This is a genomic window from Streptomyces sp. NPDC001530, assembly GCF_042894545.1.
In the GTDB taxonomy this organism is placed as follows: Bacteria; Actinomycetota; Actinomycetes; order Streptomycetales; family Streptomycetaceae; genus Streptomyces.
The window spans coordinates 114,577-172,247 of sequence record NZ_JBIAVS010000008.1 but is presented as its reverse complement, the minus strand read 5'-3'; the positions used below and the strand labels follow the sequence as shown (position 1 = coordinate 172,247).

41 protein-coding genes (2 of these 41 only partly in view) are annotated in these 57,671 nt (G+C 70.8%); 26 read left to right on the top strand and 15 right to left on the bottom strand.

The features are described from left to right. From ACFY0T_RS18000 to ACFY0T_RS17985, 4 genes are all read left to right on the top strand, one after another. On the top strand, positions 1–1,552 hold the 3' portion of the coding sequence (locus ACFY0T_RS18000) for a glycoside hydrolase family 2 TIM barrel-domain containing protein (RefSeq protein ID WP_388870883.1). Its footprint begins 1,430 nt before the window's first position; only the last 1,552 of its 2,982 coding nucleotides appear in the window; the start codon falls outside the window, past its left edge; the stop codon is at positions 1,550–1,552. A 71-nt stretch (positions 1,553–1,623) separates the two neighbouring features. Further along, positions 1,624–3,489 (top strand): LamG-like jellyroll fold domain-containing protein, encoded by a 1,866-nt coding sequence (locus ACFY0T_RS17995; protein ID WP_388870881.1) that lies wholly within the window; start codon positions 1,624–1,626, stop codon positions 3,487–3,489. A gap of 28 nt (positions 3,490–3,517) precedes the next feature. After that, positions 3,518–5,185, top strand: coding sequence for a PHP domain-containing protein (locus ACFY0T_RS17990; RefSeq protein ID WP_388870879.1), 1,668 nt, complete (start codon positions 3,518–3,520; stop codon positions 5,183–5,185). Continuing rightward, the gene (locus tag ACFY0T_RS17985) at positions 5,185–6,033 is read left to right on the top strand and encodes a hypothetical protein (RefSeq protein ID WP_388870877.1); all 849 of its coding nucleotides are present in this window, start codon (positions 5,185–5,187) and stop codon (positions 6,031–6,033) included. The genes ACFY0T_RS17990 and ACFY0T_RS17985 overlap by 1 nt, the downstream gene beginning before the upstream one ends. Before the next feature lie 28 nt (positions 6,034–6,061). Here the strand turns inward: ACFY0T_RS17985 and ACFY0T_RS17980 are convergent, their stop codons facing one another. From ACFY0T_RS17980 to ACFY0T_RS17965, 4 genes are read right to left on the bottom strand one after another with little or no spacing between them, the layout of a single operon-like run. Next, positions 6,062–6,517: a MaoC family dehydratase gene (locus ACFY0T_RS17980; RefSeq protein WP_388870875.1), complete on the bottom strand. Its 456-nt coding sequence runs from the start codon at positions 6,515–6,517 to the stop codon at positions 6,062–6,064. 12 nt (positions 6,518–6,529) lie between these two features. After that, positions 6,530–8,038, bottom strand: a complete 1,509-nt coding sequence (gene menE, locus ACFY0T_RS17975) for an o-succinylbenzoate--CoA ligase (protein WP_388870872.1) — start codon at positions 8,036–8,038, stop codon at positions 6,530–6,532. Between the two features lie 51 nt (positions 8,039–8,089). Then, entirely contained in the window at positions 8,090–8,965 is an 876-nt protein-coding gene (locus ACFY0T_RS17970; RefSeq protein WP_388870869.1) for an amidohydrolase family protein, read from the bottom strand. Next, positions 8,965–9,882: an SDR family NAD(P)-dependent oxidoreductase gene (locus ACFY0T_RS17965; protein ID WP_388870866.1), complete on the bottom strand. Its 918-nt coding sequence runs from the start codon at positions 9,880–9,882 to the stop codon at positions 8,965–8,967. Before ACFY0T_RS17965 ends, ACFY0T_RS17970 begins: the two co-directional genes overlap by 1 nt. 124 nt (positions 9,883–10,006) lie before the next feature. Between ACFY0T_RS17965 and ACFY0T_RS17960 the strand changes: the two genes are divergently transcribed. The 8 genes from ACFY0T_RS17960 to ACFY0T_RS17925 all read left to right on the top strand — a co-directional run bounded on the left by ACFY0T_RS17960 (position 10,007) and on the right by ACFY0T_RS17925 (position 17,444). Beyond that, on the top strand, positions 10,007–10,585 hold the full coding sequence (locus ACFY0T_RS17960; protein WP_388870864.1) for a MarR family winged helix-turn-helix transcriptional regulator: 579 nt from the start codon (positions 10,007–10,009) through the stop codon (positions 10,583–10,585). Next, complete coding sequence (locus ACFY0T_RS17955) at positions 10,582–11,349, top strand: IclR family transcriptional regulator (RefSeq protein ID WP_388870861.1); 768 nt, start codon at positions 10,582–10,584, stop codon at positions 11,347–11,349. Before ACFY0T_RS17960 ends, ACFY0T_RS17955 begins: the two co-directional genes overlap by 4 nt. A gap of 255 nt (positions 11,350–11,604) precedes the next feature. Then, a complete protein-coding gene (locus ACFY0T_RS17950) occupies positions 11,605–12,873 on the top strand; it encodes a sensor histidine kinase (protein ID WP_388870858.1) in 1,269 nt (422 codons plus the stop codon). Then, a complete protein-coding gene (locus tag ACFY0T_RS17945) occupies positions 12,870–13,538 on the top strand; it encodes a response regulator (protein ID WP_388870856.1) in 669 nt (222 codons plus the stop codon). Before ACFY0T_RS17950 ends, ACFY0T_RS17945 begins: the two co-directional genes overlap by 4 nt. Positions 13,539–13,717: 179 nt before the next feature. Next, entirely contained in the window at positions 13,718–15,892 is a 2,175-nt protein-coding gene (locus ACFY0T_RS17940; protein ID WP_388871532.1) for an MMPL family transporter, read from the top strand. 90 nt (positions 15,893–15,982) lie between these two features. Then, a complete protein-coding gene (locus tag ACFY0T_RS17935; protein WP_388870854.1) occupies positions 15,983–16,303 on the top strand; it encodes a hypothetical protein in 321 nt (106 codons plus the stop codon). A gap of 156 nt (positions 16,304–16,459) precedes the next feature. Continuing rightward, the gene (locus ACFY0T_RS17930) at positions 16,460–16,948 is read left to right on the top strand and encodes a copper-binding protein (RefSeq protein WP_388870851.1); all 489 of its coding nucleotides are present in this window, start codon (positions 16,460–16,462) and stop codon (positions 16,946–16,948) included. A 52-nt stretch (positions 16,949–17,000) separates the two neighbouring features. After that, the gene (locus ACFY0T_RS17925) at positions 17,001–17,444 is read left to right on the top strand and encodes a hypothetical protein (RefSeq protein ID WP_388870848.1); all 444 of its coding nucleotides are present in this window, start codon (positions 17,001–17,003) and stop codon (positions 17,442–17,444) included. Positions 17,445–17,547: 103 nt separating this feature from the next. Here the strand turns inward: ACFY0T_RS17925 and ACFY0T_RS17920 are convergent, their stop codons facing one another. Both ACFY0T_RS17920 and ACFY0T_RS17915 read right to left on the bottom strand, forming a co-directional pair. Further along, positions 17,548–18,606: a hypothetical protein gene (locus ACFY0T_RS17920; RefSeq protein WP_388870845.1), complete on the bottom strand. Its 1,059-nt coding sequence runs from the start codon at positions 18,604–18,606 to the stop codon at positions 17,548–17,550. An 85-nt stretch (positions 18,607–18,691) separates the two neighbouring features. Beyond that, the gene (locus ACFY0T_RS17915; protein WP_388871529.1) at positions 18,692–21,373 is read right to left on the bottom strand and encodes an FAD/NAD(P)-binding protein; all 2,682 of its coding nucleotides are present in this window, start codon (positions 21,371–21,373) and stop codon (positions 18,692–18,694) included. A 238-nt stretch (positions 21,374–21,611) separates the two neighbouring features. On the opposite strand from ACFY0T_RS17915, the gene ACFY0T_RS17910 reads away from it, so the two are divergent. The 3 genes from ACFY0T_RS17910 to ACFY0T_RS17900 all read left to right on the top strand — a co-directional run bounded on the left by ACFY0T_RS17910 (position 21,612) and on the right by ACFY0T_RS17900 (position 24,635). After that, positions 21,612–22,859, top strand: a complete 1,248-nt coding sequence (locus ACFY0T_RS17910; RefSeq protein WP_388870843.1) for an Ig-like domain-containing protein — start codon at positions 21,612–21,614, stop codon at positions 22,857–22,859. A 192-nt stretch (positions 22,860–23,051) separates the two neighbouring features. Then, complete coding sequence (locus ACFY0T_RS17905; RefSeq protein WP_388870839.1) at positions 23,052–24,461, top strand: glycoside hydrolase family 16 protein; 1,410 nt, start codon at positions 23,052–23,054, stop codon at positions 24,459–24,461. 15 nt (positions 24,462–24,476) lie between these two features. Continuing rightward, complete coding sequence (locus ACFY0T_RS17900) at positions 24,477–24,635, top strand: hypothetical protein (protein WP_388870837.1); 159 nt, start codon at positions 24,477–24,479, stop codon at positions 24,633–24,635. A 45-nt stretch (positions 24,636–24,680) separates the two neighbouring features. Here the strand turns inward: ACFY0T_RS17900 and ACFY0T_RS17895 are convergent, their stop codons facing one another. Then, a complete protein-coding gene (locus ACFY0T_RS17895) occupies positions 24,681–25,568 on the bottom strand; it encodes an AraC family transcriptional regulator (RefSeq protein ID WP_388870835.1) in 888 nt (295 codons plus the stop codon). A 146-nt stretch (positions 25,569–25,714) separates the two neighbouring features. Between ACFY0T_RS17895 and tkt the strand changes: the two genes are divergently transcribed. The 7 genes from tkt to ACFY0T_RS17860 are packed head-to-tail and all read left to right on the top strand — an operon-like array spanning position 25,715 to position 34,901. Beyond that, the gene (tkt, locus tag ACFY0T_RS17890) at positions 25,715–27,790 is read left to right on the top strand and encodes a transketolase (RefSeq protein WP_388870832.1); all 2,076 of its coding nucleotides are present in this window, start codon (positions 25,715–25,717) and stop codon (positions 27,788–27,790) included. A 19-nt stretch (positions 27,791–27,809) separates the two neighbouring features. Continuing rightward, a complete protein-coding gene (gene tal, locus ACFY0T_RS17885; protein WP_388870829.1) occupies positions 27,810–28,955 on the top strand; it encodes a transaldolase in 1,146 nt (381 codons plus the stop codon). After that, the gene (gene zwf, locus ACFY0T_RS17880) at positions 28,952–30,676 is read left to right on the top strand and encodes a glucose-6-phosphate dehydrogenase (RefSeq protein ID WP_388870826.1); all 1,725 of its coding nucleotides are present in this window, start codon (positions 28,952–28,954) and stop codon (positions 30,674–30,676) included. Before tal ends, zwf begins: the two co-directional genes overlap by 4 nt. Further along, positions 30,673–31,608, top strand: a complete 936-nt coding sequence (opcA, locus tag ACFY0T_RS17875; protein WP_388870823.1) for a glucose-6-phosphate dehydrogenase assembly protein OpcA — start codon at positions 30,673–30,675, stop codon at positions 31,606–31,608. Before zwf ends, opcA begins: the two co-directional genes overlap by 4 nt. Beyond that, positions 31,601–33,250 (top strand): glucose-6-phosphate isomerase, encoded by a 1,650-nt coding sequence (pgi, locus tag ACFY0T_RS17870; protein WP_388870820.1) that lies wholly within the window; start codon positions 31,601–31,603, stop codon positions 33,248–33,250. Before opcA ends, pgi begins: the two co-directional genes overlap by 8 nt. A gap of 29 nt (positions 33,251–33,279) precedes the next feature. Next, positions 33,280–34,305, top strand: a complete 1,026-nt coding sequence (gene gnd / locus ACFY0T_RS17865) for a phosphogluconate dehydrogenase (NAD(+)-dependent, decarboxylating) (RefSeq protein WP_388871526.1) — start codon at positions 33,280–33,282, stop codon at positions 34,303–34,305. A gap of 5 nt (positions 34,306–34,310) precedes the next feature. Continuing rightward, on the top strand, positions 34,311–34,901 hold the full coding sequence (locus ACFY0T_RS17860) for a histidine phosphatase family protein (RefSeq protein ID WP_388870817.1): 591 nt from the start codon (positions 34,311–34,313) through the stop codon (positions 34,899–34,901). 17 nt (positions 34,902–34,918) lie between these two features. Here the strand turns inward: ACFY0T_RS17860 and ACFY0T_RS17855 are convergent, their stop codons facing one another. After that, positions 34,919–36,211, bottom strand: a complete 1,293-nt coding sequence (locus ACFY0T_RS17855) for a lipase family protein (protein ID WP_388870814.1) — start codon at positions 36,209–36,211, stop codon at positions 34,919–34,921. Positions 36,212–36,574: 363 nt separating this feature from the next. Between ACFY0T_RS17855 and ACFY0T_RS17850 the strand changes: the two genes are divergently transcribed. Next, a complete protein-coding gene (locus tag ACFY0T_RS17850) occupies positions 36,575–39,451 on the top strand; it encodes a peroxidase family protein (protein ID WP_388870811.1) in 2,877 nt (958 codons plus the stop codon). Positions 39,452–39,628: 177 nt separating this feature from the next. Here ACFY0T_RS17850 and ACFY0T_RS17845 read toward each other — a convergent pair whose 3' ends face one another. The 5 genes from ACFY0T_RS17845 to ACFY0T_RS17825 form a co-directional block, all read right to left on the bottom strand. After that, entirely contained in the window at positions 39,629–40,591 is a 963-nt protein-coding gene (locus ACFY0T_RS17845) for a hypothetical protein (protein WP_388870808.1), read from the bottom strand. Positions 40,592–40,601: 10 nt separating this feature from the next. Next, positions 40,602–42,086 carry an APC family permease gene (locus ACFY0T_RS17840; protein ID WP_388870805.1) on the bottom strand — a complete coding sequence of 495 codons (1,485 nt, stop codon included), beginning with the start codon at positions 42,084–42,086 and terminating at the stop codon, positions 40,602–40,604. A 213-nt stretch (positions 42,087–42,299) separates the two neighbouring features. After that, on the bottom strand, positions 42,300–43,415 hold the full coding sequence (locus ACFY0T_RS17835; protein WP_388870802.1) for a hypothetical protein: 1,116 nt from the start codon (positions 43,413–43,415) through the stop codon (positions 42,300–42,302). Next, positions 43,412–46,897: a hypothetical protein gene (locus ACFY0T_RS17830; protein WP_388870799.1), complete on the bottom strand. Its 3,486-nt coding sequence runs from the start codon at positions 46,895–46,897 to the stop codon at positions 43,412–43,414. Before ACFY0T_RS17830 ends, ACFY0T_RS17835 begins: the two co-directional genes overlap by 4 nt. Further along, positions 46,897–49,473 carry a dynamin family protein gene (locus ACFY0T_RS17825; protein WP_388870797.1) on the bottom strand — a complete coding sequence of 859 codons (2,577 nt, stop codon included), beginning with the start codon at positions 49,471–49,473 and terminating at the stop codon, positions 46,897–46,899. Before ACFY0T_RS17825 ends, ACFY0T_RS17830 begins: the two co-directional genes overlap by 1 nt. A 331-nt stretch (positions 49,474–49,804) precedes the next feature. Between ACFY0T_RS17825 and ACFY0T_RS17820 the strand changes: the two genes are divergently transcribed. Beyond that, positions 49,805–52,423: a TIM-barrel domain-containing protein gene (locus ACFY0T_RS17820; RefSeq protein ID WP_388870794.1), complete on the top strand. Its 2,619-nt coding sequence runs from the start codon at positions 49,805–49,807 to the stop codon at positions 52,421–52,423. Positions 52,424–52,432: 9 nt separating this feature from the next. Here ACFY0T_RS17820 and ACFY0T_RS17815 read toward each other — a convergent pair whose 3' ends face one another. Both ACFY0T_RS17815 and ACFY0T_RS17810 read right to left on the bottom strand, forming a co-directional pair. Further along, positions 52,433–54,271, bottom strand: coding sequence for a bifunctional sugar phosphate isomerase/epimerase/4-hydroxyphenylpyruvate dioxygenase family protein (locus ACFY0T_RS17815; RefSeq protein WP_388870791.1), 1,839 nt, complete (start codon positions 54,269–54,271; stop codon positions 52,433–52,435). Positions 54,272–54,462: 191 nt separating this feature from the next. After that, on the bottom strand, positions 54,463–55,335 hold the full coding sequence (locus ACFY0T_RS17810; RefSeq protein WP_388870788.1) for a shikimate dehydrogenase: 873 nt from the start codon (positions 55,333–55,335) through the stop codon (positions 54,463–54,465). Positions 55,336–55,516: 181 nt separating this feature from the next. On the opposite strand from ACFY0T_RS17810, the gene ACFY0T_RS17805 reads away from it, so the two are divergent. After that, positions 55,517–56,182 (top strand): TetR/AcrR family transcriptional regulator, encoded by a 666-nt coding sequence (locus ACFY0T_RS17805; RefSeq protein WP_388870786.1) that lies wholly within the window; start codon positions 55,517–55,519, stop codon positions 56,180–56,182. Between the two features lie 211 nt (positions 56,183–56,393). After that, on the top strand, positions 56,394–57,671 hold the 5' portion of the coding sequence (locus ACFY0T_RS17800; RefSeq protein ID WP_388870783.1) for an MFS transporter. 75 nt of this gene lie beyond the right edge of the window; only the first 1,278 of its 1,353 coding nucleotides appear in the window; it begins with the start codon at positions 56,394–56,396; the stop codon falls past the right edge of the window.

Sequence of the window (57,671 nt, the reverse complement as noted above, 5' to 3'; positions counted from 1 at the left end):
CCCGACCGTCGCGTCCGACATCGCCTGCCCCATGTACGCGCCCATCGAGGACTGTGTCGCCCACGCCCTGTCCGGCGAGCAGACCAAGCCGCTCATCCAGTGCGAGTACTCGCACGCCATGGGCAACAGCAACGGCACGCTCGCCGACCACTGGGCCGCCATCGAGTCAACCCCAGGGCTTCAGGGCGGTTTCATCTGGGAGTTCTGGGACCACGGCATTCTCCAACGCGTGAACGACGGAAGACCGGCCGGGCGCGGTGGCGCCGGGCTGTATGACAACGGTGTCGCGGCGCCGGGCCACCGCTGGGCGTATGGCGGCGACTTCGGCGAGACGATCCACGACGGCGCGTTCATCGCCGACGGGGTCGTCTTTCCCGACCGCACCCCCAAGCCGGTGATGTACGAGCACCGGGAGATCGCGGCGCCGGTGCTGCTGACGAACTTCCCCCACGAGGGGCTGGCCATCGCCAACCGCCAGCACTTCCGCGGGCTGGAGTGGCTGGCCGCCGAGTGGGAACTGTCGCTCGCGGACGGCGGCTCGCTGACGGCTCCGGCCAAGCTGCCCGACGTGGGTCCCGGCGAGTCGGCCACGGTTCCGCTGCCCTTCCCCTTGCCCGACGACACCGCCGAGGCCTGGCTGACGCTGCGCGTGACGACCGCGGACGACGAGCCGTGGGCCCCGCGCGGCACGGAGGTGTGCCTGCCGCAGGTGCGGCTGTGGGCGGCATCCGACACGGAGGAACCCTTCGAGGACGAGGACGTCACGAAGGACATCCCCGTGGCGGGCGAGCCCGTCGACGTCGACGAGGACGGTCTCCTCGTCCACCCGCTGCTCACCGCCGCCCCCGTGCTCTCGCTGTGGCGAACCCCGACCGACAACGATGAGTTGGGCGGGGTGGCGGTGCGCTGGCGTGCCTGGGGTCTCGACACCCTCGTACGCAAGGTCGTCGGCGTACGCCGTGAGGGCGGAAGGGTCACCGTGCTCGCCGAGTACGACACCTGCGCGGGCACCGTGCGCCACGAGCAGGTGTTCACGCGCGTCGAGGGCGGGGTGCTGGTCGAGGAGTCCGCCGAACTGCCGGACGGGCTCGACGACGTGGCGCGGGTCGGCTCCGTCTTCGAGACCGTCGCCGGGCTCGATGTCCTGGACTGGTACGGGCCGGGTCCCTGGGAGTCGTATCCGGACCGCTGCGCCGGTGCGCCGGTCGGCCACCACTCCTTGCCCGTGGACGAGCTGTTCACCCCCTATCTGCGTCCGCAGGAGAGCGGCGGGCGGCACGGCGTACGGCACTTCACGCTGTCGGCGCCGGACGCCACGGGCCTCTCGGTCGCGCTGGACGCGCCACGCCAGGTGTCCGTGACCCGGTACCGCGCCGAGGACCTGGCCGCCGCCACCCACCACGACGAGCTGGTGCCGCGGCCCGGCTGTGTCGTGCACATCGACGCCGCGCACCGCGGTCTGGGCACCGCCTCGTGCGGGCCCGACACCTCGCCCGAGTACCTCATCGGGACCGGTACCCACCACTGGTCCTGGACGCTGCGCGTGCTCTGACCCCGCTCGCACCCACCCCTTCGACGCCCTCCGCGCACCCACCTCTTCGATGCCTCTTTGATGGAGCAGACGTGTGTACTTCGCATGCCCGGACGCAGGCCGATCAGGCCGCCGCCCAAGCCGACCAGGCCGACCAGGCCGACGCCGGAAGACGTAACTTCCTGCGGGCCACGGCGCTGATAGGCGCGGCGGCCACGACGGTGGCGCTGCCCGCGACCGCCCAGGCCGCCGCCCGTGACGGGCGGTGGCGCCCCGATCCCGAAAGCCGCCGTTTCACCCTCGCCGTGATGCCGGACACCCAGTACCTCTTCGACGGGCCGAGCATCAACCCCGCGCCGATCGAGGCTTCGCTGCGCTATCTCCTGGAGCACGGCACGGACGAGAACATCGTCTTCCTCTCGCACCTGGGCGACCTCACGGAGAACGGCGCGCAGGCCGAATGCGACGCGGCGGGCAAGGCGTTCGAGCTGCTCGACCGGCGCGGTGTGGGCTACAGCGTGCTGGCGGGCAACCACGACGTCCGGTCGTCCACGAACGACCAGCGGGGCGCGACCCCGTACCTGGACGTCTTCGGGCCGCAGCGCTTCGAGAGCAAGCGGACCTTCGGCGGTGCCTCGCCGGACGGCTACAACACCTTCCACCTCTTCAAGGCGGCCGGCCGGGAGTGGCTCGTCCTCGCGCTGGACTGGCGGCTGTCGGCGAAGGGGTACGCGTGGGCGAAGGACGTCCTCGCCCAGCACCCGAAGACGCCCGTCATCCTCACCACGCACGAGCTGGTCGTCGAGGACGACACCCTCTCCTCTTACGGGCAGCAGCTGTGGGACCAGCTGATCCGTGACCACGACCAGATCTTCCTCACCCTCAACGGGCACTACTGGCCTGCCGCCCGCGCCACCCGCAAGAACGCGGCCGGGAACGACGTCCATCTTCACCTGACGAACTATCAGAACCGTTACTACGGCGGCGCGGCGATGATCCGCCTCTACCGCTTCGACCTCGACCGGAACACCATCGACGTCGAGACGATCTCGCCGTGGATCCTGGGCCGGGCCGCCAAGGGGCTCAATGAGCTGGAGCGGCAGGAGATGGAACTCAGCGGCGACGCCGACCGTTTCTCCGTCCCCGTCGACTTCGAGAAGCGCTTCTCGGGCTTCGCGCCGGTGCCCCCGCGCCCGTCCAGGCCCGCCGCGCAGATGCTGGTCCGGGGCACGGTCGCGTACTGGCGCTTCGACGGTCACGACGACGGGACGGCGGTCGAGGGCACGGTCCGCGATCTGTCCGGGCACGGCAACGACCTCACCCTGGTCAAGGTCGCGGGCGGCTCCCTTACCTGGTCGTCGGCGCACCACCCGGACCAGCCGGGACACGGCAGCCTCAGCTTCCAGGGCGGCAAGCCTCCGCTGAAGGGCGCGTATCTGCGGACGGTGGACGGAGCGCCCCTCAACTCGGCGACCTTCGAGCGCTGCTACACCTTCGAGGCGTTCTACCAGCTGCCCGCCGACTGGGACCCCGCGCACCACGCCTGGGCCTCACTGGTCAGCCGCACCGGTACGGGCGGCGGCGCGGGCAAGACCGACGGCGACCCGGACGAACCGCTCGCCACGCTCTCCCTCTCCGACGGGCCGGGGCCGCAGTGGGCGGTCCGGCCGCTCAACCAGGAGGGCATCGCCACCAACTGGGGTGACGAGACGGCACGGGAGCAGTGGTGGCACGTCGCCGTCGTCAACGACGGCTCGCACACCACGATGTACGTCCAGGGCTGCCCGGTCGCCCGCAATCCGCACGCCTCCGCCGTCGGACTCACCTCCCTCGGCCTTCCGTGGCTGCTCGGCGGCTACGAGTACGCGGGCCAGATCGACCAGATCCTGCACGGCCGGCTCGGCGACGTCCGGATCGTCGAACGCGCCCTGCCCGTCACGTCGTTCATGAACCACTGATCCGCTGACCCGAGGGACTCACACGATCATGACCGAGCAGCAACTGCCCGCCTGGGCCGATCCGTCCGTCTCCCCCGCCTCGCTGGACCCGCAGGGCATGTCGCGGCGCGGGTTGCTGCGCCGCGCGGGCCTGTTCGGGGCGGCCTTCGCGATGGGCTCGCTCGCGACCCCCGCGGCCGCCACCGATGGACGCTACGGTGGCAACGACCCCCGCCTCGCCTACCTCGTCGGCGACCACCACATCCACACCGTCTACAGCCACGACGCGAAGTACACGTTCTCCCAACTGGCCGCAGCGGGCGCCGAGTACGGCCTCGACTGGATGGTCTTCACCGAGCACTCCAACTTCGGGCACGCCAAGTACGGCGCCCCGCTGGAGCACAACGAGATCCTCAAGGCCCGCGCCGAGAACCCCCGCCAGCTGATCTTCCAGGGCCTGGAGTGGTACATCCCGGCGGCCGAGCACGCCACGGTCTTCGCCGCGCCCGGCCCGAACGAGGTCGACCTCCTCACCCAGTTCGAGAGCGCCTACGACGGCAAGCTGCTCGGCTACACCGACGGCTCCGCCACAGGCGCGGACACCGCCCGCAACGAGGCGCACGCCGTCAAGGCCATCCAGTGGCTGGCCGAACAGCGCCGCACCGGCTACGTCGACGACGTCCTGGTCCTCGCCAACCACCCGATGCGCCTCGGCATCGACTCCCCGCACGAGATGCGCAACTGGCGGGACGCGGCTCCCGAGATCATGATCGGCATGGAGGGCGCGCCGGGCGCCCAGGGCGCCGCCATCCCCAGTTGGCGCGGTACGACGTCGATCCGCGGCGAGTACGAGAACAAGCCGTCGGCCCAGTCCTGGGCCGGTTACCCGACGGACGCGTATCTGACGTACGGCGGCTTCGACTGGGCGACCGCGACCGTCGGCGGCCTGTGGGACGCGATGCTCGCCGAGGGCAGGCTGTTCTCCATCACCACCAACTCCGACGCCCACCGGATCGTCTTCGACACCTGGAAGAACGGTGACTGGCTGCCGGGCCAGAACTTCGACAACACCGGCAAGCTGCCCGACCCGGTCAACACCGACACCCCGCAGCCGGGCAGCGACTTCTGGCCCGGCCAGTTCAGCCGTACTCACGTCGGCGTCACCCGCTACGGCTACCGCGCGGTAATGGCGGGCCTGCGCGCGGGCCGCGTCTGGCTGGACCACGGGCATCTGCTCGACGGGCTGGACGTCCGCCTGAAGCGGGACTGCGACCACGGCCCGGGGGTGACCATGGGCGGCCGGCTGCGCGTCCGCAAGGGCGAGAAGCTCACCCTGTCGGTCACCGTGACGACCGCCTCGCGTCCCAACCCCCACGGAATCCTGCCCGAGTTGGCGCATGTCGACGTGATCCGCGGTGCGGTGCGCGGCCCCGTCGCCGACCGCGACGACTGGCGCGCGCCGGACACCAAGGTCGTCCACACGCAGGACGTGAGCGGCCGGAAGGGGACGTACACCCTGCGCATCCCGCTGGTCGCCGGTGACGAGTCGTTCTACGTCCGGCTGCGCGGCAGCGACGGCAACCGCCATGGTGCCGGGTATCTCGGCGCCTCGATCGACCCGCACGGCCCGATCCCCCACGCGCCCGGAAACGGTGACCCGTGGGTCGATACGTGGTTCTATGCCAACCCGGTCTTCGTCGATGTGGCAGGTGCTTGATGAAGCGTCAGTTCATTGCCCTGGCCGCCCTGTTGGGCGCCTTCACGGTCGGTATGACTACGTCGTCCGCCGTCGCCGGTGAGCCCCACTGGACCGAGACCGGCACGGCGTACGTCGACACGCTCGGCAGCGGTCAGGGACTGGCGAGCCGCGCGGACGGCTCCCTGCTGTACCGCGGACTCGCCTCCATCCCCCTCGATCTGCGGTTCAAGGGCTGGAACCATGTGGGCGACCCGGACATCGCGCGGGGATACGTCTTCGACGCCTATCAGGGTTCGGACACGGCGACCTCGAAGATGTTCGCCGTCACCACACCCGCCGGGAAGCGCTACGAGTACGTCCACCAGCTCGACCCGGGCGAGAAGCTGAACAACTCCTTCGCCACCGTCTCGCCCGACGGGCAATGGCTGGTCTCGGGCGAATGGGGCGACCAGAACCGGCTCCAGGTCTTCCCCACTCCCCTGCTCAACCCGTCGACCCCGCGCACCGGCGGCGCCCTGCCGGAGGTCTGGCAGATCACCCTCGACAAGGCAGTCCGCGACATCCAGGGCTGCGACTTCGTGAACTCCACACGGCTGCTGTGCGCCTCGGACGACAGTTCGCGCACGCTGTTCCCCGAGGACCGGCCGCTGCTCCAGGTCGACCTGGAGCGCACGTTGGACGGTCAGCCGATCACGGGCCACGTGAAGAGCCTCTTCGCCCTGCCGCAGCGCAGCCTGTGCACGGACGGGACGTACGAGGCGGAGGGCGTGGACTACGACGCCGTACGCGGCACGCTGCGCGCCGAGGTCGTCCAGCCCGGCGCGTGCGCACTCGCGACGACGGTCTACTCGTACCAGAAGAAGTAGAGCCGCTCAGCCATCTTTTGACGGTCCGTCAGGCGTAGAAGCGCGACAGGCTCTGCAGGACGGCGGCGGGCTTCCCGCCGCCGTCGATCTCTATCGTGCCGTCGACGGCGATCTGCACGCCGCCCGGCACGTCCTCGACCGAGGCGAGCTTCGCGACCAGCCGGATCCGCGAGCCGACCTTCACCGGCGAGGGGAAACGCACCTTGTTCAGGCCGTAGTTGACCTTCGTCGACACGCCCTCGACCTCCAGCAGCTCGGTGAAGAGCGGGATGAACAGGGAGAGGGTCAGATAGCCGTGCGCGATGGGCGCGCCGAAGGGGCCCTGTGCCGCCTTCTCCGGGTCGACGTGGATCCACTGGTGGTCGCCGGTGGCGTCGGCGAACGTGTTGATCCGCTCCTGGGTGATCTCGATCCACTCGCTGGTGCCGAGGTCGCTGCCGGCGAGCTTCTTGAGTTCGTCGAGGCCGTTGACGGTGATGCTCATGGGGTTCCTTAGCTAAGAGTTGGTGGTGCCGTACCGCGTACGGACACGGGACTTGAGGAGCTTTCCGGAGGCGGTGCGCGGCAACGCGTCCGCGACCACGACCGATTTGGGGATCTTGTACTTGGCGAGCTGCCCGGCGAGCGAGGCGAGGACGGCGTCCGGGTCCAGGTCGGCGCCCTCGCGGGGGACGACGACGGCGCGCGGCACCTCGCCCCACTTGTCGTCGGCGACGCCGATGACCGCGCACTCCACGATGTCGGGGTGGGCGAGGAGCAGGTCCTCGATCTCGGCGGGGTAGATGTTCTCGCCACCCGAGATGATCATGTCCTTGATGCGGTCGACGATGAAGACATAGCCGTCCTCGTCGATCCGGGCGGCGTCCCCGCTGCGGAACCAGCCGTCGGCGAAGACGGCCGCCGTCTCGTCGGGCAGGCCCCAGTACCCGGGCATGACGTGCGGGCCGCGGACGACCACCTCGCCCGTCTCCCCGACGTCGACCGGTGTGAAGTCGGGCCGTACGACGCGCACATCGCTGAAGAAGTGCGGCACGCCCGCCGACCCGGCCTTGCTGACGGCGTGCTCGGCGTCCAGGAAGAGGACGCCGGGCGAGGCCTCGGTCATGCCGTAGCCCTGGAGGAAGGTCAGGCCCCTGGCCTGGTAGGTCTCGATCAGTGGGGTCGGCACCGGGGATCCGCCGCAGGACAGCATGCGCAGACTCGACAGATCGGCGTCGGCCCAGGCCGGCTGACGCGCCATCTGGTCGAACATGGTGGGCACCCCGAACATGAAGGTGATCCGGTGCCGCGCGATCAGGTCGAAGGACGCGGCCGGGTCGAAGGCCTCGACCAGGACACAGGTCCCGCCCTTGAGCAGGACGGGCAGCGTCAGCATGTTGAGCCCGGCGGTGTGAAACAGCGGGGCCGAGACCAGGGCGACCTCGTCGGCGGTCACGTCCTGGTCGACCAGCACGTTGAAGGCGTTCCACGTCAGATTGCCGTGGGTGAGCATCGCGCCCTTGGGGCGGCCCGTGGTGCCCGAGGTGTACATGATGATGCAGGTGTCGTCGGCGGTGACGGGCTGGTCGATCGGCTCGTCCGAGGCACCGTCGATCAACTCCTCGTACCGGGCGCCCACTTCGACGAACGTCCGTACGTCGGTGTGGCCCGGCAGGCCCGCGACGAGCCCGGCCGACGTCGGCGCGTACACCAGGGCCTTGGCGCCCGAGTCGCCCAGCTGGTAGGCGATTTCGGGCCCGGCGAGACGGGGGTTGAGCGGCACGAAGACCGCGCCGAGGACGCCCGACGCGAACAACGTCTCCAGGTAGGACGGGTGGTTGGGGCCCAGATAGGCGATCCGGTCGCCGCGCCGGATGCCCAGCGCCCGCAGGGCGTGCGCCAGCCGGGTCGTGCGCGCGTACAAGTCGGCGTAGCTGAGACAGCTGTCGCCGTGGATCAGGGCGGTGCGATGCGGGGTCTTGCGGGCCCGGCGTGCGGGCCATGACCCCAGTCCCTCATTGCGCATCTGTCTGCCCCTGTCCGTCGTCGCACATGGGATTGCACATGGGGTGGCCCCTTACGGTGTGCTCAGCCCGAGCAGGCGGGCGGCGTTCTCCTTGAGGATCTTCGGCTTGACCTCGTCCTTGATCGGCAGCTTCTCGAAGTCGGCGAGCCAGCGGTCGGGGGTGAGGACGGGGAAGTCGGAGCCGAAGAGGACCTTGTCCTTCAGCAGCGTGTTGGCGTACTGCACCAGCTGCGGCGGGAAGTACTTCGGCGACCAGCCGGACAGGTCGATGTGCACGCCCGGCTTGTGCGTGGCCACCGCGAGCGCCTCGTCCTGCCAGGGGAAGGACGGGTGCGCCAGGATGATCTTCAGATGCGGGAAGTCGGCGGCGACGTCGTCCACGTGCAGCGGGTTGGAGTACTTGAGCCGGATCCCGCCTCCGCCGGGCACCCCGGCGCCGATCCCCGTCTGCCCCGTGTGGAAGAGGGCGATCGTGCCGGTCTCCTCGATCACCTCGTACAGGTCGTACGCCACTGACCGGTCGTTGGGGAAGAAGCCCTGGATGCTGGGGTGGAACTTGAAGCCTTTCACCCCGTACTCCTCGACCAGGCGGCGAGCCTGCTTGACCCCCGCCTTGCCGCGGAACGGGTCGATGGAGGCGAAGGGGATCAGCACGTCCGGGTTGGCGGCGGCGGCCTCGGCGACCTCCTCGTTCGGGACGGGCTCGGTGCCGGTGGCGGACTCGGCGTCCACCGTGAAGATCACGGCGGCCATTTTCCGCTCGCGGTAGTACGCGGCCGTCTCCTCCAGGGTGGGCTTCCGCTTGCCCTCGACCTTGAAGTAGGCGGAGGAGGCCTCGTGCAGGTCGTCGTCCAGGGAGGCATGGCCCTTGGAGGACACCTCCGCGTGGGTGTGGACGTCGATCGCGACCAGTTCCTCGATGTCCATCACGCCTCCGGGAACTTGGGCGCGGGGATGCCGACGGTCTGGAGCTCGGCGCCGACCGACGTCGGGAAGGCGTCGGCGAGGGTGTCGGGGGTCCAGCCGCCGTCCGCGTACGCGGCCTTGATCTCCTGCGGATGCGACCAGAGTGCCACCTTGTCGCCGCCGATGCCGATGGCCTGTCCGGTGACGCCGCGGGCGGCCTCGGAGGCGAGGAACGGGACGAGGGCCGCGCAGTCCTCGGGGGTGCCGAAGCCCTCGCCCTTGCGGAGGAAGTCCGGGAGCGGCTCGCCCTGCTTCATGGCCTCGATGTAGGGGGCGAAGGCGGGAATGGTCTCGGTCATCGCGGTCGCGGCGACCGGCACGATCGCGTTGACGGTGATGCCCGCGCGGCCCAGCTCCATCGACCAGGTACGGGCCATGGCGGCGATGCCCGCCTTCGCGGCGGCGTAGTTCGTCTGACCGAAGTTTCCGCGCTGCCCGGCCGGCGAGCCGACCAGGATCAGGCTGCCGCCCTCGCCCTGCTCGCGCATGCGCACGGCGGCGGCACGGGCGCACGTGAAGGTGCCCTTGAGGTGGGTGGTGATCACCGCGTCGAAGTCGTCGTCGGTCATCTTCCACAGGACCTTGTCGCGCAGAATGCCCGCGTTGGTCACCAGGATGTCGAGCCGTCCGAACTCGTCCACCGCACGGCTGACCAGCCGGTCCGCGGCCTCGGACGTGCCGACCGCGACCACCTCGGCGACGGCCTTGCCGCCGGCCTCGGTGATGGACTTCACGGCCTGCTCGGCCACGGCCTCGTCGACGTCGTTGACGACCACGCAGGCGCCGACGGCGGCGAGGGCGTGTGCGTAGGCCAGGCCGAGGCCACGGCCGCTGCCGGTGACGACGGCCACCTTGCCGGTGAGATCGATGCTGGACACGAGGGGTCCCTTCAAAGCTGCGGATCAGCAAGCGCGGCGTGGAGTGCCGAGCTGCGGCTACGAGATCGAAGCTAAGAGCAATAATTGTTGACGTCAATAGTTGTTGCCGACTCGCCCGTGCGTCATGCTGTGCGTAGTACGGCGTCACGCCGTGCGGAATACGTACGATCCGCCCCCACCCGGGGCCCGGCCCAGGGAGCCCGTCATCGCAGGCCAGCAGCACGCCACAGACCATGCCGAGGGCCCTGCCCCCATCGACGCCCGGGAGCCGTGGATGCGCGGACTGCACGCGGACACCGGCTACCTGCTGTACCGGCTGGGGCTGCGCTCGGGGCAGCTGTTCAACACGTTCCTGCAGGAGTCGGGGCTCCGCCTGCGCCACTACGCGCTGCTGCGCTTCCTCGCCACCTCCGAGGGCGCGCTGCAGCGGGAGCTGAGCTCGCGGCTCGGCTACGACCCGAGCGCGATCGTCGGGCTCGTCGACGACCTGGAGAAGCTCGGTTTCGCCGAGCGCCGTCCCTCGCCCGACGACCGCCGCAGCCGGATCGTCGTGCTGACGGAGGACGGCCGGGCCTTCCTGCGCGACACCGACGAGGCGGGGCTGCGCGTCACCAACGACCTGCTCCAGCCCCTCGACCCCGCCGAGCGGGCCACGCTGCACGCCCTCCTGCAACGGGTCGCGGAAACCGAACTGAACTCATGACCACCCTGTCCGCGCCCGAACGTCTGCTCGCCGTGCTCGCCGCCTTCGACCACGAGCACCCGGCACTCTCCCTGACGGGAATCAGCCGCCGGGCCGGACTCACCCTCACCACGGCCCACCGGCTGGTCGGCGCGCTCACCGAATGGGGCGCCCTGGAGCGGGACGAGGAGGGTGTCTACCACGTGGGCCTGCGGCTGTGGGAGGTCGCGGCGCTCGCTCCGCGGGGCCTGGCGCTGCGGCAGATCGCGCTGCCGTATCTGGAGGACCTGTACGAAGCGACGCACGAGAACGTGCAGTTGGCGGTCCGCGACGGCTCCGAGGTCGTCTACATCGAGTGGATCTCCGGGCACTCCGCGGTAGGCGTCCGCATCCAGGTGGGCGCCCGCTGGCCGCTGCACGCCACGGGCGTGGGGCTCGCCCTCCTCGCGCACGGCGACCCGGCGTTCCAGGAGGCCTACTGCGACCGCCCGCTCGCCTCCTTCACCCCGTACACCCTCACCGATCCGGCCCGGCTGCGCCGCGTGCTGGCCGAAGTGCGGCGCACGGGCGTGGCGGTGAGCAGCCGTCAGATCACCGACGACGCCCTCTCGGTGGCCGCTCCGGTGCGCGGCGCGGGCGGCACGGTCGCCGCGGCCGTCTCGGTCGTCGTGCCCCAAGTGGACGCGCAGGTACCGGCGTTGATCCCGGCGGTACGGCTGGCGGCGCGCGGGATCTCGCGGGCGCTCGGGTGGCAGCCGCAGACGCGGACCGAATCCGCCTCGTAGGACGAGGAGTCCGCCTCGTAGGACGAGGAGCTCGCTTCGTAAGACGCGGCGCCCGCCTCGTGGCTCAGGACGAGGAGCCCGGCTCGTAAGGCGAGGTGCCCGCCCCTCAAGATGAGGAGCCCGCCCCTCAAGATGAGGAGCCCGCCTCGTGGCGAGATGCGCGCCTCGTGAGCCGTGGGATATCCCTCTCACCGGTGAGGCTTCGCCGTCGCGCGGTCGGGATACTGGGACGGCCCTTGCCCAGAGGAGCCACGCATGTCCGCTCAGTCCTGGTTCACGCCCGCCGTCGCACGCTGGCGAGCGGTTGCCGCGCCCGCCATGTCCCGCTGGCGGCCGGTCGTCTCGCGGTTGCGCACGACGCATCCGTACGTCGTCGACACGGCGCTCGCCGCGCTCGTGCTGTTCGCCGCCTCGCTGCAGTGGATGTTCCCCGACGAGGGCGACGACCGGCTGTCGTGGCAGGGTTTCCTGCTGGCGGTCGGCACGGCGGTGCCACTGGTGTGGCGGCGGCGGGCGCCCTTCCTGTCCGCCTGCGCGGTGTCGGTCTGTACGCCCGCCATGGCGCTGTACCACGCGCCGCCGCCGAACGTCGCCTACGGCGGACTGGTCGTGCTCTACACGGTGGCCACGCTCTGCCCGCCCGCGCAGCGCCGGTTCATGCTGGTGGCCTGGCTGGTCGGGGCCTCGCTGACGATGATGGCCAAGGAACACGCCCAGCCCTTCGAGTACGCCTTCCATCTGACGAGCTTCCTCAGCGCGTACGCGCTCGGCATCCTCACCCGCGTCCAGCGCGCGTACACCGCGGAGCTGGAGGACCGGGCCCGCCGCCTGGAGCGGGAGCGCGCCTCGGACACGGCGCGGGCCACGGCGCAGGAACGCGCACGGATCGCCCGGGACATGCACGACATCCTCGCCCACGCGGTGAGCCTGATGGTGGTGCAGGCCGAGGCCGGCCCGGTGGTCGTGCGCAGCGATCCGGAGCGCGCCGAGGCGGCCTTCGACGCGATCGCGACGAGCGGGCGCGACGCGATGCGGCAGCTGCGCCGGATCCTCGGCGTGCTCAAGGAGGAGCAGGTCGACGTCAACGGCGCGTCGGCCCGGTTGCCGCAGCCCAGCATCGCGGCTCTCGCCGGCCTGACCGGCCAGGTCGCGGAGTCCACCGGACTGCGCGTGCACCTCAGCACCACCGGCGCGCCCCGCCCGCTGCCCCCGGACACCGAGGTCGCCGCCTACCGGGTGGTGCAGGAGGCGCTCACCAACACCGTGAAGCATGCGTACGCTTCCACAGCGCGGGTTGAACTCGACTGGACGGAGGACGCGTTGACACTCACGGTGACGGACGACGGACGGGGGCCGGGCGCACAGGGACCGGCCGCGTCACCCGGTGGTCACGGGCTGATCGGCATCCGTGAGCGGGCCGCCGCCTGCGGAGGCAGCGCGGACTCGGGCCGCGGCCCCGACGGCGGCTTCCGTGTCGCCGTACGCCTCCCGGCCGCCGTCGACCGGCAGGCGGCCCTCGGGTGAGCATTCGCGTGGTGGTCGCCGACGACCAGGAGCTGGTCCGCAGCGGCTTCAGCATGATCCTGGAGGCACAGCAGGACATCGAGGTGGTGGCGGAGGCCGGGGACGGCCTCGAAGCCGTGGCCGCGGTACGGGAGCACGCACCCGACGTCCTGCTGCTCGACATCCGTATGCCGCAGATGGACGGCCTGGAGGCGGCCCGCCTGGTGTGCGCGGAGTCCTGCTGCAAGGTCGTCATGCTGACGACGTTCGACCTCGACGAGTACGTGTACGAGGCCCTGTACGCGGGGGCAAGTGGCTTTCTGCTCAAGGACGTTCGCCGGGACGACCTCGTACACTCCGTCCGTGTCGTCGCGGCCGGCGACTCGCTTCTCGCGCCCTCCGTGACCCGCCGCCTGGTCGCCGACATCGTCCAGCGCCGCCGCGCCGAGGCCGCCCCCGAACCGGCACCGGCCCGCCTCGACGTCCTCACCGCCCGCGAGGAGGAGACCCTCCGCCTGCTCGCCCGCGGCCTGTCCAACGCGGAGATCGCGACAACGCTCTTCGTGAGCGAGCACACCGTCAAAACCCATGTCAGCAACGTGCTGAGCAAGCTGGGGCTGCGGGACCGGGTGCAGGCGGTGATCTGCGCGTACGAGACGGGTCTGGTGACGCCGGGCTCCTCCTAGGGGGCTTCTGATGGGTCTACGCGGCGTCGCCGGCTCCCTCCGCGGAGTGAGACGGGGCCCGGTATCCGTCGTGCGAGGGAGGTCCCGAAACCGCTCCCTCCGGCGATCCGGTGGACCCCCGTCCGCCGCGACGCTGAGTGGCGATGTCACCCACCGCACCCATCGCCGGGAGGCGTACCGTGCTCGCCACGATCTCCCGGGCGGCGACCCGCCGCCCGCTCACCGTGATCCTCGTCTGGCTGCTCATGCTGCTGATCGGCTTCGGCCTCGGCACGGGCGTCTTCGGCCGGCTCGTCGACTCGGTGCCCGATGTCCCGGGCACCGAGTCGGAGCGGGCCGCCGCCTACCTCGACCGCGTCGACACCAGCGGCGAGTCGATCACCGCCGTCGTCTCGGGCACCTCGGTCTCCGACCCCGGCCTGCGGTCCCAAGTCGGGCGCGCCGTCGCCGACTTGCGTACGGTCTCGGGGGTCGCCGAGGTTCCCGACCCGTACACCACGCGCGGCCTCACCTCCGAGGACGGCAAGGCCCTCGTCATTCCGGTGACGCTCAAGGGCGACATGAAGTTCAAGGACGAGAAGAAGGCCGTGGACACGGCCGCCGACCGCATCCGCCAGATCGACGCGCCCGAAGTCCACGTCAGCGGCGGCCTGTTGCTCGGCCAGCAGATGAGCGGGCGCGCCCAAGAGGACGTACAGCGGGCCGAGTTGATCTCCCTGCCGGTCGTGCTGGCTCTGCTGCTCGTCGTCTTCGGCGGACTGCGGGCCGCCGGGCTGCCGCTGGTGATCGCGATCAGCGGAGTCGCGGGCGCCTTCCTCGCGCTCTTCGCCTTCAGCCAGGTCACCGACATCTCGGTGTACGCGATCCAGGTCACCACCATGCTGGGGCTCGGACTCGCCGTGGACTACGCGCTGTTGATGGTGGTCCGCTTCCGCGAGGAGCGACGGCACACCGACGACGTCATCGAGGCCGTGCACCGCACCGTCGCCGGCGCCGGGCGGACCGTCCTGTTCTCCGGGCTCACGGTGGCCGTCAGCCTCACCGGGCTGCTGGTGTTCCCCAGCCCGTTCCTGCGCAGCATGGGGCTGGCCGTGGCCGCCGTGGTCGTCGTCGACATGCTCGCCGCGATCACCCTCCTGCCCGCGCTGCTGGCTCGCTTCGGGTCACGCATCGCACCGGCCAGGCGCGAGAAGACCGACTCCGGCACCGCTCTCGCAGCTGACTCCGCCGCGGCCGATGGCTCCGACTCTGCGGTCGGCTCCGACGCCGACAAGGAAGGCCGCCTCTTCGCCCGCCTCGCCCGGTTCGCCGCGCGCCGTCCCGTCGTCATCCTGGTCACCCTCGTCCCTGCCCTGCTCGTCCTCGCGCTGCCCGTCGCCGGAATGAAGATCAGCATCGGGGACGCCAAGCAACTGCCCTCCAACACCGAGGCACGGCAGCTGTACGACACCGTGGACGCCCACTTCCCGCCGGGTACCGGCGTCTCACCGGTGACCGTGGTGGTGCGCCCCGGCGCGGCCCCGGACACGGTGACCCGGATCCGCGCCCTCGCGGACACGAGCGACTCCAGCCCCCTGCCGGGCGGCGCCACACTGGTGCACCTCCAGCCGACCGGCAGCGTCGACGGCAAGGCGGCGACCGACCTGGTCGAGCGGGTACGGAAGGTGCGCGGCGACGAGCCCGTCGAGGTCACCGGCGTCGCGGCCCGGCTGGTCGACTTCCGCACGATGCTCGCCGAGCGGGCACCCTGGGCGGCGGTCACCGTTCTCGTCGGCATCTTCGCGCTGCTCTTCGCCTTCACCGGCTCGGTGCTGATCCCGCTGCGGACCATCGCCACCACGCTGCTCAGCCTGGGCGCCGCGCTCGGCGCGGTGGTCTGGGTCTTCCAGGACGGCCATCTGGCCGGCGCCCTGGGCGCCGAAGGTCTCGGCTCGCTGAGCCTGACGGCACCGCCGCTGATCATCGCGATCGCCTTCGGACTCGCCATGGACTACGAGCTGTTCATCCTCGCCCGGATGCGCGAGAGCTGGCTGCGCACTGGCGACGCCCAGGAAGCCGTCGTGACCGGTCTGCGCCGCTCCGGGCGCGTGGTCAGCTGCGCCGCGCTGCTCCTCGCGATCGTCTTCGGAGCCTTCATGACCGGCGGCTTCTCCCCCATCCTGCAGATCGGCCTCGGCCTCACCCTGGCGGTCCTGATCGACGCGACCGTCGTACGCATGCTCCTCGTACCGGCGACGATGGCACTCCTCGGGCGGCGCGCCTGGTGGGCGCCGGGGGCACTGCGGCGGGCGCACGACCGGTTCGGGGTCAGCGAGGAGGCACCGCCCGCTCAGCCGCAACTGACCACTGTGTGAGCGCTGCCTGAAGAGTCCTCCCCTCGGCTCTGAAGGTCAGCCGAAGCAGTCCGTCCCCGCAACGGCTCGGCGGGCGACGGACTGCTTCATGTGGGAGACACGGATCGCGAAGCAGCCCGAGGCCGGGCGGTTGATGTCCAGCGCCTCGACCGTGGAGGGACGGGGGCAGAGGCCTGCGACGAGGCGGGGGCACAGACCGGCGACGACACGACCGGCCCGGACGACTGGTATCCGCAGCTCGAAGAACGTGCCCCGCCGATCGGGTCCCGCCGACGCCTGCCGAGGGACCTCGCCATGGCCATCGACGGCTGCCTGCGGCCCGATCCGGCAGCCCGGCCCACCCTCGCAGAACTCGCCACCGCCTGCGACGCGGCTCTGCCATGGCAGCGACGCCACGTGCAGCAAGCGTGACGGTTGTGCAGGGGCGCGCCGGAGCCGGACGTCACCGGTCCGACGGGGCACGGCCAGGACCTCCGGGCCCGGCACCCAATCCATCGGGCTCGGTGGCCCGTACCCCATACGAGCCGTTCGAGCCCTTTGCGGGACGAAGCGCATTGGGGGTCACCGATGCCAAGGACAACAGCCCGATACCGGACCCGCGTGATGCTGGGGCTGACCGCCGGTGTCCTCACGAGTGTGCTCGCCGCCTGCGGCGGCGGGGCGTCGACCGCGAGCGGGACCGGGAGTCACGCGGGATCCTCCGGACCACCGGAGACCACCGGCCGGCCTGGAGTGACCAAGGTGGACGTCACGCTGGTCGACTTCCGCCTCACACTGTCGCAGCCGACCTTCACGGCCGGACGCTATGACTTCGTCGCCACGAACAAGGGGCACCACGTGCACGCACTGGAGATCGAAGGCCCCGGCGGTGAGCACCGCACCCGGTCGCTTGCGCCGGGTGAGTCCGCCGCCCTCGATGTGACCCTCAAGCCAGGGGCGTACGAGGTGTACTGCCCCGTGGACGGGCACAAGGACCTGGGCATGAAGACGGAGATCACCGCGGTCAGCGGTGGCGCGTCGTCGAGCAACAGCACGAACAGCGGCGGCGGTTACTGAGCATGAAGACCCCGGCCGCCGTCGACACGCCAGCCGAACACCTGGAGTCACGATGAACTCCACCGAGGCCACCCTGACAGGAGTGGGAGTGTGCTGTGCCGCCGGCAACACGGTGCTGCACACTCTCCTCATCCCTGATCATCTTGAGGAGAAGTTCTACATCGGCATCGCCTTCGCCGTGGGCAGTGCCGTCATGCTGGCCGTGGCAGTGGCACTCGTCGGCCTCACACGGCCCCTGGTCGCGTGGCTCACCGGGGCGCTCGTCAGCCTCGGCATGATCATCGGCTTTCTGCTGTCGCGCACCGTGGGCCTGCCGGACGGCTACTACGAACCCGGCTGGGAACCGCCGTACGGTCCCCTGTCTCTGCTCGTCGAGGGGCTCTTCATCCTCGCCTTCCTCGTCTGGCTCGCAGTAAGGGGCACCCCTCCCGGGTCGCCGGACAAGGCGGATCACGCGAAGATCACGGTGGGGCGAGACGTGTCGAAGCGCTGGTGATGCCGGGCGAGGGATACACGCAACAGCCGGGCATCCGCCACGCCAACGCCGCGTGCGAATCGGGACCGGAGATGAGCCCGCTGACAGGCTCTTCAGACGCCCTCTAGCCGAAGCAGTCCGTACCGGCCGCCGTCCGGCGGGTGACGGACTGCCGCGCGAGGGAGGCGCGGAACGCGTAGCAGCCCACAGCCGGGCGGTTGATGTCCAGCGCCTCGACCTTGGTGACGACGATGACCTCGGACGGCGACCGCTCGACGCTTACGGGCACGGCGACCGGGGCGTCGAACCAGAGCTTGTTCCCCTCGTCCGTCTTCTGCAGCGCGAGAGCCCGCTTCAGCTCGGCGTCCGTCAGCGTCCCGTCCGCGACGGCGCGGTCGAGCCGATGCTCGATCTGCCGGGAGCTCGCGTCGAGTTCGGCGCGCTCCTCCGCCTCGGCGCGCGCCTCCTCCTCGCGCTGGATGCGATAACAGCCGTCCGGCGTCAGCCGCTCGGCGGTGACGGTGCCGGGCGTCTCCTTCGTACGGAACTCGTAGCAGACCTTTTCGTTCAAACCCGCGGACAGCCAGACCAGATCGGTCAGTTGCCCCTCCTCGGTCTCCTGGTCCTCGATGTCGATGCCCCTCGTCGCCCAGACCGGAGCGCTCTGCACGGCCGCGAGCCCACCCTCGGCCAGGGCGGCCCGTAGTTCCACGACGACGTCCGCCGCGACCGCGGCAGGCAGCCTGCCGGGGTCCTGGGCCCGCGGCAGGTCACAGCGCGCTTCGGGCAGCTCGTGCACGGAGACGGGAGGCACGGAGGAGGCCGGCACGACCTCGAAGCGGTAGCAGCCGGTCGCCGACCCGCCGAACCAGCCGTCCTCCGTGTACGTGATCTCGGTGGTGATCGTGACCCGCCGGTCGTGCCGCTCGACCTCGGGCCCGACCTTCCTGTAGCCGTTCGGCACCAGCCGGTCGATCTCGGTCCCGAGCAGGGACCCGTCGGAGGCCGCCCGCGACAACCGGTCCCTGCTCCCGTCCACCGCCTCCTCGACCTCGTCCCGCGCCCGCGCATCGGCCCGGCCGGGCGCCGTACCGACCCACCACACCCCGAACAGCACCAGGCCGAGGGCTGTCACCAGCACGGTCAGACAGCCGTTCAGCACGCATCCCCCGCGCCTCCCCATGCCCGCAGGCTGCCCGATCCGCGCCCGCACGACGGACCCCGTGTCCGACACGTGATCGAACGGGGCCCGGTACGAGACGGCCCGCTCAGCCCGGCAGCGCGGCGAGCAACCGCCGGTCCCGGGGCGCCGCCCCGCGGCCGAGGCGGGCGTCCAGCAGTCGGCGGGCCGCGTCGCAACGGCCCGCCGCCACAAGGGCGTACAGCAGGGTCTCCTCGACGACCTCGCGCTGGGCCGCGCTGCCACCCACCTTCCGCAGCACCGGCAGGAGCGCGTTCAGGCCGCGGGCGGCCTCGGGGAACCGTTCCTCGACTAGAGCCCCGAAGGCCTCGCAGAGCGGGACGATGACCTCGCGCTGCACGGGGTCCGCGTCCGCGGCGTGGTCGCGCAGCCGGCGCAGGGCCGCCAGGTCCCCGGCGGCGGCGAGGGCGACCGCCGCGTGCAGCGCGGTGAACGCGGTCGCGGGCCGCTCCACGACCTCACGCGCGACCGTCTCGAGCACGTCGGCCGCGGGCACCTGCCCGCGCCAGCTGTCGCTCAGCCGGGCCCGCCACAGCAGCGAACCCGAGTCCACCAGGGCGCGTACCCCTGTCACGCGCCCGGGCGCGAGCTGCGCGAACCACCGTTTGCGTACGGCGGCGGGGTCGTCCAGGGCGAGTTCGTGCAGGGCGATGTGCCAGGAGAAGTGCGCCCGGTGGACGGCGCCCCGGCCCTGCCCGGACACCCAGGCATCGAGCCAGTCGCGGCCCGCTTCGTAGGCGCCGGACTCGTAGTGGACGTGGGCGAGCGCGTGCACGGCGTGCCCGGAGGCAGGCTCGGCGGCCAGCGCGCGGTGGGCCAGCTCGGCGGCCTCGTGGAAGCGGCCCTGTTCCTGGCGCAGGAAGGCCAGGAGCGAGGTGTGGAACCAGTGGCCGTCGTACGCGGGCGAGGTGCGCTCGACCAGCCGCAGCGCGTAGGCGTCGTCGAGGTCGTTGATGCCGGAGAAGGCGATGGTGGGCACGGCGGCGGCGAGCGCGAGCGCGTCGGCCGGGTGCGCGTCCAGGTGCCCGAGCAGGGCGGCGGCACCCCCGTCCGCACAGTCGCCGTGGACGCGCCGCGTGACGACGTCCACGAAGGAACGCTCCCGCTCGTCGGCCCGTTCACGCGCGGAGCGCTGTGCGTCGGCGAGCGCCCTCGGTACGTCGACGTCGGCACCGCACTCGTGACCGAGCAGGGCGAGCGCGGCGTGCCCGAGCGCGAACCCGGGGTCGAGGACGACCGCGCGCCGGAAGGCGTCCTCGGCTCCGGCCCTGACCTTGAGGACCCGGTCGAGCCCGGTGCGGTAGGCGGCGGCCGCCTCGGCGCGGGTGGACAGCGGGAGCCCGTGCCCGTCGACGGGCCGGCGGCGCACGACCCGTCGAGGCGCCGAGAGCGGCGCGAGCAACTCCTCAGCCAGCGCGGCGGCTTGGCCGCGGATCTCCGGGATGGCCGTGGTCTCCCACAACTCGCCGCGGCGCGCAGCGCCGAGCGTGAACAGCGGGCGCTCACCGCGGCCTTCGGCGTCGAGAAGACGGCCGTCGCGGGTCGTGACCCCCATGCCCAGGGGACCGGGCACCGCGGCACCGGTGTCGAACAGCGAACGCCACAAGGGGTCTTCGGGACGCGCGCCGGGACCAGTGCAATCGATGATCCAACCCGCTTGAATGTCCTGGCCGTTGGAGAGCGCGACCAGCACCGAGCCGTCGTCCTGGACGGCGGCGTCCGTGACCGCTCCGGCGTGCACCCGCAGTCGCCGGGCCGTACGGGCACGGGCCACCGCCTCGGCCGTCGCGGGCGCCATCCGATGGCGATGGGTGTTCCACAGCGCGCCCTCCCGCTCCAGGAACGCGGCCCGCTCCTCGGGGGTGAGGCCGCGCCACAGCCGGGCGGTGTGCGGCCGCAGGCTGTCGAGCGCCGGGCGCCAGTCACCCTGGGTGCGCAGCGCCCGGCCGATGTGGCGGTAGACCGTCCTGCGCAGCGCGGACAGCGAGGGCGCGTCGAGCCCGTCGGGGGCGGCCATCGCCGCGACGGGGCCGATCGCGTGCGGCTGCGGCAGCAGGCCGCCCCGGGAGACGGCGTGCACGGTGCGCCCGGGCCGGTCGAGGCTCAGGGCCAGGTCCACCGCGGTGAGTCCCGTACCGACCAGCAGCACCTCGGCAGTGTCGGCGAGCGGGCCGTCGAGCGCGCCCGGCGCCCAAGGGGACCGTACGAAGCGGTCGGACGTACGCAGTCCCGGCGGGGCCCAGTCGCTGCGCGCGGCGGCAGGCCCGGTGGCGAGTACTCCGCTGTCGGCCCTCAGGCCTCGCCCGTTGGCGAGTTGGAACTCCACCCCGCCGTCGGGGGTGCCGGTACAGCTCTGCGCCCGGGTCCGCAGCCGACGCACGGCGACCGTGCCGTGGGCTCGGACGATCGCCTGGGCCAGGGTGTCCGCCAGATAGGCCCCGTACCGGTACCGCGTGGCGAAGTCGGCGCCCTTGACGGCGGGTTCGCCGTGCCGGCACAGCCAGCGGGTGAAGTGCCCGGGGTCGTCCGGATAGCAACTCATACCGCTCGCGGGCACGTTGAGCCGGTGCCGTGGGTCGGGTGTGGCGTACGCCGTGCCGCGTCCGGCCTCCGGGGCCGGGTCGACCAGCACGAGATCGAGCGGCACCCGGCGACGCGCCGCCGTCTCGCACAGCTGGACGGCGGTCAGCGCGCCGGCCGCGCCCGCTCCGACGATGACCACGGTGTGCCGCTTGCGGGCTGGAATCACGGATACCTCCGGCAGGGTGTGCGGGATCGGCAAGCGGAACTCCTTCTCTGTTCCGGTCGGCCGCACATCATCTGTTCACGAGTGGAGCCGACCGGACAACCGTGCTTTCAGGCCTTCTCTCAGGGTGTCTTCACAGGAATCTCAGGTGGAGCCCCTCGGATTCAAAGGGTCAACCCAGGAAACGGGCGCAGGATGCACCCGCAGTGGTGGTGATCGAAGAACCCGAGAAAGGCATGCCGTGGGCGTCCCTCAGATATCGAACCGATCCGAGCGGCCGGCCTGGTCACGGCGCGGAATCCTGGCCGCGCTCGGCGCGGCGGTACCGGCCGTCGCCCTGACGGGCTGCAGCGGCTCGGCGGACGCCTCGGAGGGAACGAGCGCGACGGCGACGGCGGCCACGGGCACAAAGGCCCAGGCCAAGGCCAAGACGCCGGCCGTCAGCGTCACCCCCGCCGACGGCACCAAGAAGGCCGATTTCACCAGCCCGGTCGAGGTCACCGTGGCGAACGGCACGCTGTCGGCCGTCACGGTCACCGGCAACGACGGTTCCACCCTGGCCGGGTCCTTCAATGAATCCCGTACGAAATGGACCTCCACCAGGAATCCGTACTCGGGCACCAAATACACGGTCACAGCCAAACCACAGGGTGCCGACGAGCACACCGCGAGCTTCGTCACGAAGTCCCCCGGCGAGACCTTCGTGGGCTATTTCACTCCGGAGGCGAATTCGACCTCCGGCGTCGGCATGCCCGTGTCGATCAACTTCACCCAGGCCGTCAAGGACCGCGCCGCCGTCGAGAAGGCGATCACGGTGACGGCCGAGCCCGCGGTCGAGGTGGTCGGCCACTGGTTCAGCGACACCCGGCTCGACTTCCGGCCCGAGGAGTACTGGGCCGCCGGCACGAAGATCACGCTGAGCCTGCGGCTCAAGGACATCGAGGGCACGGACGGTGTCTACGGCGTCCAGTCCAAGGACGTCACCTTCCACATCGGCCGCCGCCAGATCAGCACGGTCGACCTGGCGAAGAAGACGATGACGGTCGAGCGGGACGGCTCGACGCTCGCCACCTACCCGGTGAGCGGCGGCGACGCCGACCACACCACCTGGTCCGGGATCATGGTGATCAGCGAGCGGTTCAAGCAGACGCGGATGGAGTCCTCGACCGTCGGACTCGGCGACGAGTACGACATCAGTGACGTCCCGCACGCCCAGCGTCTGACCACCTCCGGCACCTTCATCCACGGCAACTACTGGGCCTCGGCCTCGGTCTTCGGCACCAGCAACACCAGTCACGGCTGCGTCGGCCTGCACGACACGAAGGGCGCGAACGACAGCTCCGTGCCGGGCTACCAGTTCTACAAGAGCTCGATGCTCGGCGACGTGGTGATCGTCAAGAACTCGGGCGAGAAGACCGTGGACCCGGCCAACGGGCTGAACGGGTGGAACCTGTCCTGGGCGGACTGGAAGGCGGGGAGCGCGCTGTAGCACTCTCGGGCCCACCCTCCTTCACATCGTGAACTCCCTTCCACGGAAGGGGGTTTCTCGGCTTTACCTCTTGACGACCGGAGTGACAGAGAGCACATTGTCCGCGCAGCTGCAGTGAGAGCGCTCTCAAAGACTATGGGAGCGCTCCCTCGACACCCGCGCACCCCACACTCCGTACCCGAAGAGGCACCCATGAGTGAAACTTCCGGCACATCCAGCGCATCCGGCAGACGCCGCCCCCTCCGGCGCGTCCTCATCGCCGTGTTCAGCACGCTCGGCCTGGCGGCCGCCGCCGCCACGGCCGCCACGCTCCCCGCGAACGCGTCCGCCCCCACACCCCCGGCCGGCTGGTCCCAGGTCTTCCTCGACGACTTCAACGGGGCCGCCGGATCCGGCGTCAACACCTCCAACTGGCAGTACACGACCGGCACGAGCTACCCCGGCGGACCCGCCAACTTCGGTACCGGCGAGGTCGAGACCATGACCTCCAGCACGAACAACATCTCCCTCGACGGCGCCGGAAACCTCCGGATCACCCCGCGGCGCGACGCCTCCGGCAACTGGACCTCGGGCCGCGTCGAAACCGTCCGCAGCGACTTCCAGCCGCCGGCGGGCGGCAAGCTCCGCGTCGAGGCCCGCCTCCAGATGCCGAATGTGACCGGCGCCGCCGCCAAGGGCTACTGGCCCGCCTTCTGGATGCTGGGCGCGCCCTTCCGCGGCAACTACTGGAACTGGCCGGGCATCGGCGAGCTGGACATCATGGAGAACGTCCAGGGGCTCAACACCGAGTGGGCCACCATGCACTGCGGCACCTCACCGGGCGGCCCGTGCAACGAGACCTCCGGCATCGGGGGCAACACACCCTGCGCCGGCACCACGTGCCAGGCCGGCTTCCACACGTACGCCGTGGAGTGGGACAAGTCGACGAGCCCCGAGGAGATGCGCTTCTACCTCGACGGCGTCAACTTCCATACGGTGAAGGCGAATCAGGTCGACGCGACCACCTGGACGAACGCCACCAATCACGGCTACTTCCTGATCCTGAACGTGGCGATGGGCGGCGGCTTCCCGGACGCCTTCGGCGGCGGCCCGGACAGCGGCACGGAGCCCGGCCACCCGCTGGTCGTGGACTACGTACAGGTCCTTCAGTCGAATGGTGGGAGCGGTACCACCCCTCCCCCGTCCGGCAACCGTGACGCCTACAGCGCCATCCAGGCCGAGTCGTACGACAGCCAGTCCGGCGTGGGCACCGAGACCACCACCGACACCGGCGGCGGCCAGAACATCAGCTCACTCGCGAACGGCGACTACGCGCTCTACAAGGGCGTCAACTTCGGTTCCACGGCGGCCAAGCAGTTCTACGGACGGGTCGCGAGCGGCGCGGCGGGCGGTGTCAGCGGGCTGGTCGAGGTGCGCCTCGACAGCCGTACGAGCACGCCGATCGGCAGCTTCTCGGTGGCCAACACCGGTGGCTGGCAGTCCTGGAAGACGGTCCCCGCGAACATCAGCTCCGTCACCGGAACCCACGACGTCTATCTGACCTTCACCAGCGGCCAGCCGGCGGACTTCGTGAACGTCAACTGGTTCGACTTCGGTCACTGAGGGGGGAGTTGACCGATGAACCCACGCTCCCCGGCCGGGCCGGCCGTGCCACGCTCCGAGGTTATGCGGCTGGTGACGGCCGTCATGACCGCCCTCCCCACGGTGCCGGCGCTCGGCCTGGCCGGGGCGGTGCCCGCGAACCAGCCGACCGGGTTGACGCGCGGCGGCTGGTGATCCACCCGTAGTGGAGAGGGGGCGGGCCCGGCGGCTCGCCCCCTCTCAGCGCAGCTCCGCCCGGAACGCCACCGGCGTCGTGCCGGTGTGCTGGTGGAAGAACTTGGAGAAGTTGGCGGAGTCGGGAAAGCCCACGGCGACGCCGATGCGGCCGATGGGCATCTCCGTGTGGGCGAGGAGGCGCTTGGCCTCCAGGATCACCCGCTTGTCGATGAAGCCCTTCGGCGTCTCGCCGGTGGCGGCGCGCACGGCGCGGACCAGGGTGCGGCGGGAGTAGCCGAGGGCGTCGGCGTACGCGCTGACGCTGTGGTTGGTGGCGAAGCCCTTCTCGACCGCGTCCCGGAAGCGGGTGAAGGTGGTGTCGGTCTGCCGGCGGGCCGCCTCCGCGGAGCTCGCCGCGAGATGGGCGAGGCGCAGCAGGAACGCGGTCAGGGAGTGCCGCAGCACGGAGGTGTGCAGGCTGAGCGGCAGCGTGGTGGTGTCCTCGTACTCGCGTCGCAGATGCGCGAGGGAGTCCCGGAGGCCGGAGAGCTGAGCCGGGTCGGGGCGCAGCAGGGGTGGCAGGTCGTAGCGGTAGAGGCCGGTGGCCTCGACGGTGGCGCGGGGCAGGAAGCCCGGCTGCATGGCGAGGACGGTTCCGCGGTAGTCGCTCGCCCAGGAGAAGCGGTGCACCTGCCCCGGGCGGATCCACAGCAGGTCGCCGGCCCTCGCCTCGTACTCGGCGAAGTCCACCATGTGGGTCACGGGGCCGCCGCTGAAGAGCATCACCACGTGGAAGTCGATGCGGTGGATTCGGTCCAACGGCGCGTCGGCGTGCCGGAAGCGCTCGGTGCTCATCGGACCGACCTGCATGCCGACACCCCCGACGCTCTGGTCGACCGGGAAGGGAAAGGTTCTGATCCCTTCCCCGTCTTGGGTGTTTCTGTCCGCCATGTCCTTCTCGCGCCGCCTCGGTCCCGCTGTCGATGTCCCACTTTCACCGAAGCCTGACACACGGGCACCTTCCCCTTCAAAAGTCAGACTTTTACTTTTGAAGGCGTCCGACCAGTTCCTTCGCATCTACCGAGGACTTCTTGAAGATGAGCACGCAGACACCTGACAGCCTCGAGTGGACCGATCTCGACCGGCGTGCCGTCGACACGGCCCGTCTGCTCGCGGCGGACGCCGTCCAGAAGGTCGGCAACGGCCACCCCGGCACCGCGATGAGCCTGGCCCCGGCGGCGTACACGATCTTTCAGAAGTTGATGCGTCACGACCCCGCCGACCCGGAGTGGACCGGCCGCGACCGCTTCGTCCTCTCCCCCGGCCACACCTCGCTGACCCTGTACACCCAGCTCTTCCTGTCGGGCTACGAACTCGAACTCGACGACCTGAAGGCGTTCCGTACGCACGGCTCGAAGACCCCGGGCCACCCCGAGTACGGGCACACCGCGGGCGTCGAGACGACGACCGGACCGCTCGGCCAGGGCGTCGCCAACGCCGTGGGCATGGCGATGGCCGCCCGCTATGAGCGCGGCCTCTTCGACTCCGAGGCCCCCGAGGGCGAGTCCCCCTTCGACCACACGATCTGGGCGATCGTCTCGGACGGCGACCTGGAGGAGGGCATCTCCGCCGAGGCCTCCTCGCTCGCCGGCCACCAGAAGCTCGGCAACCTCGTCTTCGTCTACGACGACAACCACATCTCCATCGAGGGCGACACGGCGACGGCGTTCTCCGAGGACGTGCTGAAGCGGTACGAGGCGTACGGCTGGCATGTGCAGCGGATCGAGCCCGCGCTGGGCGGCGACATCGACGTCCACGCGCTGTACGCGGCGCTCAAGGCGGCGCAGGCCGAGACCGAGCGCCCCTCGATCATCGCGATGCGCACGATCATCGCCTGGCCCGCGCCGAACGCGCAGAACACCGAGGCCTCCCACGGCTCCGCGCTCGGCGCCGAGGAGATCGCCGCCACCAAGCGGATCCTCGGCTTCGACCCGGAGCAGACCTTCCAGGTGGAGCCCGAGGTGCTGGCCCACGCCCGCGAGGCGCTCGACCGGGGCGCCGAGGCGCACGCCGCGTGGGACAAGCGGATCGCCGAGTGGCGCACCGCGCAGCCCGACCGCGCCAAGCTCTTCGACCGCGTCGTGGCCGGTCAGCTGCCCGAGGGCTGGGAGTCCGCGCTGCCGGTCTTCGAGGCGGGCACGTCCGTCGCGACCCGTGCCGCCTCCGGCAAGGTGCTCCAGGCGCTCGGCGGGGTGCTCCCCGAGCTGTGGGGCGGCTCCGCCGACCTGGCCGGTTCGAACAACACCACGATCGACAAGACGTCCTCGTTCCTGCCGAAGGGCAACCCGCTTCCGGAGGCGGACCCGTACGGCCGCACGGTCCACTTCGGCATCCGCGAGCACTCGATGGCCGCGGAGATGAACGGCATCGCACTGCACGGCAACACCCGTATCTACGGCGGCACCTTCCTGGTGTTCTCCGACTACATGCGCAACGCCGTGCGCCTGTCCGCGCTGATGCAGCTGCCGGTGACGTACGTGTGGACGCACGACTCCATCGGCCTCGGCGAGGACGGCCCGACGCACCAGCCGGTCGAGCACCTGGCCTCGCTGCGCGCGATCCCGGGCCTGAACATCGTCCGCCCGGCCGATGCCAACGAGACGGCGATCGCCTGGGCCGAGATCCTCAAGCGGCACGCCACGAACCCGGCCCCGCACGGTCTGGCGCTCACCCGGCAGGGCGTGCCGACGTACGAGGCCAACGAGGATGCGGCGAAGGGCGGTTACGTCCTGCGCGACTCCTCGACCGGGACGCCCGATGTCGTCCTCATCGCCACCGGCTCCGAGGTGCAGCTCGCCGTGGCCGCGCGTGAGCGGCTGGAGGCCGAGGGCGTGGGCACGCGGGTCGTGTCGATGCCGTCGGTCGAGTGGTTCGAGGAGCAGTCCGCGGAGTACCGCGCAAGCGTCCTTCCGCCGTCCGTGAAGGCCCGCGTGGCGGTCGAGGCGGGCATCGGCCTGACCTGGTACCGGTACGTCGGTGAGCACGGACGCATTGTTTCGCTGGAGCACTTCGGCGCCTCCGCCGATGCCAAGACCCTGTTCGCCGAGTTCGGCTTCACCCCCGAGAACGTCGCCGCCGCCGCGCGGGAATCCCTTGCCGCCGCCCGCGGTTGATCCGATCGCACGAAGGAAGATGATCACTGTGACCGAAGCAACCGCGACCGCGGTAATCCTCAAGCGCCTCTCCGACGAAGGCGTCTCCATCTGGCTGGACGACCTCTCGCGCAAGCGGATCGCGTCCGGCAACCTCGCCGAACTCATCGCGACCCGACACGTGGTGGGCGTCACCACCAACCCCTCCATCTTCCAGGCCGCCATCGGCTCGGGAGAGGGGTACGAGGAGCAGCTGGCCGACCTCGCCGTGCGCGGCGTGACGGTCGACGAGGCCGTCCGCATGATGACCACCGCGGACGTGCGCGCCGCCGCCGACATCCTGCGCCCGGTGTACGACGCGACCGGCGGCCGTGACGGCCGGGTCTCCATCGAGGTCGACCCGCGCCTGGCCCACAACACGTCGGCGACGATCGCCGAGGCCAAGCAGCTCGCCTGGCTGGTCGACCGCCCGAACGTGATGATCAAGATCCCGGCGACGAAGGCCGGCCTCCCGGCGATCACCGAGGTCATCGGCCTCGGCATCAGCGTCAACGTCACGCTGATCTTCTCGCTGGAGCGCTACCGCGAGGTCATGGACGCCTACCTGGCGGGCCTGGAGAAGGCGCGGGCGGCCGGGATCGACCTGTCCACCATCCACTCGGTCGCCTCCTTCTTCGTCTCCCGCGTCGACAGCGAGATCGACAAGCGGCTGGCGAAGGTCGGCACCGACGAGGCGCTCGCGCTCAAGGGCAAGGCGGCGCTCGCCAACGCCCGGCTCGCCTACGAGGCGTACGAGGACGTCTTCGGGAGCACCCGCTGGACCGCGCTCGCCCCGGCCGGCGCTCACAAGCAGCGCCCCCTGTGGGCCTCGACGGGCGTCAAGGACCCCGCGTACAAGGACACCCTGTACGTCGACGAGCTGGTCGCACCCGGCACCGTCAACACCATGCCGGAGGCGACGCTCAACGCCACCGCCGACCACGGTGACATCCACGGCGACTCGGTGACCGGCGGCTACGCCCAGGCGCGCGCCGATCTGGCGGCCGTCGAGGCGCTCGGGATCTCCTACGACGAGGTCGTGAAGCAGCTGGAGGACGAGGGCGTCACGAAGTTCGAGGCGGCCTGGCAGGAGCTGCTGGAGGCCGTCGCGACCTCACTGAGCAGCAAGGGAGTTGAGGGGGAATGACCAAGCGTGAGGCGATTGTCGACGGCGCCGCGCAGGCTGCGGCCGCCGCGGCGCAGGGATCTGGTGACGCGGCCGTGGAACCGGCCGACGTGACCTCGGAGCCGGCAAACACGGCCTCGGAGCCCGGCAGCACGGTCCCGGAGCCGGGCGACGTGACGCCGGAGGCGGCCCTCGCCGAGGCGCTCGGCGTCCCGGCGTCCGACTGGGACAACCCCCTGCGCGACGCGCGCGACCGCCGGCTCCCGCGTATCGCGGGCCCCTCCGGCCTGGTCATCTTCGGCGTCACCGGCGACCTGTCCCGCAAGAAGCTGATGCCGGCCGTCTACGACCTCGCCAACCGGGGTCTGCTGCCGCCGGGCTTCTCGCTCCTCGGGTTCGCCCGCCGCGAGTGGGAGGACCAGGACTTCGCCCAGGTCGTCCACGACTCGGTGCGCGAGCACGCGCGTACGGAGTTCCGCGAGGAGGTCTGGCAGCAGCTCGCCGAGGGCATGCGGTTCATCCCGGGCGACTTCGACGACGACACGGCGTTCAAGCAACTGCGCGCGGCGGTCGACGAGTTGGACTCCTCGCGGGGCACCAGCGGCAACTACGCCTTCTACCTCTCCGTCCCGCCGAAGTTCTTCCCGAAGGTCGTCCAGCAGCTCAAGAAGCACGGGCTGGCAAACGCGCCGGACGGCTCCTGGCGGCGCGCGGTCATCGAGAAGCCGTTCGGCCACGACCTGGCGAGCGCGCGTGAGCTCAACAAGATCGTGCACGAGGTGTTCGACCCGGAGCAGGTCTTCCGTATCGACCACTACCTCGGCAAGGAGACCGTCCAGAACATCCTGGCGCTCCGCTTCGCCAACCAGATGTACGAGCCCATCTGGAACCGGTCGTATGTCGACCACGTCCAGATCACCATGGCCGAGGACATCGGCATCGGGGGCCGGGCCGGTTACTACGACGGCATCGGCTCCGCCCGGGACGTGATCCAGAATCACCTCCTCCAGCTGATGGCGCTCACCGCCATGGAGGAGCCGGCCGCCTTCGACGCCGAGTCGCTGCTCACCGAGAAGCTCAAGGTCCTCAAGGCCGTGAAGCTGCCGGAGAACCTGGGCGAGCACACCGTGCGCGGCCAGTACGCGGCGAGCTGGCAGGGCGGCGAGAAGGTGCGCGGCTATCTGCAGGAGGACGGCATCGACCGCGAGTCGACGACCGACACCTACGCGGCCGTCAAGCTGGAGGTCGACAACCGCCGTTGGGCGGGCGTCCCCTTCTATCTGCGCACCGGCAAGCGTCTGGGCCGGCGGGTGACGGAGATCGCGGTGGTCTTCCAGCGCGCGCCCCACTCCCCCTTCGACTCCACGGCCACCGAGGAGCTCGGCGCGAACGCGATCGTCATCCGCGTCCAGCCCGACGAGGGCATGACGGTGCGCTTCGGATCGAAGGTGCCGGGTACGTCGATGGAGATCCGGGACGTCACGATGGACTTCGCCTACGGCGAGTCGTTCACCGAGTCCAGCCCGGAGGCGTACGAACGGCTGATCCTGGATGTCCTGCTCGGCGACGCCAATCTCTTTCCCCGTCACCAAGAGGTGGAAGAGTCCTGGAAGATCCTCGACCCGATCGAGGGCTACTGGGACACCCACGGCAAGCCCGCGCAGTACCCCTCGGGCAGCTGGGGCCCGAAGGAAGCCGACGAGATGCTCGCACGAGACGGACGGAGCTGGCGCAGGCCATGAAGATCGACCTGACCGACACCACGGCAAGCAAGATCAACAAGGCGCTCGTGCAGGGGCGCCGGGCCATCGGCACCCCCGCCGTGGGCATGGTCCTGACGATGGTCATCGTCACCGACGAGGAGAACGCGTACGACTCGATCAAGGCGGCCGAGGAGGCGTCGCGCGAGCACCCCTCGCGCACCCTGGTCGTCATCAGGCGGGTCGCCCGCACCCCGCGCGACCGCACCAGCTCCCGCCTGGACGCGGAGGTGCGCGTCGGCTCGGACGCGGGCACCGGTGAGACGGTCGTGCTGCGGACGTACGGCGAGGTGTCCGACCACGCCGACTCCGTGGTCCTGCCGCTGCTGCTGCCCGACGCCCCGGTCGTCGTCTGGTGGCCGGTGGACGCGCCCGAAGTCCCGGCCAAGGACCCGCTGGGCGCCCTCGCGCAGCGCCGGATCACCGACATGTACGCCGTCGAGGCCCCGCTGCAGGCCCTGGAGGCCCGCGCCGCCTCGTACGCGCCCGGCGACACCGACCTGGCGTGGACCCGGCTGACGCCGTGGCGTTCGATGCTGGCCGCCGCGCTCGACCAGGCCCGTACGCAGGTGACCTCGGCGGCCGTCGAGAGCGAGGCCGAGAACCCGAGCGCCGAACTGCTGGCCCGCTGGCTGGAGGCCCGGCTGCGGGTTCCGGTCGAGCGGGTCGTCACCGCGGGACCCGTCGTGACCGCCGTGCGCCTCGGCACCCAGAACGGCGAGATCGTGATCGACCGCCCCGAGGGCCCGCTGGCCACCCTGTCCCTTCCCGGACAGCCCTCCCGCAGGCTCGCGCTGAAGGTGCGCAGCACTTCCGAGCTGATCGCCGAGGAGCTGCGCCGCCTCGACGCGGACGAGATGTACGCCGTCGCCCTGCGGGGCGAGGGCACCAAGGAGACCCCCTCTCATGTCTGACTCTCCCAAGCTCACGCGGCGCCCCGAGTGGGTGGCCCTGGAGGACCACCGCGCGGGCGAGCTGCTCCACCCGCGGCTGCGTGAGCTGTTCGCCGCCGACCCCGCCCGCGCGGAGCGTTATGCCGTGCGGGTCGGCGATCTGCGCATCGACTACTCCAAGCATCTGATCACCGACGAGACCCTCGCCCTGCTCCAGGAACTGGCCACCGCCACCGACGTGTTCGGGCTGCGCGACTCCATGTTCCGCGGCGAGAGGATCAATGTCACCGAGGACCGCGCGGTGCTGCACACCGCGCTGCGCGCTCCGCGCGACGCCGTGATCGAGGTCGACGGTGAGAACGTCGTCCCGGCCGTGCACGCGGTGCTCGACAAGATGGCCGACTTCGCCGGGCGCGTCCGCTCGGGCGAGTGGACCGGTCACACCGGCAAGCGCATCAAGAACGTCGTCAACATCGGCATCGGCGGCTCGGACCTCGGTCCGGCGATGGCGTACGAGGCGCTGCGGGCCTTCACCGACCGCGATCTGACGGTCCGCTTCGTGTCCAACGTGGACGGTGCCGACCTGCACGAGGCGACCCGCGACCTCGACCCGGCCGAGACGCTGTTCATCATCGCCTCGAAGACCTTCACCACCATCGAGACCATCACCAACGCCACCTCGGCGCGCTCCTGGCTGCTCGCCGGGCTCGACGGCGAGGACAAGGCGGTCGCGAAGCACTTCGTGGCGCTGTCGACGAACGCCGAGCGGGTGGCGGACTTCGGCATCGACACGGCCAACATGTTCGAGTTCTGGGACTGGGTCGGCGGGCGCTACTCCTACGACTCCGCGATCGGTCTCTCCTTGATGATCGCGATCGGCCCGGACCGGTTCCGGGAGATGCTCGACGGGTTCAGGATCGTGGACGAGCACTTCCGCACGGCCCCGGCAGAGGCCAACGCGCCTTTGCTGCTGGGCCTGTTGGGCGTCTGGTACGGCAACTTCTTCGACGCCCAGTCGCACGCCGTCCTGCCGTACTCGCACTACCTGTCCAAGTTCACCGCGTACTTGCAGCAGCTGGACATGGAGTCCAACGGCAAGTCGGTGGACCGCGACGGCCACCCCGTGGAGTGGCAGACCGGGCCGGTCGTGTGGGGCACACCGGGCACGAATGGGCAGCACGCGTACTACCAACTCATCCACCAGGGCACGAAGTTGATCCCCGCCGACTTCATCGGCTTCGTCAACCCGGTCGACGAGCTGAGCGAGGAACTGAAGGACCAGCACGACCTGTTGATGGCGAACTTCTTCGCGCAGACGCAGGCCCTCGCCTTCGGTAAGACGCCCGACGAGGTGCGTGCCGAGGGGGTGGCCGAGGGGCTGGTGCCGCACAAGACGTTCAAGGGCAACCACCCGACGACCACGATCCTCGCGAGCGAGCTGACGCCCTCGGTCCTCGGCCAGCTGATCGCCCTCTACGAGCACAAGGTGTTCGTCCAGGGCGCGATCTGGAACATCGACTCCTTCGACCAGTGGGGCGTCGAGCTCGGCAAGGTCCTCGCCAAGCGGGTGGAACCAGCGCTGACCGAGGGCGCCGACGTGAGGGGCCTCGACCCCTCCACCGCCGCCCTTGTGGCCGCGTACCGCACTCTCCGAAAGAATTGAATCCTCACCCTTGAGAACAGGGGTGATTCCTGGCTCACACAGCCCAGCGGAACAGCATTCCGTCAGGTCTTACACGATCAACGCCAGCCGGGTCGAAACCTGCCCGGCAACATGCCCGGTTCTCGCATGTTGAGGCACGTAATCTACATCACACTCTGGAGCACCGCAAAGTGAACAACATGCAGCTCGGACTCATCGGCCTCGGCAAGATGGGCGGCAACATGCGCGAGCGGATACGCCGCGCGGGGCACACCGTCATCGGCTACGACCGCAATCCCGACCTCGCCGACGTGAGCAGCCTCACCGAACTCGTCGAGAAGCTCGAAGGCCCGCGCGTGGTCTGGGTGATGGTGCCCGCCGGCGCCCCCACCCAGTCCGTCGTCGACGAGCTCGGCGACCTCCTGGAGCCCGGCGACACCGTCGTCGACGGCGGAAACTCCCGCTGGACGGACGACGAGAAGCACGCCGAGGAACTGGCGGCCAAGGGCATCGGCTTCGTCGACGCCGGTGTCTCCGGCGGCGTGTGGGGCCTGCAGAACGGCTACGCCCTGATGGTCGGCGGCGACGCCGAGCACATCGCCAAGGTGCAGCCCATCTTCGACGCGCTCAAGCCCGAGGGCGACTTCGGCTTCGTCCACGCGGGCAAGGTGGGCGCGGGCCACTTCTCCAAGATGGTCCACAACGGCATCGAGTACGCCATGATGCAGGCCTACGCCGAGGGCTGGGAGCTCCTGGAGAAGGTCGACTCCGTCACCGACGTGCGCGAGGTCTTCCGCTCCTGGCAGGAGGGCACGGTCATCCGCTCCTGGCTGCTCGACCTGGCCGTCAACGCCCTGGACGACGACGAGCACCTCGACAAGCTGCGCGGCTACGCGGAGGACTCCGGCGAGGGCCGTTGGACCGTCGAGGCGGCCATCGACAACTCCGTCCCGCTCCCGGCGATCACCGCCTCCCTCTTCGCGCGCTTCGCGTCCCGCCAGGACGACTCGCCGCAGATGAAGATGATCGCGGCGCTGCGCAACCAGTTCGGCGGCCACGCCGTCGAGTCGAAGTAACGGCCATGGGCGACCTCCTGCTGGTCCGCCACGGCGAAACCGAGTGGAGTGTGTCGGGCCAGCACACCAGCTGGACCGACCTGCCGCTCACCCAGCGCGGCGAGGAACAGGCCAAGTCCCTCGCCCCGCTGCTCGCCGGCCGGACCTTCGCTCTCGCGCTCACCAGCCCGCTGGGCCGCGCGGTCCGCACCGCGGAACTCGCGGGCCTGTACGGGGCCGTACCCGATCCCGATCTGCACGAGTGGGACTACGGCGGCTACGAAGGCGTCACGACCGTCGAGATACACCGCACCCGGCCCGACTGGTACCTGTGGAACGACGGGGTCCCGCCCGGTCCGGACGGGCACCCGGGCGAGTCGCCGGCGGAGGTGGGCCGGCGCGCCGACCGCGTACTGTCCCGGATCGAGCCGGCGCTCGGCGGCGGTGACGTGGTCCTGGTGGCGCACGCCCACTTCCTGCGGGTGCTCGCGGCCCGTCGGCTCGGGCTCGCCCCGGCGGACGGGCGGCTGTTCCAGCTCGCCACGGGCACCGTCAGCAGGCTCTCCACCGAGCACGGGCGCCCCGTGATCGCCGAGTGGAACGCCTCAGGCCTGTAAGCCTTGGACGGCCCCGGCTACAGCACGTCTCCGAACTCGCTCAACACTCCTGGCGGGGCGAGCGCGTTGACGTAGTGGCCGGGGCCGTGGTCGTCGAAGGAGTACGTGAACGGGATGGTGCGGGTCAGCGCGAGCCGGGCGGCGAAGAAGGCCAGGGGTGCCACGACGGCGAGGCCCGCGAGACTGTCCATCTGCGGGTAGCGCAGGCCCGGTTCGGTGTTCTCGCTCCAGCCGTCCGCACGGGCGCCCAGCAGCGGGCGCAGCGACCGCCGCACCGACTCGGTGACGCGGACGCCCAGTTCGCCCCAGCCCGCCATCGGCCGGCTCGCCATGGTGCGCAGCAGTTCGCCGGGCAGCGTGACCGCCTCGATCGCCGAGTCGGCCGCGAAGGTGAGGGCCGCGTCCATCGGTCCGCGCGGCCTGCGGTAGTGGAACTCCCGGCCGAACGGCGCGTAGGGGCCGACCGGCCGGGGCGGCAGCGCGGGGACGACATCGCGGTCGAAGATGTAGCGGATCAGCCGGTCGCGCAGCAGATGTACGCCATGGGGGCCGATCGACTCCTCGCAGGCGCGGGCGAAGTCGGGGCCGCCGACCATGGGCTGGCCGAAGGTGTAGACGGCCTTCAGTTTCTCGGCGATGCGCCGGTAGCGGGGTTCGTGGGCCAGCATCACCCCCATCAGGGCGGCCATCGCGCCGCCGAGGCTGTGGCCGGTGATGTACAGGGCCTCCAGGCCGTCACCGCGGGTGCCCTCCTCGCCGGGGATCACCGACTCGCCGCGCAGGGCGCGCTCCAGGGCGTCGACGATCAGATGACGGGTGGCGCGGACGTTGCGGTAGAAGCCCGCGTGGACCTCGTGGCGCTGTCCCTCCAGTTCCACGGAGAGCATCTCGGGCCGTACGTCGGCGTCGGTGAGGATGCTGATGATGTCCTCGGGCTGGGTGCCCCGGTAACAGAGGATCGCGACCCTGCGGTCCTTGTCCTGGATCAGATACGCGGCCGAGGCGATGTACATCGCGTCCACGCGCTGCTCGAACACCCGGCAGCTGTTCTCGTCGAGCCCCAGCCGCGCCATGATCATGGCGACGGTCCGCGGGTCACTCCGCTGGGCGAATCCCGCGTACGCATATGCCGCGCAGGTCGCCAGGGCGTGCGGGACGACTCCGTCGGGGTCGGGCTGGGCTTTGTCCTCGACCAGGCGTTCCACCAGGTCGGGGTAGACCGGGAAGCCGGTCGGGCCCGGTTCGGTGCCGGCCTTCAGCGGGCGCAGTTCGGCGAAGCCGGGCCCCTTGGCGTAGTCGTCGTCGCGCATGGGCGAGCCTTCCTCCGGATCACGGCGGACGCCTCGGCGCGCCCCTGTGTCCAGACTGGCGAGCGCACCGCCGCCTTGTGAATCCGCCGACCGGGCGGTACCCACGGTCACCCGTCGCTCCCCGGCCACCCCGCCGGTCGCCGGTTGGGGTTGCTGGGGAGCAGCGGCGTTCACGGGGCGCGCACCCCGGCTGGGCGTATGCGCGTTCGTCTCCTTGACGTGCGCGTATGACACTTTTCGTCTAATAGTTCGTAGAGGTGACAAGGGGGCGCACATCGGCGGGAACCCCCGCTGTGGGCGCTCCGGGCCGCGGGTAGCGTGCTGGCCCCTGTCCCGTACGCATCCGTACGAAGGAAACGACCGATGGCCGAGACCGGGCAGTACGAAACGCAGTACGAGCGGTACGAAGGTGGCAGCCCCGAGGCGGAACGGCTGGTGTTCGAACGCCTGGCCCGCGAGCTGATGGAGGTGCAGGTCAAGAACCGGCGTGCCGGTGGTGGCGGGATATCCCGCACCTTCCACGCCAAGGCACCGGTGGCCGTGGAGAACGCGCGGCTGCGCTTCCACGACGATCTGCCCACGACACTGTGCGGCGGTTTCGCCCAGCCGGGCGCCGAGTATCCGGCGACGGTACGGCTGTCGAACGCGAGCGGCATCCGGCAGGGCGACGGATCGCCCGATCTGCGGGGCGCGGCCGTGCGGGTGCGGGTGTCGGAGGACGAGAGCCACGACCTCCTCGCGACCAGCCATCCGGTCTCGCACGCCCGCAACGCGCGCGAGTTCGTGGCCTTCGCCAAGGCGATGGCGGGCGCCCGCAGCCCCCTCCAGAAGGCGTTCGGGCTGTTCGTGAAGCTGCCTCTGGCCGTGGGGCTCGGGACCGCGAACCGGATGCGGCGCAATGTGCGGGCCGCGACCCGGCACACGGTCAACTCCCTTGCCAGTGAGACGTACTGGAGCCGGGGCGCCACCCTGTGGGGCGAGGCAGGGCCGGTGCGCTATCTGCTGCGACCGGCGCCGGGCAGCCCACCGGCGGCCACCCCCGACCGGAGCGACCCGGAGTTCCTGCACCGCGAGATCGCCGGACGGCTCGCCAAGGCGGACGTCGTCTTCGAGCTGTGCGTGCAGCGGTACGTGGATGAGCGGCGCACCCCGATCGAGGACGCCTCGGTGGAGTGGAAGGACGCGATCGCGCCCGCTGTGCCGGTCGCCCGGCTCACCGTCCCCCGTCAGGACCTGAACAGCGCGGAGGCCCGCGCGGCCGCCCGGCGCATCGAGGATCTCGCCTTCAACCCCTGGTACACGACCGACGACTTCCGTCCGCTCGGTAATATCAACCGGGCCCGCAAGGCCGCGTACCAGGCGAGCAGCGCGCACCGGATGGGCCTGCGGTTCGTCACCCAGGAGCCGCTGCAGAACAGGCTGCTCGGTAGGCCGATGGGCGCGGCCTTCGCGCTGCTGAACCGGTATGTGCCCTGGCACCGGCTGCCGTTGCAGCTGAGCCTGCTGAACCTGGTGTTCCTGCGCAAGGCGCTGCGCCGGCTGAACCTGATCGACACCGAGGTGCGGGAGGCGCCGCCGAAGGCGCAGCCGGTGCCGGAGCCCATCCCCGAGCGGCTGCGCACCGAGCGCTCGTACGACGGGACGTACAACGATCTGTCCGCACCCAGGATGGGCGGCGTCGGCGCGGCCTTCGGACGCAATCTGAAGCCGGACTACCGGCCCGACCTGTTCGACACCCCCAACCCGGTCACGGTCAGCCGCCAGCTCCTCCACCGCGAGAGCTTCCTGCCCGCGACCTCGCTCAACATCCTGGCGGCCGCGTGGATCCAGTTCCAGGTGCACGACTGGGTCAACCACCGCCGCTACCAGCCCGGCGAGCGCAGCGTCGAGGTGCCGCTGCCGCCCGGCAGCGGGCGCTGGCACAACACGCCCGGCGGTCCTCCCGAGAACGTGATGCGGTTCGCCGAGAACAAGGGTCTCGAACAGCCCGGCGACCGGCCGCCGATCCTCTTCGGCAATGTCGCCTCGCACTGGTGGGACGGCTCCGAGGTGTACGGCGAGGACGAACAGACCGCGCGGTCCCTGCGCGAGCCGGACGGCGGCGCCAAACTCCGGCTGGAGGACGGCCACCTGCCGTCGGGCTCGAACGGCATACCGCTCACCGGCTTCAACGAGAGCTGGTGGATGGGGCTCAGCGCGATGCACACCCTCTTCGCGCGCGAGCACAACGCGGTGTGCGACGCGCTGCGCGCCGAGTATCCGACGATGGGCGAGGAACGGATCTACCAGACGGCACGGCTGGTCGTCTCCGCGCTCATCGCGAAGATCCACACGGTGGAGTGGACGCCGGCGATCCTCGCGACCGAGGCGATCGACATCGGGCTGCACACCAACTGGCAGGGCCCGCCGAAGAACTGGCTGAACCAACTGGGCCTGTGGCTCTTCGAGGCGCACTCGCTGACCGGTATCCCGAAGACGCTCCCCGACCACCACGCGGCGCCGTACTCGCTCACCGAGGACTTCGTCACCGTCTACCGCATGCACCCGCTGATCCCGGACGACTTCGAGCTGCGCGAGCACCACTTCGGGCAGCGCCTGGAGACCGTAGGCTTCCTGGACATCCAGGGCGGCGCGGCCGAGGCGCGGATCCGCAAGACGGGGCTCGCCAACACGCTGTACTCGTTCGGGATCGCCCATCCGGGCGCCATCACGCTGCACAACTTCCCGCGCTCGCTCCAGCAGTTCGAGCGGGACGGCGAGATCATCGACCTGTCGGTGGTGGACCTCGTACGGACGCGGCGGCGCGGTGTCCCGCGCTACAACGACTTCCGCGCGGGTCTGCACAAGCAGCGCATCCGTTCCTTCGAGGAGCTGACGCAGAACGCGGAGACGCTGGCGCGGCTCAAGGAGGTCTACCGCTCGGTCGACGAGATCGACACGGTGGTCGGCCTCTTCGCGGAGAATCCGCCGGAGGGCTTCGGCTTCAGCGACACCGCGTTCCGGATCTTCATCCTGATGGCCACACGGCGCCTGCAGAGCGACCGCTTCCTCAACGTCGACTACCGACCCGAGATCTACACACCGCTCGGCATCGACTGGGTCGAGAAGGGCGGCATGAACTCCGTCATCCTGCGGCACTGCCCGGAGCTGGCGGCACTGATGCCGCGCGGGGCGAGCGCGTTCGCGCCGTGGCGGTCGGTGCGGCAGGGCAACGACGGAGGCTCGGATGACCCCAGCTGACGACCGCACCGCCATTCAGGCCACCCGGGGCTCAGCGCCCTCTTCACGCGGCCCTTGCTGGAGACCGGCTGGCACCGCCGCACCCACCGCGGGGCGAGTACGACGACCGGTTCTTCGTGAACGGGCGGACCTCGGCGCACCGCGGGCCCGCCGAGGTCCGGGACGGCTGACCGCGGCTCACACCCCGCGTGACGGCTTCTTCCGCCATTTCACGAACTCCTTCTCCGGGTCACCCGTGTACGACCACGGCGTCCGGGTGGCCCGTCGCCCGATCATCGTGAACAGCGCGGTGGCGATGTCCGCCGTGCCGGCGTAACAGGCGGCGTGCGTCAGATAGTTGAGGTCGCGCACCTCCCCGGGGGCCACGGGGCCGTCCGGGCGCGCCGTGATCCAGCGCTGCCAGGTGCGCCGTACGTCGCTGACGGCGGCGTCGTGGTTCCAGTGCTGGCCGAGCCCGACGACGGCGTCCCGCTGTCCCTTCGCCCCGTCGAGGATGTAGCGGTACTCCTCGACGCGGGCGAACTGCACCAGGACGGGCAGCGCGCAGCCCGGCGGTGCCACACCGGCGGCGTCGCGGGCGAAGTCGTACATGAGGCCGTGCGTGCCGTGCCAGCGTGACGAGTAGTAGTGCAGGATCTGCAGATGGCCCTCCATGCTGTACGGGTCGCGGGTGTGCAGTTCGTCCCACCAGCGGCCGAGTTCCTGGCGGCGTACGCCCTTGGGGTAGAGCCGTGCGACGGAGATCAGGGAGATCCAGGGCGTGGGGTCCTCGGGGTAGGCCTCGGCGGCCTGGAGGCAGGCCAGCACCGCCCGGTCGATGCGGTTCTGGTCGATGGGCACGCCCCGGCCCGCGGCGATGGCCAGGTTGAAGGTCCGGGCCACGTCGGTCGCGGCCCGCAGCACCAGGGCGTCGGCGCTGCGGGGTTCGGCGGCCAGCCAGGACTCGACGGTCGAGTTGCCCGCGCAGGCCGGCGCGAGCAGCCGGATCCGGTGGCTGCGCACGGACCAGTCGGCGCTCGTGGTCCGGAGCAGCTCTCGCAGTCCCTGCCAGCGGCCGATGACGATGTCCTGGCGGGCCGAGGTGAGGGGTCTGTCCCCGCAGTCGGGGTCGAAGTCGGGGGTGAAGCGGTCGCCCGCCATCGGGTCCCTCTCAGAAGTCGGTGGGGAGACCCTCGTGGACGCGGGACCGTTCGGTCTCCGCCGCGGTGGAGTAGCCGTCGGGGATGTAGTCGGTGTCCACGACCTGGGTGGCGTCCAGCTTGGCGGGCCGGTAGTAGTCGCTGCCCTGCTTCCAGTACCAGAGCATGGGGATCAGGCCGACGACGATGCCGCCGATGCCGATCGCGATCGACGCGCTGCTCAGGTCGCCGAGCGATTCGACGAAGATCCAGAACATGAACATGGCGCCGAGGAACGGCCAGAGCCCGCCGAAGAGGAAGTTGGCCGGGGACTTGAGCAGCATCTTGCGGTAGGCGACGACCACCGCGATGCCGGCGAGGCCGTAGTAGACGGCGATCTGCAGGCCGATCGCGGCGATGGCGTCGGAGAGGATGTCGCCGACCGAGCCGAGGGCGTTGGAGGTCACGAACATCACCAGGGCGACCGCGCCGACCACGACGATGGCGACCCACGGGGTGTTCCACTCACGGTGCACACGGCCCAGCGCGCTCGGCATCGTACGGTCGCGGCCCATCGCGAACAGCGAGCGGGTGACCTGGATGAGCGTGGTCTCCAGGGTGGCGATGGTGGACAGCATCACGGCGACGATCAGCAGCTTGCCGCCCCAGCCCGGCCAGATCTCCTCGCCGAGCACGCCCAGGACGTTGGCGTCATGCTCTTGGATCTGCCGGTCGGTGAGGATGACGTTCACCGCGATGGTGAACACCTCGAAGAGCAGGAAGACGATGCCGACGCCGATCAGGCCCGCGAGGCCCGTCGTCCGACGGCTGTCCCTCGTCTCCTCGCTGAGGTTGCTGGTGACGTCCCAGCCCCAGTAGTAGAAGGCGGCGATGAGCGCGCCGGAGGCGAAGCCGCTCACCCCGTCGAAGTGGCCGAAGCCGAGCCAGGACCACTCGAAGGACCGGGCGTTGTCGCTGTGCAGCAGCGCGCCGACCGCGAAGGCGGCCAGGATCGCCAGCTCCACACCGGACATGATCAGCTGCGCGCGGACGGTGAGCCGGGCGCCGCCGAGCACGACGCACAGCATGACCAGGAACCAGGCCGCGCCGACCGCCGTGGCGAGCGCGGTGTTGTCGGCGAGTCCTTCGTCGAAGAGGGCGAGCGTCATCGAGCCCGCGGGCAGCGAACCGGCGACCATGAAGATGGTCGCGGAGATGACCAGGGCCCAGCCGCTGATGAAGCCGAGGAAGGGGTGGAGCGTGCGGCCGACCCAGGAGTAGCTGGCGCCTGCGTTGACGTCGATCCGGCCGAGGTAGCTGAAGGCCAGCGCGATACCCAGCATGGGTATCGCGCAGTACAGGAGTGCCGCGGGGCTGGCGAGGCCCACCGCGCCGACGAGGACCGCGGTGGTCGCGGCCAGCGAGTACGCGGGGGCGCTGCCCGCGACCGCCATCACGACCGTGTCGAACGTACCTAGGGCATTGGCCTGAAGCCCTCTGCCCCTGTTGTTGCTCATGCTCGCGCTGCTTTCCGTCCTGCACGACGCGCGGGCAGACACGCCCGACAACGCCATGTGTTCAGTGGGGGGTGTGAAGGTCGATGCCGTACAACCGCCGTCATCGGGCAGAGGGTCGCTCCGCAGGTGAGGTGATGATAGCGGTGGTCATTCACCTTTCAATGTCAACTGGCCGGTAATTTACGGCTACTGACAGCTCCCTGGGCCGGCCTTCTATTCCACGGCCCGGTGCACCACACGCCCGGGAAACACCTGGTCACCCACGCGCAGCCACAGCCGCAGACAGGCGAGTGTCTCGCCGGGGCGGCCGCCGGCGGTGAGGCGTATGTCGTCGTTTTGTGTGTGACGGCGGGCGTCGCGATAGGGCACCGCGGGGAGCACGAGCTCCACGTCCTCCCCGGCGGCACGCGTCTCGCGGGCCAGGGCCAGGGCGATGCCGTGCGACTCCTCGGCGAACCGGTGCCACCAGCTGCCCGCGGCGGCGGGCGGCAGATGCATGACGGAGCACAGCGCCTCGTCGGCAAAGACGCAGGCACGCAGGCGGTCGGCGCTGTGCCGGGGCGTCCGCTCCATGACCTCCAGGCGCCGGTTCAGCTCGGTGCGGTAGGTGGCGCGCACCTCGGAGTCGGCAAGCAGCGCGGAGCCGCCGGTCCACAGCCCGTCCAGGAGATGGCACAGGCCCTCGTCGAACTCGCCCAGCGCGAGGACGAGTTCGGCCAGTTCGCGCAGGCCCGCGCTCTCCAGGCGGTGGGTCCTGATGCCCCGGCGCCCGTCGTGCGAGGGCGGCAGCAGGACACCGTTCGTCCAGCCGGGCAGCGTACGGAACAGCTCGTCCGGGAGGGGATCCTCCTGAACGGCCCGGCGCCGCCAGGGGGCCGCGTGCCGCTCGGGCAGCCGCAGCAGTGTCAGATGGAACCAGCGGCGCAGCGCGTCCTCGTCCGCCGGTCCGTCCTGCCCCGGCGGTACCGCTCCGGCGGCGAAGTCCGCGACGGCGGGCGACTTGGCGAGCGCTTCAGCGAGCGACTCGATGCCGGAGGCGCGCTCCCGTGGAGGCTGGGCCGACACCGGCGGGGCCGCGCCGGGCTGCCGCACGGGGGCGGACACCGGCCGCGCTGTTCGCAGCGTGTCGAGTTCGGCGAGCAGCGCGGCGCACGCACCGGCGCCGGGGTCGTCCGGGGCGGCGGCGAGCGCGGCGAGCAGGGTGCCGCGCAGCCCGTCCAGTCCTGCCGCCGTGAGGGACGCGAGCAACGACCCTTCCGTACCGAGGAGTCGCTCCAGGGCGGCGCACAGGGCCACCCCCTGGTCCCGGGCACCGAAGGCGGTGCTCACTGCAGACCCGCGAACGGATCGTCGAACTCGTCACGGTCCTTGTCCTGCACGGTCATCCGCTGACGCAGCACGCGCCCCCGCTCGTTCTGCACCTGAAGGAGGTCGTGGGCGGGCCAGTACGGCAGTTCCGCCATGTGCACGCGCAGCCTGCCGTGTTCGTCGAGCGAGGCCCGGAACCGGGACCGCAGACCGCTGCCGGACTGCGGCCTGGGCAGCCGCCCGAGCGTGATCGTGCGGGTCTCCCGTCCGTCCTCGGTCACCACGGAGAACTCCCACTCGCCGGAACTGGGCGGGTCGGGCAGGTAGTTGCTGAGCAGTCCGGCGCGCGACGGCCCGTCGTCGGTATCGGCGTGGAACGACTCGGTGAAGGCCGCCTCCGGGGAGAACACCAAGGTCCCCTCACCCGCGTGGGCCGATCCGGCGACGGTGCAGTTCACGTACACGCCGAGCGGGAGTTTCTCCCGGGGTGACGGGGGACTCGTGGGGGCCGCCGGATGGTCATCGGGCAGCATGCCCGCCTTGGCGAGGCGGCGCCACACGTCCACGTAGGGGCCCTGGTCAGTCGGTACAACGTAGTGGGGCGGCCCGTACGACAGATGGCCGAACACGTCCAGATCCGCGGTGACTTCGAAGCGGACGCTGATCTCGTGCGGCCACACCGCGGGGTCGAGCACACTGCCGGGCGGTGCTCCGGGCAGCTGCTCGCCGACGGCCGGGCACTTGAACTGGCCCCAGGTGATGTTGCCCTGGGTGCCCTCGCGTACCCGGACGACGCTCACGACCTCGGTGAGCTGGGTGAGCTGTGCGGAGCGGACCGAGAGGACGGGCCTCTCACCGCTGGTGTGCATCAGGTGGTGCAGCTCCTCGTTGGCCGAGAACAGCGGCAGGTCGCCCGCGCCGCGCGCGATGCCCCGCTCGAAGGCGCAGGGCAGCGCGAAGAAGAGGTTCTCCACGTCGATCTGCACGACGGTGCGGCCCTGTTCCAGGACGGGGATCGCTCCCTCGGGGGCGAAGGCCGTCTGACGCAGGTGCTCGGCCCAGGCCGCTCCGATCGATGTGGCCGTCTTGGCGAAGGCGCGCTCCACCTCGATGTTGGCGGGGTCCCAGTCCAGCTTCCAGCCGCGTCCCAGCTGGCTGACCAGGACCTCGCGTACGAGCGGCATGGCGCTGGTCTTTCCGGTGAGGACGACGCGGTCGAGCGGCTCGCCACGCTTCAGTCGCTGTTTGAGCATGCCGTCGGCGAGGTCGACGACGTTCCTCAGGTGGGGTTCGACGAGCGTCCTGAAGCGGGCCGCGTCGAGTTCGAAGGAGAGGGTACCGGCCGGCCGGTGCTCGGGGCCGTCGCCCTGCCCGAGGCTGGCCAGCAGTCCGGACAGCTCCTGCTCGGCGAAGCGCAGCGGCGAGGGCTGCGACGCGTCCGTGAACTCCGAGCCGCCCAGGTGGATCTTGGCCTGGTCGGCGAGCTTCCACAACTGCTCGAAGGTCCAGCGGCGCTGGTCGCGCTCGGAGGGCGGCGCGTTCTTCCACTGGGTCGGCACGGCGGCCTCCGCGAGGCGTCGCGCCGCGGCCCTCAGGCCCGGGTCGTCGGCCTGGATGTCCACCGACAGCCGGCCCGCGATGTACTCGCCCGCGTCGTCGAGGTAGGTCGCCTTCGCGCCCTGCAACTCGGTGCGGTAGGAGTCCGGCCGCAGGGCGATGAGCCGGTCGGCGATCTCCGCCTTCAGCCAGTGGAAGACGGTGAGTGTGAGCAGGTCGCCGCCGAGCCGGGTGTGGCCGCTGGAGCCCCGGACGGTGGGCGTCAGCGTGTAGTGGCGGCCGAGGTGACCGGCGTCGGGCCGCTCCAGGACGTCGAGCGGTGTGGTGTCCTTCAGGGACAGGGTGAGCAGGGCCATGTCGGTGGTGCCGCCGCCGATGTCGATGGTGAGGACGTTCTGCACCCAGTTGCCCCGGCGCCGGGAGCGCGAGCGGGCCCGGAACGCCTCGACACCCACGTTCAGGTCGCCGCCGAAGTCCCGCATCACGAAGAACATGACGGCGGCGATGGCCTCGTCGAAGTGCATGGACACCCGGTTGACGCCCAGCCCGTCGGCCACGAGCGAGCGCAGTTTGCGCCGCACGTCGGGTGTGGCGACCGTGGGGTAGGTCAGCACGATGTCGTCGATGCGCCCGGAGCCGAGGGTGCCGCGGGTGTTCGCCCGGATGTACCGGTTGGAGCGCTCGACCAGATAGCCCAGAGCGGAGCGGATCAGGTCGTCGGACGTCGGCGCGGGCAGCCCCGGCGCGGCGGGCAGCTCGTCCATGGGGCGGGGGCTCGACAGGCGCAGCTTCAGACCGCGGAAGGCGGCCAGCGGTGCTTGGCCGACGATCCCGGGCATGCTCCCCGTTCCCGTCGCCGTGGGCAGTCCGGCCGCCGCGGGGCCGATGAGCCGTTCCGGCTCGCCCAGTCGTACGGCGAGCGGATGGGTCTGGAGGACCTCGATGCGGCTCGACACCTCGATGCTTCCGTCGCCGAGTTCCACCGGGAACAGGCGCATCGGCTCCAGGGGCGGTTCCGCGAACGCCTCGTCGTAGCAGTGGTAGAGGCGGCGCGCGAGTTCGTAGCGCAGGGTGTGCGAGCAGTCGGGGAGCCGCTGTTCGAGCAGCAGACAGAACTTGAACAGGTCCTTGGAGCCCGTCTCGGAGCCGATGCGGGCGGCGAGGGCCCTGGCCTCGTCCGGGTATCCGGCGCCGGTGGCGCGGCTGTCGCCGTCCATCTCCGCGGCCGTCAGCGCGAGGACGGACTCCCACTCACCGGCGACGACCTTCGGGTAGCCGCCGTCGAGGACGCAGTGGACGATGCCGGCGCGCAGCCGCTGCACCTGGGAGGGCGCGAAGGGCTGGCTGGTGTGGATCAGGGCGTCGTAGAGGGTCACGGTCGAGTTGGAGGTGCCGAAGTCGATCGCGGCGTGTCCGAGGTAGCGGTCGGTCTCGGGCGGTTCGGGGGGCCGGAGCGGTACTTCGGTGGCCCGGCGCGGCACTCCGGCTGCCTGCCACGGTACGTCGGCGGGCGCGGCGAACGAGACGAGCACGGTCGCTTCGCTGCGGTAGGGAACACCGAGGATCTCCCGGCCGGTGAGCCGGTCGACCATCAGGTACTCCACCTCGCACACGAGGCGGGCCACTCCGTGGTCTCCGGTGCCGCCGGGTCCCGGAGCGGGCACGGGCTCGGGGTGGATGTCGACCGTCCGGTCCAGGCGCGCCCCGGTGAGGTCGGCGCCCCGCCAGGCGTCCGCGACGAGGGCCTGCCACCGGTCGGGGGGCGTCTGCTCCTCGTCGGAGGCGCCGCGCGCCCAGCACGTGAACCGCTCCACGCGTACGCCGGGTTCGCCGGGCGTGAGCCGCACGGCGGGCAGTCGGTAGCGGCCGTTCGCGTCCGGCTTGAGCGGCATCGACGGGGGACCGCCGACCGTTTCGTCGAGGACGAACTTGACGTCGAGCGGCATCACTCGCCTCCCCCGTGGAACACGTCCAGATACGTCGGGTCCGGTCCGGTGGCGGACAGTCCGGCCTCCGGCGCCCACGCGCCCCGCTGCCACGAGTACACCGAGAGGTCCGCAAGACGCCTGAGCTGCTCCGCGAACCCGGCGGTGTCGGCCTCTGCCCGGGTGTCCCCGACGACGGCCGTGACGAGGGCGTTGGTGACCTGTCCTTCGCGCATCTCGGCGATGAAGGCGTCCGCCTGCTCACCGAGCCGGGCGGCCACCGCGCGCTGGGCGTCCGCGAGCCGGCCGAGCGACTCGTGGAGCACCATGGCGGCCATGTCGCGGCGGTAACGCGCGACCACGGTCTGGTGCCGTGCGTAGGTCCCGGCACGGCTGTCGGGGTGCCAGGGCAGGGCCTGGCCGAGCCGCAGCGGGAAACGGTCGCGCAGCCGCGCCTCACCGACGGCCGCGTCGACCGTGCTGCCGTCGCGTACGGCCTTCTCCGCGGCGTCGCGCAGCCAGCCCAGCGTGGTGGCACGCGAGAGACGGTCGACGAGTGCGGCGTTGTCGTTCGGGTCGGCGGAGCGCAGCCGTTCGAAGGCCTCGGGCGTGATGACGGTGCCCAGTTCACGCGCCGCCGCGATGAGCCGGCGCTGGTGTCCGACGAGCCAGTTCTCCAGCGCGCCGAGCAGCCGGGGGGCGTTGCGGGCCTCGATCTCCTGGCAGGTGTCGCGGAATTCGGTGAACAGATCGTCCGCGTCGAGGGGCGGCGGCCGGTCGTCCGGGAGGCTCGCGGGCTCCACGTGCTCGTCCTGGACGGCGTCCAGGAGCCGGCGCCACGAACCCCAGGCGTACACCTTCTCCGCGGCGTCGCCCGCCAGTTCCTCCAGGAGTGTGGGGCCCTGCTCGGCGTCCTCGCCCGCGAGGCGCAGCCGCCGCGCGTCGAGGAGTTCGGTCCTGGACCTGGTCCGTACGTCCTGCCAGACCGAGAGCAGAGCGGTGAGCCGCTTGCGTACCTCCGTCTCGGCCCGGGCGTCGACGGGGGCCGTGCCCGGACCGGCGCTGAGACCGCGGTACACCTCCCGCAGCGCATCGGAGGCCTCGGCGCGGTGGCCCGCGAGCTGTTCGAGGCGGAGGGCGACGCCGTGCTGGACGACGTGGTCGAGCAGGGCGCGGCGCAGTCGGCCGATGCCGCCGTCCTCGGAGAACGCGATGAGCATGCCGCCCAGCGCACCGCCCACGTCGTCCGCGTCCAGCCGCTCGCCGACGGCCCGCCACACGGCCGCCCGGCTCTGGGCGAGAGGGATCTGCGTGTCGAGGTGCCGGGCCCGCGCGAAGTGGGGTCCTATGCCCTGGGCCCCGGCGCCGGTGCTCAGGGCGCGCATGGCCGAGGTGAGGACGATCCGGTCGCTCCGGCCGCCCGCGACCAGGCGCTCGGCACTGGCCAGCAAATCCCGCAGGACGGGCACGCCGTCGAGGAGGCGGTCCCGGAGCAGCTGGCCCTCGTACTCGACGTAGGGGCGCAACAGGGCCTCGCTGACGGGCAGTTCGTGGAAGCGACTGACGGCCGCCAGGACGGAGTTCTCCAGCCCGTCCGTGCGCTGCGCCGCCTGCCACATGCGGCGGATGCGCTCGGGGGTGTCGGTGGCGCCGCCGGTGGTCTTCAGCAGGATCAGGATGGTGTGGGCGGAGCGCAGTTCGGTGCCGCACACGTACTGGTCGCGTACGGCGCTGAAGGCACTGTTGAGTCCGGGGAAGTCGAGCAGCCGCAGTTCGCCGCCCGGGAACTCCCTCACGTCCCATACGTTCCGGGCCACTTCGACGTCACGGACGACCCGTCGCACGAGCGGCATGGTGGCCCTCAGCAGGCCCGCCGTGATCGCGCCGCCGGTGAGCCGGGGGTCGAGGGTGCGGTACTCGGCGGGTCCGGGCAGGACGACGGCGGCGCCCGCCAGGGTGTCGTCCAGCTCGGCGGTGAGTCCGTACAGGGGCCGTCCCGCCTCCCGTACGTGCCGCAACGCCCCGTCGATCAGGTCGAGTTCACCCAGCGTCCCGGCAAGCGACTTCGCCAGCTCGCCGCCGAGGTACGCGTCACGGAAGGACAGCAGTTCACGGCAGTCCGGCTCGCGCAGGCGCACGCGGCGCAGTTCGTCGACGAGCCGCTGCTCGAGGCCGCCGTCCGCCGCCTGGGTGGCGAGGGCGTCCCGCAGGTGGCGCAGGTACTCCACCGTCTGCTCCTCGTCGAAGTACTCGACGCGTACGGAGGTTTCCCGGGACACCTGCCGGTCCGGGGCCGCGGGCCGCGCGTGGACGACGGTGACGTTGCCGGTGACGGCCTCGTCCCCGACGGGCAGCAGTTCGGGCAGTCCGAGCAGGGTGCCCAGCAACAGGGACTTGCCGGCGCTGAGTTCACCGACGAGTCCGACGGTGAACGGGGACTCGGCGCTCTCCCGGGCCAGGCGCAACGCTTCAAGCGCCCGCCGCTGGGCTCGTGCCACCTCCTCCCCCGCGCCGCGCCCTGCCGACGGATGGCGCGCGAGCAGTTCGATCAGGCCGGACGCGTCGGACGCATGCCGCGCGAGCTCCCCCAAGGACACGGTCTCCCCCCTCTCGCCACACCCGCATCAAGGCTCAACAGGCCCCTGGTCCCATGCGAGTTGACGCACCCCCCGATTCGGGGGACACCACCGTAAAGCCCCTCCTTGTCCGCAGAAAGCAGGATGGGCAAACAATCTTCCTCTTTTGCGGAGCACCTCAGTTCGTCGGAGCCAAGTCCATTGGCGTGTACGGCCGTTGACAGGCACTGCAAAGCCTGTGACTCTTCATGCTCGAAGTTGCACGGAATGACGACTGTTCAAGCATGAGCAAGCATCGGCGTCTTGGCGCCGATGGGGCACTTGGTCCGAGTTTCGAGTGGAGATGCGTACCGTGCGAAGACTCCGACACCGTTCCTGGGCCATGGCGGGGCTCGCCACCGCCCTGGCCGTCACCGTGCTGAGCGCCCCGGGTGGGCCCGCGCTCGCGGCGACCCCGGCGAGCGCCGTGCTCGACGACACCCACCAGAGCGTCAGCTGGCAGAGCCCCGTGTACGCCAAGGGCACGTCCGGCGGCACCGAGAGCTGTCCGTCCGCCGCCGACGATCCGGACAACAAGGTCTGCGACCGCTTCGACGTGAACGTCTCGGTGCCGCGGGGATATTGGGCCGACAACCCCGAGGGCGGCGTACCGATCTCGATCGAGTGGGAGCACCCCACCGACGACTTCGACCTCTACATCTACGACGACGCGGGCAAGCAGGTCGCTTCCAGCGCCGGCACCGCCGACCCCGAGGCCACGGTGATCCCGAACGCTTCGGGGACCTATCACGTGCTGGTCGTGCCGTACGACGTGCACGACAACGCGTACACCGGGAAGGCCTATCTGCCGCAGACCACGGACGCGGGCGACCTCACGTCCTTCGGCGGGAGCGACGGCAGCTACACGATCGAGGCCGGACGACTCAAGGCGAGGGCAGACTTCCTGACGGGCGGTCAACTCCGCCTTCAGGCCGACCCGTCCGGCTCCTTCTCCGACCCTGCGGGCACGGCCATCATCCGCAAGCAGCCCGCCCTCCAGAAGCACACGACGTCCTTCGACGCGGGCGCGTACTACGGCATCCGCTCCCCCGACGCGGTCCTGCGGGTCTACAAGAAGCCGCTGCGCTTCGGCCTCTACAAGGCCGACAACCGTACCCCGATCTGGCAGGAGGACAAGCCGCTGCGCTGGTCCACCAGCGGAATGCGGCAGAGTCTCGCGCGCGGCGCGGACGAGCAGTTCTTCGGCGGCGGGGAGCAGAACGGCAGCTTCTCGCACCGGGATCAGACGATGTACGTGGCCAACAACTTCAACTGGAACGAGGGCGGTTACAACAACTCCCAGCCCTTCTACCTCTCCAGCGCGGGCTACGGCGTCTTCCGCAACACCTTCGCGCCGGGCGTGTACGACTTCGGCTCACCCGTGCGGACCGGGCAGCAGGAACGGCGCCTGGACGCCTACTACTTCCTCGGAGACGCGAAGAAGGTGATCGGCGCGTACACGGCGCTGGTGGGCAAACCCTTCATGCCGCCGGTGTACGGCCTCGAACCGGGCGACTCCGACTGCTATCTGCACAACGCCAACCGCGGCGAACGGCACACCCTCGACGCGCTGAAGATCGCCGACGGTTACACGGCGCACGACATGCCGCTCGGCTGGATGCTCGTCAACGACGGCTACGGCTGCGGTTACGAGAACCTCGCCGAGACGGCCAAGGGCCTCCAGGACCACCACGCCCAACTCGGCCTGTGGACCCAGGACGGCATCGACAAGCTCGCCGACCAGGTGAAGGCGGGCCAGCTCGTGGCCAAGCTGGACGTGGCCTGGGTCGGCAACGGCTACGGTTTCGCGCTCGACGCCTGCGACAAGGCCAAGGCGGGCATCGAGGAGAACAGCGACGCGCGCGGCTTCGTCTGGCTCCCGGTCTCCTGGGCGGGCGCCCAGCGCTGCGGCGTCCTGTGGAGCGGCGACCAGAAGCTGTCCTGGGACTACATCCGCTGGCAGATCCCGACGTACGCCGGAGCCACCCTGTCCGGCATCGCGTACAACACCGGTGACGTGGGCTCGATCTACCGCCACGACGCCAAGATGTACGCCCGCGACCTCCAGTGGAAGGCGTTCCTGCCGGCCATCATGACGATGGACGGCTGGGCCTCCGACATCACCACCGGCAAGCCGGCCGACCAGCAGCCCTGGCTGGACGGCGAGCCCTACACCTCCATCAACCGCAAGTACCTCCAGCTCAAGGAGCGCCTGCTCCCCTACATGTACACGCTCTCCGCCGAAGCGACGAAGACCGGCGTGGGCGCCGTACGTCCGCTGTGGCTGGAGTACCCGGACGACCTGAGCACCTTGGGCACGGACGCCACGTACGAGTTCCTCGTCGGCCCGGATTTCCTCGTCGCCCCGGTCTACCAGGACTCCGAGACCCGCGACGGCATCTACCTCCCCAAGGGCACCTGGACCGACTACTGGACGGGCCGCACCTACCAGGGTCCGACGACCGTCAACGGCTACCACGCCCCGCTCGACACCCTCCCCCTCTTCGTGAGGGGCGGCGCGATCGTCCCCATGTGGCCCAAGGGGACGACCAGTTGGCAGACACGCGACCGAGGCGAGCTGGACTGGGACCTGTATCCGAAGGGGAACAGCGACTACACGCTGTACGAGGACGACGGTGTGACACGTCGGTTCACCGAGGGCGCGTCGGCGACGCAGCGCGTGGCGGTGAACTCCTCCTCGCGCACCACCGAGGTCAACGTCGGTGCGAGCGTCGGTAGTTATAAGGACAAGCCGATGGCTCGCTCGTACCGCTTCACCCTGCACGGCGAGTCCGCGCCGAAGCAGGTGCTCCTCAACGGGCGTCCGCTGCCCGGTGACGCGTGGTCGTACGACACGGGGACCGGGGTGACGACGGTCAGGACGCCCAGCCTGCCGCTGGACCGGGCGTTCTCGGTGCGGCTCCTGCGGTAACGCGGCGCTTCAACGCCCCGGTCGTCGCATCGCGTGCTGCGCGGCACGACGCACCGGGGCGTTCCGCGCGCCGTAACCCTGGTAACCGCCGTCGCGCTGGACGAGTTCGAAGAAGACGCGGCCGACGGTCTCCGTGTAGCAGTGGCGGAACTCGCCGTCGCCGTCGCGGTCGTAGAGGATGCCGAGTTCGCGGTACGTCGCCAGCTCACCGTCGGCGAATTCGTACCGTGCGGCCAGGTCGTCGTAGTAGTTCGCGGGCATCGGCAGCAGACGGCCGCCCGCCTCCCGGAAGCGGCGGGCCGCGGTGACCACGTCGTCCGTGGCGAGGGCGATGTGCTGGGCGCGGGCGCCGTCGTCGGTGGGGGCGGGGCCCACGCCGAGGGCGATGCGGACGCTGCCGTCGGCGTTGGTGACGGCGCGGCTGCGGTGCAGGCCGTAGGGGTCGGCGACGTCGACGCTCTCCTGCGCGCCGAGCCCGAGCACGCTGCGGTGAAAGAGGGCGGCCTCGTCGAACTGGTGCCAGGGCTGGGTGAGCGCCAGGTGGTCGACGCGAGTCACGGAGCGCGCGGCAGGCTGGTGCGCAACGGGTTCGAAGTCGTCTGTCCAGGTGGGGAGTTCCGGGAGGTCGGGGGTACCTGTACCTCCCTGCTTGAGCGAGTGCGATCGCTCGGGGGAGACGCAGAAGAACAGCTCGGTGCCGTCGGGGGCGGCCACCGCGTCGAGGGGCGCGTCCTCCAGCGCGCGGCGGCGCGGCAGCACGGGGGCGAGGAGGGATTCGGCGCGCCGCGCGGCAGCGGCCGGGTCCGGTGACTCCAGGCCGATGGCGGCTAGCGCGGTGCCGTCGCGCCGGGCGGCCGGTCCCGTGTTGACGAGGACGCGGGCCTCGCCTTGCTGCCAGAGGTCCACCGGCTTGCTGCGGTGACGGGCCGTGCGGGTGAAGCCGAGAGCGCCGAGGAGCGCGGCGACGGGTGCGACGTCGGGGGTGACGAGTTCGGTGAAGGCGACGCCGGTCGGCACCACAGGGGCGGGCGGTGTCGCGAGCCCGGTCGCCTCCTGGAGTACGAGGAGGGAGCGCCGGGCATCGACGGCGGTCGGGCCGGCCTCGGCCTGGCGGAAGACGTCGTTGAAGACTTCCAGGGAGAGCGGTCCGCGGTATCCGGCGCTCATCACATGCCCGAGCAGTCCGGCGATGTCGAAGCCGCCCTGGCCCGGGAAACACCGGTAGTGGCGGCTCCACTGGAGCACGTCCATCGCCATCAGCGGTGCGTCGGCCAGCTGCAGGAAGAAGATCTTCTCGCCGGGGATGTCCTCGATGCCCTTGGGGTCGCAGCCGCGGGCCAGGATGTGGAAGCTGTCCAGGCAGGTGCCGAGGGAGGGGTGGTCCGCGGCCTCGACAATGCTCCAGGCGTGGTCGTACGTGCTCACATGGCGGCCCCAGGCCAGCGCCTCGTAGGCGACCCGGATGCCGAAGTCCTGTGCAAGGTCGGCCAGTTGACGCAGCTGACCGGCCGCCAGCGCGTCGTCGTCGACGGCGAGCGGGGAGACGCTGGAGCACACCAGGACGGTGTCGGCGCCCAGGCGGCGCATGAGCTCGAACTTGTGCCGCGCCCGGCGCAGATTGCGGGCGAACTCGTCCTCGGGCACGGCCTCGATGTCGCGCATCGGCTGGTACAGGTCGATGCTCAGACCGAGGTCGGTGGTGCGGGCGCGGATCTCCTCGGGCGTGAGGGGGCTCGCGAGCAGGTCGTTCTCGAAGATCTCGACACCGTCGAACCCTGCCCGGGCCGCGGCCGTGAGCTTCTCGGTCAGGGAACCACTGAGCGAGACGGTGGCGATGGACGTACGCACGGTGATGCTCCTTCGGTGTTGCTTCACTGCCAGGGAGGGCTAGGGGCGAGGCGCGTGTGGAACCCGGGCTCGGGCAGGCCCCGTAAGGGGCGCGGGGCTGTGAGATGTGCGGCTCCGCCGCGTGGGCCCGAGCAACCCCCGCCGCCCCGCACCCGCCCCCTCACCCCGGCCACCCCACCCATAAGGCGTCCTCAACTCGGGACGGCGACACCCGCCAGCTCGGCGATGTCAGCCAACATCCGCACACTGTCGGGCTCCCGCCCGGTGAACAGCCGAAACGCGTCCGCGGCCTGGAAGACGGCCATACCGCCACCGTCAAGCGTCGCGCAGCCCATCGCACGGGCGGTGCGCAGCAGCTCGGTCTCGAGGGGCCGGTAGACGACCTCGGCGACCCACAGCCCCGGGTGCAGCAGCTCGGCCGGAAACGGCAGCCCGGGATGGGCGGCCATCCCCGTGGGCGTGGCGTGCACGATGCCGTCGGCTCCGGCGAGCAGGGCCGCGAGCTCGTCCGGCGTGGCGGCAGCGGCGCGACCGTCGCCGAAGTGCCGGTTCAGCGCGGCGGCGAGAGCGGCGGCCCGGTCGGGCATCGCGTCGACGACGGTCACATGCCCGGCGCCCAGCGTGAGCACCGCGTGTGCGACGGCCGCACCCGCACCGCCCGCGCCCAGCTGGACGACCCGCTCCAGAGAGACGTCGGGCAGACCGCGCGCGAAGGAGGCCGCGAATCCGGTGACGTCCGTGTTGTGCCCGATCGCGCGGCCGCCCTCGAAGACGACGGTGTTGACCGCGCCGAGCGCCTCGGCCCCCGGGGAGAGCTCGTCGAGGTGGCCGATGACCACCTGCTTGCAGGGGTGCGTGATGTTCAGCCCGTCGAAGCCGACGTCCCGTGCGGCGCGTACGAGATCGCCCACCGCCTCCGGTCCGACGCCGAGCGTGTCGATGTCGATCAGCCGGTACAGACAGCGCAGGCCCTGCCGGTCGGCCTCCCGCTCATGCAGCGCGGGACTGAGCGACGGACCGATGCCGGACCCGACGAGGCCGACGAGATACGAGTGCTGGGGCACGGCAGGCCTCCGGGGCGATGGCTAATGTACGAACTGGTTCGTTAGTAAGTGATACCAGGATGTCGGGCCTTCGGGAAGGCCTTCGAGAAGAGCCGGACCGGAAGGCCCGCAGCGGGAGCCTGCTTCTACAATCGCGGGCACCAGGCCCCACCATGAAGCGCCCGCCGCCCGAAGGAACCCGATGACCAGCGTCGAAGAACCGGCACGACCCAACGGGCGCATCCGTGACGCCGCCCGCACCAAGGCCGAGATTCTCGACGTGGCGACCCAGGAGTTCGCACGCGCCGGGTACACCGGCGCCCGGGTCGACGAGATCGCCGCCCGCACCCGCACCACGAAGCGGATGATCTACTACTACTTCGGCGGCAAGGAGCAGCTGTTCACGGCGGTCCTGGAGCGCGCGTACTCGGTGATCCGGCAGGCCGAACAGGAGCTGGACGTCGAGCACCTGGACCCGGTCGCGGCCATCCGCCGGCTCGCCGAGCTGACCTTCGACCACCATGAGGCGCACCCCGACTTCATCCGCCTGGTGAGCATCGAGAACATCCACGAGGCGCACCACATCGCCGCATCCGAGGAGCTCGGAAAGATCGGCTCCCCCGCCCTCGACGTGATCCGCCGGATCCTGGCGACCGGCCGCGAGTCGGGCCTGTTCACGGCCGACGTCGACGCGGTGGACCTGCACGCGATGATCAGCGCGTTCTGCTTCTTCCGGGTCTCCAACCGGCACACCTTCGGCGCCCTGTTCGGCCGCGACCTGGTCGCCCCCGACCAGCGGGAGCACTACCGCACGATGCTCGGCGACATGGTCATCGCCTATCTGACGGCGGACCGCTCGGAGGACTGACGGCACAGCCGGCGAGGGAAGATCCTTCGGCGCGACCTCTTGACACCCGGGAAACCTGAGCGCAACATCCGTAGCCATCCGCTACTAACTACCTAGTGGGTTAATTAGCCGGGTGCTCACCCGGCACGGCCGACCCGTCACCCCCAGGGATCCGGCACTTCTCCCCTCCGCTCACTCCGCTTACGTTGGAGTTCCCCCGAAGGAGCACGCCGTGTCCGTCCCCACCGCCCCGCTCGACGCGCCACCCGGCCAGCCCCGGAAGGCCGCCATGGCCGCCTGGATCGGCAGCGCGCTGGAGTACTACGACTTCTTCATCTACGGCAGCGCCGCCGCCCTGATCTTCCCGAAGGTCTTCTTCGACGAGTCGGACCCGGCCACCGCGACCCTGCTGTCACTGGCCACGTTCGGCGTCGCCTACGCCGCCCGTCCGATCGGCGCGCTGTTCCTCGGCCACTTCGGCGACCGGCTCGGCCGGAAGAAGATCATGGTCTTCACACTGATCCTGATGGGTCTGTCGACGTTCCTCATCGGCTGTCTGCCGACCCGCGCCCAGGTCGGCGGCCTCGCCCCGGTCCTGCTCGTCCTCTGCCGCGTTCTGCAGGGCATCTCCGCGGCCGGCGAGCAGGCGAGCGCCAACTCGATGACACTGGAACACGCGCCGCCGAACCGCCGGGGCTTCTTCACCAGCTTCACGCTCAGCGGCACCCAGGGCGGTCAGCTCCTCGCGACGCTCGTCTTCCTCCCCGTCGCCGCGCTGCCCGAGGACCAGCTGCTCTCCTGGGGCTGGCGCGTCCCGTTCTGGCTGAGCGTCGCGGTCGCCGTCGTCGGCTACGTCATCCGCCGCACGCTCCAGGAGACCCCGGCCTTCACCCAGCAGGCCGCGACCGAGGGCGTCGCCAGGCTGCCCCTCGCCGTACTCTTCCGCGAGCACTGGGCGGACGTCCTGCGAGTCGTCGCCGGTGCCCTCGTCGCCTCGGTCAGCACGATCTTCACGGTGTGGGCGCTGGCGTACGGCACGAGTGACTCGGTCGGGCTGTCCCGCTCGCAGATGCTGTGGGTGGGCGCGCTGGCCAACCTCGTCGCCCTCGGCGCGATCCCCGCCTGGGCCACGCTCTCCGACCGCATCGGCCGCCGCCCGGTCTATCTGATCGGCGCCGCGGGCAGCGCCGTCCTGATGTTCGCCTACCTGTGGGCAATCTCCACGGGCTCCTACCCGCTGGTCCTGCTCTTCGGCATCCTCGCCTTCGGTGTCGTCTACAGCGCCGCGAACGGTGTCTGGCCGTCCTTCTACGGCGAGATGTTCTCCACCCGCGTCCGGCTCTCCGGCATGGCGATCGGCACCCAGATCGGCTTCGCGGTCGCCGGGTTCGCGGTCACCTTCGCCGCGCAGATCGCGGGGCCGGACGGCTCCGACTGGTCGTCGGTGGCCCTGTTCACGGCCGCCCTGTGCGTCCCGCCGGTCCTCGCCGCCCTTTCGGCCCGCGAGACG

What these genes read in the sequence shown, in the direction of transcription:
- ACFY0T_RS17990 (WP_388870879.1), top strand. Translation starts at nt 3,518, where the DNA reads ATGACCGAGCAGCAACTGCCCGCCTGGGCCGATCCGTCCGTCTCCCCC.
- ACFY0T_RS17985 (WP_388870877.1), top strand. Translation starts at nt 5,185, where the DNA reads ATGAAGCGTCAGTTCATTGCCCTGGCCGCCCTGTTGGGCGCCTTCACG.
- ACFY0T_RS17980 (WP_388870875.1), bottom strand. Translation starts at nt 6,517, where the DNA reads ATGAGCATCACCGTCAACGGCCTCGACGAACTCAAGAAGCTCGCCGGC.
- menE (WP_388870872.1), bottom strand. Translation starts at nt 8,038, where the DNA reads ATGCGCAATGAGGGACTGGGGTCATGGCCCGCACGCCGGGCCCGCAAG.
- ACFY0T_RS17970 (WP_388870869.1), bottom strand. Translation starts at nt 8,965, where the DNA reads ATGGACATCGAGGAACTGGTCGCGATCGACGTCCACACCCACGCGGAG.
- ACFY0T_RS17960 (WP_388870864.1), top strand. Translation starts at nt 10,007, where the DNA reads ATGCTGTGCGTAGTACGGCGTCACGCCGTGCGGAATACGTACGATCCG.
- ACFY0T_RS17955 (WP_388870861.1), top strand. Translation starts at nt 10,582, where the DNA reads ATGACCACCCTGTCCGCGCCCGAACGTCTGCTCGCCGTGCTCGCCGCC.
- ACFY0T_RS17950 (WP_388870858.1), top strand. Translation starts at nt 11,605, where the DNA reads ATGTCCGCTCAGTCCTGGTTCACGCCCGCCGTCGCACGCTGGCGAGCG.
- ACFY0T_RS17930 (WP_388870851.1), top strand. Translation starts at nt 16,460, where the DNA reads ATGCCAAGGACAACAGCCCGATACCGGACCCGCGTGATGCTGGGGCTG.
- ACFY0T_RS17925 (WP_388870848.1), top strand. Translation starts at nt 17,001, where the DNA reads ATGAACTCCACCGAGGCCACCCTGACAGGAGTGGGAGTGTGCTGTGCC.
- ACFY0T_RS17920 (WP_388870845.1), bottom strand. Translation starts at nt 18,606, where the DNA reads ATGGGGAGGCGCGGGGGATGCGTGCTGAACGGCTGTCTGACCGTGCTG.
- ACFY0T_RS17905 (WP_388870839.1), top strand. Translation starts at nt 23,052, where the DNA reads ATGAGTGAAACTTCCGGCACATCCAGCGCATCCGGCAGACGCCGCCCC.
- ACFY0T_RS17900 (WP_388870837.1), top strand. Translation starts at nt 24,477, where the DNA reads ATGAACCCACGCTCCCCGGCCGGGCCGGCCGTGCCACGCTCCGAGGTT.
- ACFY0T_RS17895 (WP_388870835.1), bottom strand. Translation starts at nt 25,568, where the DNA reads ATGGCGGACAGAAACACCCAAGACGGGGAAGGGATCAGAACCTTTCCC.
- tkt (WP_388870832.1), top strand. Translation starts at nt 25,715, where the DNA reads ATGAGCACGCAGACACCTGACAGCCTCGAGTGGACCGATCTCGACCGG.
- tal (WP_388870829.1), top strand. Translation starts at nt 27,810, where the DNA reads ATGATCACTGTGACCGAAGCAACCGCGACCGCGGTAATCCTCAAGCGC.
- zwf (WP_388870826.1), top strand. Translation starts at nt 28,952, where the DNA reads ATGACCAAGCGTGAGGCGATTGTCGACGGCGCCGCGCAGGCTGCGGCC.
- opcA (WP_388870823.1), top strand. Translation starts at nt 30,673, where the DNA reads ATGAAGATCGACCTGACCGACACCACGGCAAGCAAGATCAACAAGGCG.
- pgi (WP_388870820.1), top strand. Translation starts at nt 31,601, where the DNA reads ATGTCTGACTCTCCCAAGCTCACGCGGCGCCCCGAGTGGGTGGCCCTG.
- ACFY0T_RS17860 (WP_388870817.1), top strand. Translation starts at nt 34,311, where the DNA reads ATGGGCGACCTCCTGCTGGTCCGCCACGGCGAAACCGAGTGGAGTGTG.
- ACFY0T_RS17855 (WP_388870814.1), bottom strand. Translation starts at nt 36,211, where the DNA reads ATGCGCGACGACGACTACGCCAAGGGGCCCGGCTTCGCCGAACTGCGC.
- ACFY0T_RS17850 (WP_388870811.1), top strand. Translation starts at nt 36,575, where the DNA reads ATGGCCGAGACCGGGCAGTACGAAACGCAGTACGAGCGGTACGAAGGT.
- ACFY0T_RS17845 (WP_388870808.1), bottom strand. Translation starts at nt 40,591, where the DNA reads ATGGCGGGCGACCGCTTCACCCCCGACTTCGACCCCGACTGCGGGGAC.
- ACFY0T_RS17840 (WP_388870805.1), bottom strand. Translation starts at nt 42,086, where the DNA reads ATGAGCAACAACAGGGGCAGAGGGCTTCAGGCCAATGCCCTAGGTACG.
- ACFY0T_RS17830 (WP_388870799.1), bottom strand. Translation starts at nt 46,897, where the DNA reads ATGCCGCTCGACGTCAAGTTCGTCCTCGACGAAACGGTCGGCGGTCCC.
- ACFY0T_RS17805 (WP_388870786.1), top strand. Translation starts at nt 55,517, where the DNA reads ATGACCAGCGTCGAAGAACCGGCACGACCCAACGGGCGCATCCGTGAC.